Origin of the sequence: Pseudomonas sp. PS02303 (genome assembly GCF_029959925.1) — a bacterium.
Taxonomy (GTDB): Bacteria; Pseudomonadota; Gammaproteobacteria; order Pseudomonadales; family Pseudomonadaceae; genus Aquipseudomonas; species Aquipseudomonas mandelii.
In genome coordinates, this window is sequence record NZ_JASCOM010000001.1 from 1 (window position 1) to 57,671 (window position 57,671).

At 52.0% G+C, this 57,671-nt stretch carries 41 protein-coding genes and 3 pseudogenes (1 of these 44 running past the window's edge); 19 read left to right on the plus strand and 25 right to left on the minus strand.

Going from position 1 to position 57,671, the window contains the following annotated elements; genetic code table 11:
* Positions 1 to 108: 108 nt before the first annotated feature.
* Both QMX98_RS00005 and QMX98_RS00010 read right to left on the minus strand, forming a co-directional pair.
* Positions 109 to 3,150: a hypothetical protein gene (locus tag QMX98_RS00005; protein ID WP_282409977.1), complete on the minus strand. Its 3,042-nt coding sequence runs from the start codon at positions 3,148 to 3,150 to the stop codon at positions 109 to 111.
* Between the two features lie 876 nt (positions 3,151 to 4,026).
* Positions 4,027 to 5,868 carry a hypothetical protein gene (locus QMX98_RS00010; RefSeq protein WP_282409978.1) on the minus strand — a complete coding sequence of 614 codons (1,842 nt, stop codon included), beginning with the start codon at positions 5,866 to 5,868 and terminating at the stop codon, positions 4,027 to 4,029.
* A gap of 64 nt (positions 5,869 to 5,932) precedes the next feature.
* On the opposite strand from QMX98_RS00010, the gene QMX98_RS00015 reads away from it, so the two are divergent.
* Positions 5,933 to 6,913, plus strand: a complete 981-nt coding sequence (locus QMX98_RS00015) for an IS5 family transposase (RefSeq protein WP_282409979.1) — start codon at positions 5,933 to 5,935, stop codon at positions 6,911 to 6,913.
* A gap of 285 nt (positions 6,914 to 7,198) precedes the next feature.
* Here the strand turns inward: QMX98_RS00015 and QMX98_RS00020 are convergent, their stop codons facing one another.
* On the minus strand, positions 7,199 to 10,315 hold the full coding sequence (locus QMX98_RS00020; RefSeq protein ID WP_282409980.1) for a hypothetical protein: 3,117 nt from the start codon (positions 10,313 to 10,315) through the stop codon (positions 7,199 to 7,201).
* A gap of 1,563 nt (positions 10,316 to 11,878) precedes the next feature.
* Between QMX98_RS00020 and QMX98_RS00025 the strand changes: the two genes are divergently transcribed.
* The 4 genes from QMX98_RS00025 to QMX98_RS00040 are packed head-to-tail and all read left to right on the plus strand — an operon-like array spanning position 11,879 to position 17,648.
* On the plus strand, positions 11,879 to 12,172 hold the full coding sequence (locus QMX98_RS00025; protein WP_282409981.1) for a hypothetical protein: 294 nt from the start codon (positions 11,879 to 11,881) through the stop codon (positions 12,170 to 12,172).
* A 1-nt stretch (position 12,173) separates the two neighbouring features.
* On the plus strand, positions 12,174 to 13,217 hold the full coding sequence (gene traF, locus QMX98_RS00030; protein WP_282409982.1) for a conjugal transfer protein TraF: 1,044 nt from the start codon (positions 12,174 to 12,176) through the stop codon (positions 13,215 to 13,217).
* Positions 13,201 to 14,628, plus strand: coding sequence for a conjugal transfer protein TraH (locus tag QMX98_RS00035; RefSeq protein WP_282409983.1), 1,428 nt, complete (start codon positions 13,201 to 13,203; stop codon positions 14,626 to 14,628). The genes traF and QMX98_RS00035 overlap by 17 nt, the downstream gene beginning before the upstream one ends.
* Positions 14,628 to 17,648, plus strand: a complete 3,021-nt coding sequence (locus QMX98_RS00040; RefSeq protein ID WP_282409984.1) for a conjugal transfer protein TraG N-terminal domain-containing protein — start codon at positions 14,628 to 14,630, stop codon at positions 17,646 to 17,648. Before QMX98_RS00035 ends, QMX98_RS00040 begins: the two co-directional genes overlap by 1 nt.
* Before the next feature lie 85 nt (positions 17,649 to 17,733).
* Here the strand turns inward: QMX98_RS00040 and QMX98_RS00045 are convergent, their stop codons facing one another.
* The gene (locus tag QMX98_RS00045; RefSeq protein ID WP_200617855.1) at positions 17,734 to 18,486 is read right to left on the minus strand and encodes a hypothetical protein; all 753 of its coding nucleotides are present in this window, start codon (positions 18,484 to 18,486) and stop codon (positions 17,734 to 17,736) included.
* A gap of 59 nt (positions 18,487 to 18,545) precedes the next feature.
* A complete protein-coding gene (locus QMX98_RS00050; protein WP_200617856.1) occupies positions 18,546 to 19,520 on the minus strand; it encodes a DNA replication terminus site-binding protein in 975 nt (324 codons plus the stop codon).
* Between the two features lie 836 nt (positions 19,521 to 20,356).
* Between QMX98_RS00050 and QMX98_RS00055 the strand changes: the two genes are divergently transcribed.
* Both QMX98_RS00055 and QMX98_RS00060 read left to right on the plus strand, forming a co-directional pair.
* Positions 20,357 to 21,283, plus strand: a complete 927-nt coding sequence (locus QMX98_RS00055; protein WP_200617857.1) for a hypothetical protein — start codon at positions 20,357 to 20,359, stop codon at positions 21,281 to 21,283.
* Positions 21,276 to 21,761: a hypothetical protein gene (locus QMX98_RS00060; RefSeq protein ID WP_234451919.1), complete on the plus strand. Its 486-nt coding sequence runs from the start codon at positions 21,276 to 21,278 to the stop codon at positions 21,759 to 21,761. Before QMX98_RS00055 ends, QMX98_RS00060 begins: the two co-directional genes overlap by 8 nt.
* A gap of 922 nt (positions 21,762 to 22,683) precedes the next feature.
* Here the strand turns inward: QMX98_RS00060 and trfA are convergent.
* The 8 genes from trfA to QMX98_RS00100 all read right to left on the minus strand — a co-directional run bounded on the left by trfA (position 22,684) and on the right by QMX98_RS00100 (position 32,010).
* The gene (gene trfA, locus QMX98_RS00065; RefSeq protein WP_200617861.1) at positions 22,684 to 23,793 is read right to left on the minus strand and encodes a plasmid replication initiator TrfA; all 1,110 of its coding nucleotides are present in this window, start codon (positions 23,791 to 23,793) and stop codon (positions 22,684 to 22,686) included.
* A 10-nt stretch (positions 23,794 to 23,803) separates the two neighbouring features.
* Complete coding sequence (locus QMX98_RS00070; protein WP_200617866.1) at positions 23,804 to 24,775, minus strand: ParB/RepB/Spo0J family partition protein; 972 nt, start codon at positions 24,773 to 24,775, stop codon at positions 23,804 to 23,806.
* Positions 24,775 to 25,581, minus strand: a complete 807-nt coding sequence (locus QMX98_RS00075) for an AAA family ATPase (RefSeq protein ID WP_200617870.1) — start codon at positions 25,579 to 25,581, stop codon at positions 24,775 to 24,777. Before QMX98_RS00075 ends, QMX98_RS00070 begins: the two co-directional genes overlap by 1 nt.
* Before the next feature lie 2,719 nt (positions 25,582 to 28,300).
* Positions 28,301 to 29,737, minus strand: coding sequence for a 3'-5' exonuclease (locus tag QMX98_RS00080; RefSeq protein ID WP_200617871.1), 1,437 nt, complete (start codon positions 29,735 to 29,737; stop codon positions 28,301 to 28,303).
* 1 nt (position 29,738) lies between these two features.
* Positions 29,739 to 30,512, minus strand: a complete 774-nt coding sequence (locus QMX98_RS00085; protein ID WP_200617872.1) for a FlhC family transcriptional regulator — start codon at positions 30,510 to 30,512, stop codon at positions 29,739 to 29,741.
* 1 nt (position 30,513) lies between these two features.
* Positions 30,514 to 30,948, minus strand: coding sequence for a hypothetical protein (locus tag QMX98_RS00090; protein ID WP_200617873.1), 435 nt, complete (start codon positions 30,946 to 30,948; stop codon positions 30,514 to 30,516).
* The gene (locus QMX98_RS00095; RefSeq protein ID WP_200617875.1) at positions 30,941 to 31,450 is read right to left on the minus strand and encodes a hypothetical protein; all 510 of its coding nucleotides are present in this window, start codon (positions 31,448 to 31,450) and stop codon (positions 30,941 to 30,943) included. Before QMX98_RS00095 ends, QMX98_RS00090 begins: the two co-directional genes overlap by 8 nt.
* Before the next feature lie 2 nt (positions 31,451 to 31,452).
* Entirely contained in the window at positions 31,453 to 32,010 is a 558-nt protein-coding gene (locus tag QMX98_RS00100; RefSeq protein WP_200617883.1) for a transglycosylase SLT domain-containing protein, read from the minus strand.
* 447 nt (positions 32,011 to 32,457) lie between these two features.
* Between QMX98_RS00100 and QMX98_RS00105 the strand changes: the two genes are divergently transcribed.
* Positions 32,458 to 33,153, plus strand: coding sequence for a helix-turn-helix transcriptional regulator (locus tag QMX98_RS00105; RefSeq protein ID WP_200617885.1), 696 nt, complete (start codon positions 32,458 to 32,460; stop codon positions 33,151 to 33,153).
* Positions 33,154 to 33,187: 34 nt separating this feature from the next.
* On the opposite strand, the gene QMX98_RS00110 is transcribed toward QMX98_RS00105, so the two are convergent.
* Positions 33,188 to 33,691, minus strand: coding sequence for a hypothetical protein (locus QMX98_RS00110; protein ID WP_200617887.1), 504 nt, complete (start codon positions 33,689 to 33,691; stop codon positions 33,188 to 33,190).
* Positions 33,692 to 33,701: 10 nt separating this feature from the next.
* A complete protein-coding gene (locus tag QMX98_RS00115; protein ID WP_200617888.1) occupies positions 33,702 to 34,712 on the minus strand; it encodes a ParM/StbA family protein in 1,011 nt (336 codons plus the stop codon).
* Positions 34,713 to 35,298: 586 nt separating this feature from the next.
* On the opposite strand from QMX98_RS00115, the gene mobI reads away from it, so the two are divergent.
* Complete coding sequence (mobI, locus tag QMX98_RS00120; RefSeq protein ID WP_200618032.1) at positions 35,299 to 35,766, plus strand: conjugative transfer protein MobI(A/C); 468 nt, start codon at positions 35,299 to 35,301, stop codon at positions 35,764 to 35,766.
* A gap of 61 nt (positions 35,767 to 35,827) precedes the next feature.
* A complete protein-coding gene (locus QMX98_RS00125; protein WP_200618034.1) occupies positions 35,828 to 36,151 on the plus strand; it encodes a hypothetical protein in 324 nt (107 codons plus the stop codon).
* A gap of 80 nt (positions 36,152 to 36,231) precedes the next feature.
* Here the strand turns inward: QMX98_RS00125 and QMX98_RS00130 are convergent, their stop codons facing one another.
* Positions 36,232 to 37,233, minus strand: coding sequence for a DUF4113 domain-containing protein (locus tag QMX98_RS00130; RefSeq protein WP_282409985.1), 1,002 nt, complete (start codon positions 37,231 to 37,233; stop codon positions 36,232 to 36,234).
* Positions 37,234 to 37,542: 309 nt separating this feature from the next.
* On the opposite strand from QMX98_RS00130, the gene QMX98_RS00135 reads away from it, so the two are divergent.
* From QMX98_RS00135 to QMX98_RS00145, 3 genes are read left to right on the plus strand one after another with little or no spacing between them, the layout of a single operon-like run.
* The gene (locus QMX98_RS00135) at positions 37,543 to 37,953 is read left to right on the plus strand and encodes a hypothetical protein (RefSeq protein WP_019819623.1); all 411 of its coding nucleotides are present in this window, start codon (positions 37,543 to 37,545) and stop codon (positions 37,951 to 37,953) included.
* A gap of 14 nt (positions 37,954 to 37,967) precedes the next feature.
* Positions 37,968 to 38,180, plus strand: a complete 213-nt coding sequence (locus QMX98_RS00140; protein ID WP_019819621.1) for a ribbon-helix-helix domain-containing protein — start codon at positions 37,968 to 37,970, stop codon at positions 38,178 to 38,180.
* 59 nt (positions 38,181 to 38,239) lie between these two features.
* A complete protein-coding gene (locus tag QMX98_RS00145) occupies positions 38,240 to 38,518 on the plus strand; it encodes a type II toxin-antitoxin system RelE/ParE family toxin (protein WP_019819619.1) in 279 nt (92 codons plus the stop codon).
* A 910-nt stretch (positions 38,519 to 39,428) separates the two neighbouring features.
* Here the strand turns inward: QMX98_RS00145 and QMX98_RS00150 are convergent.
* The gene (locus tag QMX98_RS00150) at positions 39,429 to 40,619 is read right to left on the minus strand and encodes a histidine kinase dimerization/phosphoacceptor domain -containing protein (RefSeq protein WP_081376978.1); all 1,191 of its coding nucleotides are present in this window, start codon (positions 40,617 to 40,619) and stop codon (positions 39,429 to 39,431) included.
* Positions 40,620 to 41,410: 791 nt separating this feature from the next.
* On the opposite strand from QMX98_RS00150, the gene QMX98_RS00155 reads away from it, so the two are divergent.
* The 3 genes and pseudogenes from QMX98_RS00155 to QMX98_RS00170 form a co-directional block, all read left to right on the plus strand.
* Positions 41,411 to 42,898 (plus strand): SulP family inorganic anion transporter, encoded by a 1,488-nt coding sequence (locus QMX98_RS00155; protein ID WP_019819612.1) that lies wholly within the window; start codon positions 41,411 to 41,413, stop codon positions 42,896 to 42,898.
* Positions 42,899 to 42,909: 11 nt separating this feature from the next.
* Positions 42,910 to 43,430: pseudogene (locus QMX98_RS00160) on the plus strand (universal stress protein); the annotation flags it as partial.
* 585 nt (positions 43,431 to 44,015) lie between these two features.
* Positions 44,016 to 44,243, plus strand: a pseudogene (locus QMX98_RS00170) (Tn3 family transposase); the annotation flags it as partial.
* Positions 44,244 to 44,478: 235 nt separating this feature from the next.
* On the opposite strand, the gene QMX98_RS00175 reads toward QMX98_RS00170, so the two are convergent.
* A complete protein-coding gene (locus tag QMX98_RS00175; protein WP_019819605.1) occupies positions 44,479 to 45,438 on the minus strand; it encodes a DMT family transporter in 960 nt (319 codons plus the stop codon).
* Positions 45,439 to 45,693: 255 nt separating this feature from the next.
* Here QMX98_RS00175 and QMX98_RS00180 point away from each other — a divergent pair.
* A pseudogene (locus QMX98_RS00180) lies at positions 45,694 to 45,969 on the plus strand (transposase domain-containing protein); the annotation flags it as partial.
* A 31-nt stretch (positions 45,970 to 46,000) separates the two neighbouring features.
* Here QMX98_RS00180 and QMX98_RS00185 read toward each other — a convergent pair.
* Complete coding sequence (locus QMX98_RS00185) at positions 46,001 to 46,630, minus strand: LysE family translocator (RefSeq protein ID WP_019819600.1); 630 nt, start codon at positions 46,628 to 46,630, stop codon at positions 46,001 to 46,003.
* Between the two features lie 562 nt (positions 46,631 to 47,192).
* Between QMX98_RS00185 and QMX98_RS00190 the strand changes: the two genes are divergently transcribed.
* Positions 47,193 to 48,353 (plus strand): competence protein CoiA family protein, encoded by a 1,161-nt coding sequence (locus tag QMX98_RS00190; RefSeq protein WP_236712996.1) that lies wholly within the window; start codon positions 47,193 to 47,195, stop codon positions 48,351 to 48,353.
* Between the two features lie 353 nt (positions 48,354 to 48,706).
* Here the strand turns inward: QMX98_RS00190 and QMX98_RS00195 are convergent, their stop codons facing one another.
* From QMX98_RS00195 to umuD, 6 genes are read right to left on the minus strand one after another with little or no spacing between them, the layout of a single operon-like run.
* Complete coding sequence (locus QMX98_RS00195) at positions 48,707 to 49,153, minus strand: hypothetical protein (protein ID WP_019819597.1); 447 nt, start codon at positions 49,151 to 49,153, stop codon at positions 48,707 to 48,709.
* A complete protein-coding gene (locus QMX98_RS00200) occupies positions 49,143 to 51,164 on the minus strand; it encodes a hypothetical protein (RefSeq protein WP_236183096.1) in 2,022 nt (673 codons plus the stop codon). Before QMX98_RS00200 ends, QMX98_RS00195 begins: the two co-directional genes overlap by 11 nt.
* The gene (locus QMX98_RS00205) at positions 51,161 to 52,897 is read right to left on the minus strand and encodes a hypothetical protein (protein ID WP_019819593.1); all 1,737 of its coding nucleotides are present in this window, start codon (positions 52,895 to 52,897) and stop codon (positions 51,161 to 51,163) included. The genes QMX98_RS00200 and QMX98_RS00205 overlap by 4 nt, the downstream gene beginning before the upstream one ends.
* Complete coding sequence (locus QMX98_RS00210) at positions 52,890 to 54,182, minus strand: site-specific integrase (RefSeq protein WP_032873808.1); 1,293 nt, start codon at positions 54,180 to 54,182, stop codon at positions 52,890 to 52,892. The genes QMX98_RS00205 and QMX98_RS00210 overlap by 8 nt, the downstream gene beginning before the upstream one ends.
* Positions 54,183 to 54,228: 46 nt before the next feature.
* Positions 54,229 to 54,582 carry a RulB protein gene (locus QMX98_RS00215; protein ID WP_282409986.1) on the minus strand — a complete coding sequence of 118 codons (354 nt, stop codon included), beginning with the start codon at positions 54,580 to 54,582 and terminating at the stop codon, positions 54,229 to 54,231.
* Positions 54,579 to 55,055 (minus strand): translesion error-prone DNA polymerase V autoproteolytic subunit, encoded by a 477-nt coding sequence (gene umuD, locus QMX98_RS00220; RefSeq protein ID WP_200618038.1) that lies wholly within the window; start codon positions 55,053 to 55,055, stop codon positions 54,579 to 54,581. Before umuD ends, QMX98_RS00215 begins: the two co-directional genes overlap by 4 nt.
* Positions 55,056 to 55,330: 275 nt before the next feature.
* Here umuD and QMX98_RS00225 point away from each other — a divergent pair, with 275 nt between their 5' ends.
* Positions 55,331 to 57,671 carry the 5' portion of an AAA domain-containing protein gene (locus tag QMX98_RS00225; RefSeq protein ID WP_200618039.1) on the plus strand. The gene runs 938 nt beyond the window's last position, so 2,341 of the gene's 3,279 nt are visible here — the first part of the coding sequence; it begins with the start codon at positions 55,331 to 55,333; its stop codon lies off the right edge, out of view.

The following is a 57,671-nucleotide window of genomic DNA, read 5'->3' on the forward strand; positions in this document are numbered from 1 at the left end:
AAGCAGCATTTTAAGTAATGCGGCTCTGCGTTCAGGTGAATAGTACGGCACGACCAGTCTCTTTCCGCCCCCGATATGCTTTTTTAGGAAAAATCGGAGAGGCGACAACTATCCTGACACCGGGGGATACTCACCATCTTCGGTGTACCAGGCCCAATCGAAAAACGTAAATACCGATTTCTTGGACGCCAAAACGGAGTCACCCCCCAAAATTTTTGCCCATAAAATCTCAGGCACCGCCTGTAGGGACTCAAAGATTGTTTCTGTTCTCTCCAGCAATGAGAACATCAGGCCTTCATTCTTAGAGATACTCTGAAGAAGCCAGGTCAGGGATGACGATGTCTCTGGCAGCATCCCTTGCTGGGTAAGGAGCTCCCTAATGAAAGATGAAGGATCGCGTAAAATCAGTCGATCCAGACCTGTGATGGACAGTTCGTTCAGGGACTGATAAGTGATGGGGAAGTCGGGCTTACGCTCCGGATTGAGAGTCATCTGGATCAGGCTCAGCATCTGAATATTGAGCTTGATATATCCTAGGTCTATCAAGGCTTGGAGGGAGTCAGGGGAGTGATCTGCACCCAAGCTATGAAACTCCACAGGATGTTGTGAAAAATACTTCCACCCTTCTGTCTCGCTGCGAAGCCCAGGAATGAGCAAGGTGACATCTTCAAGCGATTCAAGCAAAGGCACAAAGCTCGCGTCAGGATCGCCTTCGATATCCTCAATTTCATCTGCATTGAGTGAAGACAGAATACCGCGTAGAAGCTTTTGACGATTTTGCGGGCCAGAGAGCTGCTCACTCTTGGTCAACAAGGCTTGGTAGAGAATCCCTTGGTGATGATAGATAGCACGCACCAGCCCTGGAAGGGATTCGCTATCCAAAAGCCCATTGACAACCTGTGCGACACGGTCAAGATGATCGATGCTGCCCTCAAGTATCGACTCCAGCTCTGAATGTTTTTTGCCAATACCCTTCAGTTTATCAGGGCAGCAAAGGTATCCGACGAGTGCAGCCAGTAAGCCTCTCCCTGCTGCCAAATCGGAGTGTGATAGCTTTGAAAGTACTAGCTCAGCGTTTACCAGTGGGCTATCAACAGTAGGTGACTTGCCCGCACGCAAATCCAGGATGAGGTTCATGTCCTCCATACCCAACGCGCCCGCATAAAAATAACCGATGTACGCTGTGTAATCGGTGCCAAAAAAGCCAGCTCTGACCAAGTAGCTCATTGCTTTCATGGAGGCGAAGTGTGTGACTACCCTCTCATTGAAGCTGGTGTGAGCCAGAGCGCCTTTTAATGGCATCCTCTGAATTTGCTCTTTCTCTTGACTCAACTTGCTAATAGCGGCGGCCAGCGACCCCGAACTGCTGGACAGCAAACTAACTTTTTTCAGATAAGAGGGAGATCCGTAGTTTAAGAGCTCCGAAAGCTTTATTCGCTTGCCGGTTTTATAGAAACGATAATCGTATCTACCTACTGCAATGTCAGCGTTACCTTTCGAAATTTTCTCAAAGACTGTATCGTCAAGGAACTGTAGCATGGTGTAGGAGCCACCGTCTTCCACATCAAAGTTAGGGGCATAATCAGCGCCTGTCAAACTTAGTAAGTCAAACCAAAGATTTTGCCGCAACTCCTTTACATTCTTGGCCACCAGTTCCTTGCGGAGCTTTGCTTCTGCTCTTGCAGTATCTATTTCGGCATCTATCTCAGCAACCCGGCCAACCTTCCATGTCTCGAAAAGTTCAAATAATGCGTAAATAGTTCCGGCGCGCCGCAGTAGCGCGGCATACTCCTTAGGGTAAAGATTCCTAATAAATATTATTGACAACAGCTTATTTTTATCCAGATTAATCTCAGACGTTAGCAAGCTGGCATACATATCAAATTCATTGACAATATTCTTCAACAACCTCATATCGTCTATGTAGTAGGAAACGGTTTCCACCAAAATAGGATTCAATCCATGGTAAAGGGTCTCATTTTTTATGTTGCGAACTGAAAGTAGCTCAATCAACTTTTGCTGAGAGTTCTCAAAGTTAACAACTGGAATGACAGGAATGATTACATCAAAAAACTTTGTCTTTTCATTTGAAACAAATAACTCATCACGCAGGGCGTACACAAAAAATATGGGCCTTTTGATCTGCGGGGAGTTCTTAATGATCAAATTGATTTCCCGGAGCCTGAAGAAAACGTCCTGAATACCGAAGCGGTCGAGGTCTTCGATCAAAACCACATCAATGTTGCTTCGTTCAAAGCAGTAAATAATTTCATCTATATTTTTGTGAAGAACTGATCCGTGGTTGGTAGCCTCCAGTTTTCCGCCCTTTACGGTGAGCCCATCTATATTGAACGCTGAGAACAGGCTCGTAGCACGATAAATCAACGAAACTATGCCAACGGTCACTGCGAGAGCGGCCGCCCAGTCTGGAACCCTTAACAGGAGATCTACTAACCAGCTTGGCTCGAATAACCAAATGGTCGTTAGATTTTCTGCGTACAAACGCGCGCCACCAAGCACAACTGCGCTTAGAAACACCGTTGACCAAATGATCGATGATTTCGACGCCTGGACGATTCTCTTCAGACGGGTTTTGGGCAAGTCCTTTGCCTTCACCGTATAAAGCAGTTGCTGAACGATCGTTTCCTCGATCCGGTCCAGCAAGTTTAAATCGCTGGTTGTCTTTGTCTGGCCGGAGGAAACGTCCGTCTTCGCACTTTCATTGCCTTGGAGGGGGGGCACTGCTGCCGGTATTGATACTGATGCAGTTGTAGGTGATGGAGAATCAACCACGCCGTCTTTTCCGAAGGTGGCCAGAGACACCCATGCGTAATTGAGCTCTCTATGCTTCTCTACAAACGTTCGAATCAGGCTACTTTTGCCAGCACCGTAGTCACCTGTGATCGCAATGTTTCGCACCTGATCGTTCAGCAACGCATGGCGAAGCTCGCTCAGATAACGAGCCGACTGCTCGTCGGTCATGACTACCGGCGTCAATGGCTCGAAAACGTTCGGTTGCGCGTCATCGCTTGCTAGCTTGTGTGTCAGCAGCGCTCTGGACTGGCGCAGGGACGCGCGCCCCACTATCTGCTGAATCTTTGAGCGCACCGCGATGCCAATTCTACCCAACCACTGAGTAACTACTTCCATTCCTGCATCCTTACTGAAAATCTTGATGGCCACTCGCGGTCAGGATCATAAGTCACAGCGCAGCCCCTGATGTGAAGGTGCTTCGACCTCTCCGACAGCAAAACTGAGAATGCCTGATGATATCGTATAGCCACACGGAGGAGTGAGTTGAAGCCCTTTGCTGATTTATTGGCGGAGCTCAGAGCGCACCCTGCTTACGCAGCATCACGATCGTAATGCCGTTTGGCTCTCGCATTTTGTAGGACAAGCAAAGAAAGTATGGTGGAGAGGTGCCCCGCAGACCTTTCTGTTCAGGCCACTATCGCGTACTGCCGATAGTGGCCGCCATCTAAGCCAATATGAACTGAATCGCCCCGGATTCTCTAGAGACCTTCGAGCCTAACAACTGAGGCTGTTGGGAGGTGCCATGAGCGAACAGTTCCGGGACAAACCACACTGCTCAACTCTGAGCCTGCCAAGTTCTGCCAGATTTTCAACCAAGTCCCAAAGCATGTTTTTTTGAACTAGCATCCATCAGCCTCTGGACTGGGACCGTGAGAGGTCGGGGCGGCGAGGCTAGGAATGTCGGGGAAACTGGGTCTATGAACATCAATTGATGAACAGGGGCGTTAATTTCTAGAGCGGTTAGCCAGTAATTTCAGGCTCATAAGCTGCTTATGAACATCTGACATCGCCCACTTGTGAAAGACAGGCTATGTCATAAATGTTCATGAGCAGCAAATCGATGAAATTGCTCACCGCTATCTGTTCATTTCTGACCGAGGCAGGCTTATGTCGAACGATTGATCTACAACGACTCTTTTCGGGGATTCGTACTGAAGAAATATGCGCCTAGACGCATATTCCGTTTGGAAAAACAACTACTAAATTTAATCGTTAAAGCGTTTCTTTTCTCAGTGTTTCTCTTTTTTTGCGCTTTTCGAGCTCTTTCAATTTTTTGTTCGCATCTACAGATTTTTTCTCTTGCACATCATGATCTACATAATTATTTTCTTGATCGGATTTCAACTTTTCGCGCGTCTCTTTGGCCTTCTTTATCTCAGCATCGCTACTATTTTTGTCTTTAATTATATTATCCTGTTTTTGGATTTCCTTTTCCATAGCTTTAATATTACCGTCAATTTCGATTTTCGCATCCACAGCCCGTACAACATCACGCGCGATCCTCAACGACTCCCCTTCATACTTATTGAGAAATTCTTTTGCTGATTCTTTTTGCAGGTCAATTTGCTTTTGGTCAACCGGAATATCCAGCCCTGATTTCTCATTGATCATATCCAATTCAAAATCCGAATCATCAAAAGACTTACGGACTGCAACGTCAGCCAAAATCAGAGCATGATTGTTTTGGGGGGACGGGTTGGATTTGGCTAGTTTCTTGGCTGCATAGTGTGCCTTCATGTCACGAATTACCGGGTGGAGCGCAATCCCGCCAACAATAAGCGCAGCTGCCGCGATAGTAGTACCAACCACGGTTCCGACGATCACAAACCAATCAGTAAGGCTCGGTGGCTCTCCTTTCTCTACTTCCAAGGCTCCACAGACGTTGTTCTTGGCATCGGTGTCATCGACATTGCGTATCCAGCCAACGCAAACGGCTTGTTTTTCGTCGTTGAGTGAGAACTCCAATTGTCCATGCGTTTTCGTTTTCCCCTGCGTATCGTCCCACACGAGGGTGTTCTGACTGCGCATGCCATTAGTATTATAGTCCCCAAAAACGGCGTAGTTTTCTTCCGTCAACTTGATGCCGCCGTAATAGATGTCTCCAATACCGTTAATCAAGTTGAGGGACAACTTGGGGAAAGTCGATGAGCCAGATGGGAAAGGACCCATCACATAAACACCATTCCAGAGGTCCAAATTGTTCAACTTGGCTGAGATACCGGAAACAGACTTGCTGGTACCAGCATCTTGTATCAGAGTGCCAGTAAAGCTCATGACATTGGAATTCGACTTGGAGAATATGATTTCACCCTTAGTCTTGGAGGGACCCGTACTGTCATCCCATGTCAACGTTGTGAGCCCGCTATGGCGATTGGCATTCATAGCGTCTTCGGAAGAATAATCACTTACTGAGAAAGCATTGGAATCGAAGTGGATAATACCCTTAAAGTCGACCAGTTCCAGCTCAAAGGCATGGGTCGTTGCATCGCCCGCTACAGTCACGTTGTATTTACCATTCCATTGCGAAAAACTGGGCTCAGATTCTGCTCCGGCCTCATTTGCTGAGGCGGTTATGGCTGCTGAACGCATCATTCCGCGTAAAAAACGGTGCGACTCTGGTAGCGACTGGCTGCTGGGTTCAAACCAAAAAATGGCAGTACTTCCGTTGACCTGTAGCGTGCGTGCAGGCATTTTTTCGGATCCGAGCAAGCCAATGCTACCGCTCACGCTTTTACCAAAGTGGCCCTTTTTGACCATCGTTGGAGAAGCTTCCCCCAATTGCACGAAACGCAGGGTGCCGGACATGGGGGCATCTGGTTGCGCCTCCCAAGTGAGCGTTCCATTGTCGTAGATATAGTTTTTGATGCTAACACCGTTAACTTCAACGTCATCCTCGGTGATATTCAAGAACCCAAACAGTGCGCCGGGCTCGCTCAATGTGTAATGACCATGCCAATATTCGATGCGGTGGTTACTAAAGTAAGCTATTGCAGGCTCTAGATCGTTCAGTTTCACATTTTTGTAGTTAAATTCCGTGTTGAGCCAATTTTCCAAAGGAATCTCCGAACAAGTTTTCAAATGTGCTGAAATACGCCTGACCACCTGATCCGAGCCGCCTATGAGCCAGATGAGCTTTTCCGATTTCGAATACGCCGGCAAGCGCAAGCAGACACGCCGCGAACGCTTCCTCGCCGAGATGGATCAGGTCGTGCCCTGGACGGGTCTGCTGGGCCTGATCGAGCCGTTCTACCCCAAGGCCGGTGGCGGCAGAAAACCCTATCCTCTGGAAACCATGCTGCGTATTCATCTGTTGCAGAATTGGTTTTCCCTGAGCGATCCGACCATGGAAGAAGCGCTCTACGAAATCACGCCCATGCGCCAGTTTGCACGTTTGACCTTGAGCGCCCCGATACCTGAAGACACCACGATCATGAATTTCCGGCACTTATTGGAAAAGCATCAGCTTGCACCTGCAATCCTCGCGGTCATCAATGGTTATTTGCAGGACAAAGGCATGTCTCTGCGTCAGGGCACTATCGTCGATGCCACCATTATTCATGCTCCCAGTTCGACTAAAAACGAAGAGGGAAAGCGCGACCCCGAGATGCATCAGACCAAAAAAGGTAACCAGTATTTCTTCGGAATGAAGGCCCATATTGGCGCTGATGTCGTGTCCGGCTTGGTTCATCACGTCCACGGCACCGCCGCCAACGTCGCCGATGTCACACAGGTCGCCGAGCTTTTGCATGGCGAAGAAAATGCAGTGTATGCAGACGCCGGATACACCGGCGTTGAGAAGCGTGAAGAGCATGAAAATCGTGAAGTGATCTGGCAAATCGCGGCGCGCCGCAGCACCTATTCCAAGTTGAATAAACGCAGCGTGCTCTACAAGGCCAAGCGCAAGATTGAGTACTGCAAAGCCCAGACACGGGCCAAGGTCGAACATCCGTTTCGGGTGATCAAATGCCAATTTGGGTACGTGAAAGTGCGCTTTCGTGGGCTGATGAAAAACACGGCTCAGTTGACCACATTGTTCGCCCTGTCGAACCTGTGGATGGCTCGAAAACAACTGATGGGTATGGGCGAGTTGCGCGCTTAACATGGAAAACCGGGCGAAAAACGCCCTCGATGAACACTGCATCAGGTCGTTTTGAGCAAATAGCGCTGCGTGCCGTGCAAATTACGACTTGCGGCCGCCGCGCAGCAAGTTGATCGGAGCATCCCAAAGCACTCTCGTCCTGATTCTTGTCCAGCATCTCTTTTAGGCGCAAGCGGAACATTCCGGCTAGTAGAGGTTTGCAGGACATTGCACTCACAAAATTGACTGCTTCAGTATTGATTGTTGTTGTAGAGTTCATTGATTTTTCCTTAGGTTTTGCGGGGTTTAAGCGTAGGTAACAAGGTAGAGCTGAATTTCAATGCATTTCAGTCCATCGAGATTCACTTTGGGAGTTGGATGCAATGAGATCGTCCAGTCGGCGTATGGCCCAACACCGGCATAAATGGCATCTTGCCCGCCTGCCTGGAGCGAGTCCTGGCTGATGTTGCCACCAAAATTTATTGCGGTTTTTATGTAAGTCGATGACGGAAAGTCAGCGGCCTCCTTATCTGGGTAGTATTCAAAGTTCTGGTGTTGGGCGCTCTCGTGTGCAAATGAGATGAACGTGTCGCTGTTGTCCATATAGAACTTGTCATAAAGGTCGTGCTCGATGACAAGCTTGATGGCCTTATTCACCTCACTTGGTTCTACAACGGCCCCCCTCAGGAACACTCGCAGCTCATATAGGCGTGCGTTGAGGACGTTGTCATTGATCTCGTCGTACAGGGTATAGGGAACCTTTTCGCCTCCCTTTAGGAACGCCTTATCAATTGTGACCCTGATCGACTTGTCTTCCTTGAAGTAACGCAGGCTCTCTTCATCGGTGATCCGCAAGACGGTTCCCTTGGAGCCAAGATTTGTCTGTTGCGGCTTGCCCATGGTTCGCAATTTGTTTTCAAATTGCGAACGCAGCTGGGTCTGGCAGGCGTTGAGTGTGTCTGGTGTGATCGCCAGCGTCATATCAGGCTGATCCCATGGTGTCGAATGATTCAGAACCGCCTCAAAGACATTGAAGCGTGTGTCAAGGGACCAATACATGTAGGCCTTATTGCAAAGGTACACCTCGCGAATCCCTTGGCTCAGCGCATCGTCATATTGCTTTGACAGAAATGCGACGGCCATGGCGCGTCCCGGATCGTCTTTTTCCGCGAGCTCACCCAATGTCTTGCCGTCACTGTCTTTAATGTCGACTATTTGCTGTTGGTAATCAAAGATCGTCGCAACCTGTGCGTTGTATGCCATCACAAAGTTGTTCCGTTGCATTATTTTCCCGGCTAGGGCGTGCAAGTCTGTCTTCAACTTGGCTGAGTGAATATTGCTCGAGTAATTACTTACCAACTCCTGGTATTCACGCAGAGTTGTTAAAATCTTGACGCTATCGATGTTGTCTTGAAGCGCGCCTTTTGCATCTTGAAAAGTCGCGACAAAATCCTTCTGGAACAACTCGCCATCCAGGGCTTTGACTTTTTGGACCAAATAGTCTTTGCCAATCGTAGATCCATCATCTCCTTTAATCTGCGTGAAGGAGGTATATAGCAACTGCGCCGTCTGGATACCCGTCATGCCCAAACTGACCGGATTGAGTCCTCCATCCTTCTTCATGGCAGGTGGTGAGAACGCAATCATGGTCAAGGCTGAAAAGAACGAATCAGCGTCAAAACTCGCACCCATCAAATCGGCCGTAAATCCAGCCATGTCTGTTTCAATCTTGCCGCGGGCGTCTTGGATTTCCTTGGTAATATTGATAAGTTGAGCAGTCAGTGTCCCTATCAACTCGGCAATGAGCCGCTGGATCTCCAGTTTTAATGCGCCCTGCTGTGCTGTTGCCTGGAACATTGCCGTCTGGAGCTTGGCATCTATAGAGTCATTTTTCTCCAATGCAGCAAACAAAATGTCATGCTTGCTCTGCAGCATATTGAGGTCATCCAGCTTCGTTTTCAGAAAACTGGAGGACGTCGTAAACGTCAACATGTTTGTATCAATCTGATACGCATCTTTGCCAAAGATGTCCTTGCCTCTATCAGCGTAGTTTTTTAACCGCGCCACATCTTTCTTAACGAGGATCAGTGCATTGCCTGCAAGCGATGTTTTTATTTCAGACGCTTTTTCATCGATGCTGGCAAGCACGTTATTGAGCCAGTCAAGCAATACGTACCAAGTCGGAACCGAAGGATCTGTTGCGCTGAAAACTTTTCCACTGGAGATCGTAGCCGTCAAATACATGGCCTTCATGCGCTGGCACAGCATCATGATCTGGGACGGATTGACCACTCGGGCAAAATCCTTGAAACCCATGACTACGGTCTCAGGTGATGTGCCCGCAACGCCCGGGACGCGGACCCCGTCGAGTTCATTGGCCGGCCGCGGATGGACCCCACCTGAAGCAGCCTTCTTTGCTTGGAACCGACCTTCTGTATCTCCCACCAATGGGTAGAATCTGGGTTGAACGTAGTAGCAATTGCCATCTTTGTTGCAAACATCATGGCCTGGCGCCATATACCCTTCTACGGCGCGCTGCATGCCACCCTCTCCTGGTATGCCGTCCTTGGCATTTAATGGGGTGATGCCGGCTGCGACGTTTTTGATAATTTGATCAGCACTAATGCCATCTTGGAGGCATTGCACCTTGATCACGCCGCCATTGCCACCACGACCACCACGACCGCCATAGCCGGCAGCCCCGCCAGGCTTACCCGGTTTGGAGGTTTCATAGAGATTAGGCCAGCTTCTCCACGTGTCGGGATACCAGCAGCCCAATCCGCCGTCGCCACCCTTGGTCCCGTTGCCACCGACTTGTCCTTCAGCGCCATTGCCGCCACGCGCGCGCAACTCAATGTGGTGTCCGGCTTCCATGCGGTTGATGAACAATTCAATCTGCCCTGCATCCGTGCCATCCTTTCCGGGAAGTCCGCAGCCGCCATCTACAGCATCCCCGCCTTCGCCAGGTTCAGTGGTCGAGTATGTGTATTGGATCGCGGGCGTACCTTCGTGGCCATCCAGTCCGGTTTGAGGGACTTGTGTGACAGGGTTTGGCAAGGCATCTTCGCCGCTGACATCGATGGCGGCTACACCTGCCCCTCCAGCAGCTTCCGCATACAAGGTGCGGGCAACAATCTTGACATTGCCTCCGGGTTTAAAACGCAGCTCCCCGCGAATACGTAAACCATCTGCGTAAATGACGTAGTTCTGGTTGGGATCAATGTGAACCGTTGAGTCGCCTTCGATGCGCTGGCCCATGCAAACCAGGGTCAAAATGGGAAGGGCACTGTAAATGAAGCGGGTATCCTGTCCATTGCTGTTCGCGACATGCGAGTAAAAGGCGCGTCCAGGAGTCAATTGGGGGTGCGGTTCAACCGTGATTTCAGGGGGTACTGTCGTTGAAATTATTTCAGTTATATTCATCTTATCACCGTCTACTAGTGTTGATTTGTTGATGGTTTTGGTAAGTCGTGTGACAGCGTTTTGGTTTAGGATTGCTTCTCCGTCTGAGTTACATAGGCGTGAAAGCCTTCTTAGCGTCTGCTATCGCTCCCGTCCGAGTACTCTATTCATTGCGAAAAATTGCCAATCAAATTGATTCGCGTTTCACCGGCCGCTGCATTCCGGCATTAGCAGACCTTTACGAACACCGAAGCTACTCAAAAACAATTAATGACAGCTGATCTACGTCTTGAGGTTGGGAAATTAAGGCTGCATTGGCAACCTCGAACGGATCGTTTCGGCGCAGCGCGTTGATTCCACTCTCCAGCGTTTTGCTCACAGCGCCTATGCGCGTTGGATTTTCATTCCCTTGGTCAGCTCATCCATCGAGTCGGATTGGATCGACGGCTGTCGTATCTCATGCCCTAACTGGATGCCACCCTCGGGCTTAGCGACAAACCAAACCACGTGCTCGCCTACGGCTCATATGCTTTTCACTGCGCCACTGCAGTTCTTTGATCGTCGCAATGTCGGTCTTGCAATCGTCAATGACAAACTTGAAGTCGTGACGCTTAAACGTATGATCGAAGGCAACTACGCAAGAAATCAACTGCCTTCACCCAATCGTTTATTGCGTGGAAAGTCACAGCAGCATCCCAAGCGGCACGATCAACTCGTACGCAAATAGGTGATTCAAAAAATAATCGAACTTGGTACGGCTTCAATAATTCAACGGTGTAGTAGTGCCTACACGCATCTGCCGAAGCATTTCCTGCGCAGCAACACCTTCGGGAATTCTGAACCGATTTCATTCACGCGATGGGTTAAGGCGAGCTTGTCCATGCTTGATGTTCCTTGTCTGAATTAGAGCTTTAAGCGTAGTCAATCTATCCAGATTCGCATTCTTATGAATCAAGAGGCAGGAGCTTGTTGATCACGTACGTAAGGCAAATGGATGGACTCCCTACATGACAGCTATGCCCGGCAGCTATAAACGAGGTTATTATTCCTTATGTTATTCATGGTCTTATCGAGCGATTACCCCTCGAAGTCATCTGGCAGTCTGCTGTGTTGCAGCAAAAGCTGCTCGGCATCTAGCTGGCAAGGGTCTGAGTCGATCCATGGCTGGCTGCGGTTGTAACCCATTGCCAAACAAGATAGGCAGCTAATAAATAGGGCTGCATGGTTTTTAGAATTTGCGATAGAGATTATCTTCGCGCCCCTTGCAGGAAAAACTTGAACAAGTGAATTGGATTGGGATACCGGCCTGCTTTTGATCTACCCGGATTGGACAGAAATCGTCGTGTAATTCGCGGTTTTGGTTTGTACTGGGATCTGAGTTAAAAATGGATTGTGTTGTGCTTTTGGCCAGGCGAGCTCTACGTCTCAGGTCCTTTCAATGGCCGTAGAATTAGCAGCAATCAAATAACCCCGCCTCGGCTTTGCCAGCTGTAGTACTGCCCCCAAGATTGGGCCCAATTAGCCGCTTTTCGTGGATCTCATTCTCTAGCATTGAAACATCAGATTTCAATGTGTGGAGTGGAGATGCTTCAGATCTCGCAAGGTCGTGGCCAACAGTCATCTGCTGCAGCTGGCAGCAAGAAAAATAACGAGTCCACCCTACAGCGTCTTATGCGTATGTACGGCGATCATATGTCCGTGGTTCAGGTCGCCGCTGAGCTGAACTATTCAGTGACCTATTTCCGGAAAAAAATCGGGGCAGCCGACTATCAGCACCTGGGTTGGGTCAAGGCGATTTACCCTGCCCGTAAAAAGTCTGGACGGTTCTGGGTATACCGTACGGAGTCAGTCGCAAGCTTTCTTGATAAGGGGGTTTGACGTGAGGCCCACAATACTTTTTGGCGCTGCAGTGATAGCTGCGCTTGCACACGGCGTAAACGCAAACGAGAGGCCAGAAGAATCTTCCCTACCCGCCGCCGGCGGCAGCAGCTATTACAAGGGAAAGGCCGAAGGGTGGTTCTGGTACAAGGATCCACCTAAGGAAGAAGAGGAGCCGAAGAAGGAGTTGCCTCCTCCTCCCCCGCCACCACCCCCTCCTCCTCCGCCGGCGCCTCCGGAGGAAAAAGTCGAGCCTCTGGCTCCGAAAGGTCCTGAGGTGTTCAGTGTCGCCTGGATCAAGAAAAATCTGCCCAAGTACCGCGACCGAGCCATCGACAACCCGACGGATGCGAACGTTCAGGCCTACTACTACCTTCAACGCGTGATGATGGACAAAGCGTCGCGGTTCTCCGAGGCCTCTTCGCGCGCGATCATGAAGGATCCTTTCCTTGACGAAGATAGCCGGCGTCCAGTCGCGACATATGCAGCAAATGCAATGAATCGCGAAGTGACGGCCAACAAAGACAAGGTGCTGCGCAGCTTGGCTGGCCGCGTTGGGGTGTTCTTTTTCTTCAAATCAAACTGCATGTTGTGTGCCGAGCAGGCCAATGTCCTGCAGTCGCTCACAACGTCCACTGGCATAAACATCATTCCAGTATCGCTTGACGGCGGACCGCTGGATAACAACGCATTTCCTGAATATCGAGTGGACAATGGCCAGGCAAAGAAACTTGAGATCTTTCAGACCCCTGCCCTCGCTTTGGCCATGCCCCCTCAAGGCACATCAATCGTGGGATACGGCGCTATTACGCTCGACGTGCTGTTCAATCGAATTCTGATGGCCACGCGAGACGCTGGGATTATCGACCATAAAACATTTGCGAGCACACAGCCGTTTTTCGACAACGGACTTCTGTCGATTGATGACTCTGACGGGATTAATGAGGAGCTTCTCAATGACCCTGAACGATTCGTGCAAAGCATGAAAGCCAAGTTGGCAAGAAAGGCTATTGACGTGGAGACCCCTAATGCGATTGAACAGTAAATCAATGATTCTGGCTTTGGCTATCGGCATAGCTCCGTCGGGAGCATATGCTGACATTCAGTCGCAACTGGATTCCATGTTCGATTCGATGTCGAACACTACGGAGCCCGGGGCGTATGAAACCGCAACCCGGGGTGTTATTACCGGCGGCTCATTGCGAGTTAGAAACAAGATATCCAATACGCCGATCGTTAACTTCCGACCGCCCTCCTTCCAAGCTGGCTGTGGCGGGATAGACATGTTCGCGGGTTCATTCTCATTCATTAACGCCCAACAATTTGTCCAAGCGTTGCGATCGGTCGCGTCTAACGCTGTCGGCGTTGCCTCTGGCTACGCGTTTAAACTGGCATTGAACGCTATGGGGCCAACTGTCCACAACGTTATTCAGAACCTGCAAGAAGTTATGCAGGACATTAATAGCCTGATGTCAAATTCTTGCCAACTTGCCCAGGGACTGGTCACAGACGCTTTCAGCTCCTTCACTTCAAAAGAGACAATGAGAGCGGCGAACATCAACGTTTCCGGGGGGATTGGTGATGCCTTTGCCTCGATCATGCCTGGTAGCCTGACCTCGAAGTCTCCAAAGGAACAGCAAAGTGACGCCGGATTAGCCAAATCCTGTGAGGACATTGGCAACGTCATCTGGTGCGCTATGACACAAAATAACGCTAGGGGCTTCTTCCAGTACGGATCACGTCAAACTGATGAAATGATTATGTCCTTGACTGGGACTGTACTCATTACCGCACTTGAGAATGCCGATGATGGGAAGGGAAAAGTCCCTACTACCAAGTTCTTCGGACCTACTTCTATTACATTGCAGGACATCGTTGAGGGCAAAAAAACAGAAACAGTGCCAATTTACGATTGCTCCGGCGACGAAGAAGCTTGCATGACTATTAAGACTCAGCAGATTTCATTTGATGGTCTGGCTGAAAAAATATTGAAGCTATTCAATGGTAATGCGAGCTCGCCAGGCATTGTATTTAAGTGGGCGAACAACGCAGGTCCTTTTAACTCTGAGGAAGTAGCCATTATTGGGGCGCTTCAAAAAACAGGGTTTTCTGCGATGATTCAGCGGCTTGCCCAACACAGCGAGTACATGGCTAAGGGGTTTGTTAGCGCACACTCCAAAATGCTTGCTCTTGAGGGCGCCCACTCTCTTGCAGAGTCCTATATCAACGTGGCCTCTGAAGTTCTAAAAAAAGGAAAAATGGTTGACCAGCTTGGTGAAACGAGCAAGGACTTCCTGGCCGAATCTCGCAATCGCCTCACCTCCGAGCACCAGTCATTGCTTTCAAAATATGGCAACGAAAATGATATGGCCAAGGACTATCAGGTTCGCATGCAGATCATGCCGCCACCCAACTTTATCGCCACGATGGGCGCTAATCCTGTGAGGCCAAACTGATGGAGTTCACCATTTATTCTGTTGGCTCTGCGGTCTATCTCGAGGAAATTTTGAACTCAGTTGCCATGATCTGTGGCACCGGTGATATCGAGTCTCTGGCCAAAATCGGGTTTGCGATCGGAGCCCTCATTCTGGGCTTTCAAGCGGTCTTCAACAACACCGCTATCCCATTCCAAAAACTGCTTATTTGCCTAGTGTTGTACATGGCCATGTACGGTCCCTCGGGGCGGGCGATTATTGAGGATGTTTATGACGGTGATGTGGCTGTAGTCGATAACGTCCCGCTCGGTCCCTTGGCTGTTGGGTCGATTATTTCAAACATTGGATACAATCTTACGAACCTCTTTGAGCAGGCGTTCTCGACGCCTGCGATGACAAAGTACGGTTTTGCTGATCCGATTGAAACCCTGATGAAAGTTCGCTCAGTGACCGGTAATTTGATGTCCATTCCATCGTTCACCAATGGATTGGGCCCCAATAAAAACCTGGTTAACTCGTGGTCTAATTATTTTCGTGAATGCACGCTGCCCATGCTTGGCACAGATCTCCAAGATTATGCCGACCTATACCGGGCAAACGACCCAATGGGCGCCGCACGGTTTAGCAGTAGCGTTTATTACACGCAGATTTTCGATGGTCCAGCCGGGGGTAGAACGCTCAATTGCTCTGACGCACATACAGCCCTGGTTAACCTGACGGACTCAGCAACTGATAACGTCATGTCCGAGATCGCAACTGCGGGGTTCAAGCGTCCAGGAAAGTCGGTCGATCCAGATGCGGTGACCTCTCGCGTTGGTGATTCGCTGTATGCGCTGAATATGTCAGCGATCGACGCCCGGGCTTACACAATGGCCTCAGTTCTCTATCCAATATTTCTCCAAGCACCTGGTCAGAAAGCAGTCGAGGATCTGCAGGGCTCGTATGGCGTCATGATGGGACAGGCCATGGCTCAGCAAAACACCCAGTGGGCAGCCGAAGGAACGCAGTTTACGAAGTATGTTCGGCCATTCATGACCTTCTTTGAAGGTCTCATTTATGCCATTACTCCGCTCATGGCATTCCTCATTACCATGGGCGGCTTTGGTATTGGCCTGATCAGTAAATACCTGATGTTGCTGGCCTGGATGATGCTCTGGATGCCGGCATTGGCAATTGTGAACCTCTACACGGTCTCGTCCACCGCGAGTGCTATGGAGTCCATTCTCCAGACGTCGTCTTTCGATGTTGGAGGAACTGGGGTGTCGTTCGAGATGCTCAAGCAGATGGGGCCTGCTCTTGAGCAGGCTATTGGTGTCGCCGGGTTAATGGCCTCCTCCATCCCCGCGATATGTTTGTTCCTGGTCTCCGGTACAGCGATTGCTGCCTCAGGGATCGCGGGACGGATGAGTGGCTCTGACCAAATTAACGAGAAGATTGCCAGCCCCGATGTCTTAAGCCCTGCAGCTGGATTGCAGACTACGCCCTATGCAACAAGCGACTTCGACAAGGGCGTACGCATCAACGGATCGGAAAATCAGCGTGGCAACATTTCAGTCGGGTCCATGCTGAGCGAATCCGTTCAAAGTTCAAGAGCGACCTCAGAGGGCTCTTCTCAGGCCTTTTCTAAGCAATTCACAAGCACGATGGGCAGGTCGCTCGATAACTCGAAGACGATCGGTGAAGCTGCAGATGTTGGGCATTCGCTTCAAACATCTCTCGGCTTGGATAAAAGCGCGAGTTTCCAGGCAAAGTACGATTCGCTCAGATCTCAAGGGTACAGCGCTAGCAACATAGACGCGGCTATTGCGAGCACTGCGCTGAGCAGTGGCGTCGATGGCAAGCTAGGTGCCACTGCAGCTGCAGGCGTTGATGGAGGTCCGGCAGGTGTTAAAGCAGGCGTCAGCGGTGGCGTTGGGCTTAGTGCGGGGGCAACAGCATCAAGTACTGATCAGTCGACGCGGTCTGATTCCCAGGCCTATGCCGATACGTTGTCTGCGGTCAAATCATCCGGCCTTGGAGAGACTGTCAAAAGCGCACTTCAAAAAACGGATGGCACTACGCTGGCCAAGAACTTCCAGAGCGCTGACCGCTCGAGCCTTTCGAAAGCTGACCAGGATAGCCTTTCGCAATCGGCCCAGAAAACCATCAACGATCAGATGGCCTATCAGAAGGTTAGTGGCCTGGCGAATACCTATGGATACTCTGAGGACATGAAGCTTGATTCGTTGACGGGCAAGGTTATCAACGAAGGCCGGGATCGGGCCGTTGTCGGCGACGCAATGAACAAGTACGGCCAAGAATTTCAGGAGAACCAGCAGATGTTCAGTCAAACAATGCTGGATCCCAACCGTGCGAATACAGCTGCAGCTTTGTACACCCTGGCCAAACACCATGATTTCGAGGCGTTGACTGGAGCCACTGTCGACTATGACAAGAATGCGAATTTGCGTTCACCGGCGGTTGGTAATCTTGAGGCGGAGGCAAGCCAGGCAGGCCACTTGGTGGACACAGGAGCGTTTAACTCTCGGTTTAATACGGAGAAGACAGCCGCCATTGCGGATGCTCATCAAAATATCGCAAATAGGCATTCGCATAATGATGGGATCGCGCAAAACGACTCTGAGGTTTACTCGAAGAAAGCATTGGATCCTGCAGCGGATAGAGCTGCTGATCGTATTCGCGGATCAGCGACAGAACTCAACGATCGAGGTGAGTCCTCGTTTGGCATACTCGCTGCGGCCTCGAATGGCGTCGGAGCGGCTTTGGGAACCCGCGCAACACGTGAGGAGTACATGCACGAAGGTGAACAACTGGGTCTGAATGAGGCCCAGGCAGATGTCTTTGCAACAGCACGAGTTGGTGGCCTTTCTGATAACTCAAGGGAACGTTGGGACAGTTACGCTGCTGCCAATCATATGGATAAGGACTTATCTGATGGAATGTACAAGCAGTTGGTTGAGGCAGGGATACACGACAACGGGTCTGGTGGGCATCTGGCTGACATTTTGACTCTGAATCAGCGAGATAATATTGGTCGCTGACATGGCGTCTAACTCCTTTATTCCGCGGCAGTAAACTGTACCCTTGGCGCGAAAAAAAACCGGCTTTAATGCCGGTTTTTTTTGGTCAAGACAATCTGTCAATTGGCTCGCTCATATCGTTGCCAGTCGTCACCTTGTAGTAGTTGAACTCTTCTGCGCGTAGTCCTTCCACTGGTTGGTATTCCTCGGGGTACAACTCTGCATCGGTACGGCCGTTTTTGCTATCGAACAGACCTAGAAACGACCCAGCCATGAAGGCGAATGCGCATACAAGAAGAACAAGGAACCCGACATTGGGTGCGAACAGGGTGTTCAGCACACAGAAGGCAACCAGCGCACCAATCGTGTAGACGGGAACCTTCATGGAGGCGTTGCTGCTGTGTGTCAGGTGCAATGCTCCCGAGGCTACGATCAAGGCCAGGGCGACATAGGCAAACGTCTCATAGCCCAGGGTCATGGCTTTCGTGTTACCTACCAGCACGCCGGCGAACGCCAGTGCGATCGTCACCAGGTGCTTGAGCGTCCACAGTCCACCAGCAGTACGAATGCCCTCCTCCACCGCCCATAGTTTCTGGATGGGAGCAGGCAGCTTTGGCCGTTGCGCCAGTTCAGCAATCAGGTCAACCACGTTTACGGCGTAGGCTGCATCAGCTTGCGTAGGGCGGCTTTTGCCGGCTACCTGGCGCAATGCGGTGATAGCGCGTCCAAAGTCGGCGGGAGCCTTACGCAACGCATCCACGTTGAAGCTGAACAGATCGATCGTTTCTGGTGGCAGGCCCATGTAGCGCTCAACCAGCGCTTCAGCACGTTTGACTTCTGACTCAATGATCAACTTCATTGCGAATTCTCCTTTCGACTGAATACATCCTACCGCACCTGCTGTAGATGCAACCCCTGTCACTGGCTTGAGTAAGTCTGCCCTGCCAGGCGATAGGTCGATGCGACCTCCTCCTCACTTTCACGATCATCCTGCTTCACCTGGACAGGTTGGCTCTTCGCTGTCGGCAAGTACATGTCACGCCCCTGCAGCACCGTCGTACGCGTTTTTTCGTCCAGCCTCTTGGCACGCCTTGCGTGCCGATCAAATGACTTCAACGGCTTTATCGTCGGCGCCCGGTCGCCGGCCAGCACAAACACCGGAAGGTTGGCTTTGATCATCGCGTCCCAACGACTGCTTTCCGAAAACCACAGCATGCAACGTGGATGGGGGGCGACCTTCTTGTGTTTGATCAGGATGTCGGCATCCGAGAGATGGACAATTGAATTGAGGTCGAAGTACTCCGGCGTCTGGTCCAGCGGAATATCCTCTGCGCCGGCGCGGATTTCTGCTTTGGCCTCGAGCTGAGCCCGAATCTTGCTAACGGCCACACGCTCGTTTCCGGGGGAATGACCGGCCCACGTGAACGTAATTTGCCTTGGAGCTCCATCGAATGCGTGGAGGGACCGCTTCAACTGATTGGTGTTGAAGCTCGCTCCCAAGGCCCGTCTCATAATTCTCGGCCGCATCTCCGGTGTCAGATTCTGTTCGACGCGCGCAAGCTCGATAGCGTCGACCACTCTCTGCTTGCAAGCGTTGATCGCCAGTACCTGCTCGAGCACCGAGGTGGCCACAGTGAAATAGCCAGGCAAGCGCATGACGGTGCCCGGCGCCTGCCCTATGTCTCGTTCAAAAGTTCCGATCGCATCAATGGCCAACTTGACGGCCTCAGCACCAGTAATCTTCTCCACCAGCAAGATGTCGGGCGTTTTCTGCTCGTTCAGCAATGGCAGGACATACACCACGCCGTCGACCACAAGCGGTGGCCACGTCCGGTTGAATGCTGTGATGGCAGCGGTCAGTGTTTGGTAGGCGGACTGAATTTGTTCGTACATAGGACCCCCTATACAGGAATCAACATTATACCACCCCTGCATGGCTTCCTCTATTCGCAAGCCCCTCCCTTCTACCGCATCCCTCCCCACTACTTCATCGCCGACTTTCCTTCACCTTAATCTCCCTTCCTCTTTCCTTGCTCTTTCCTTCCATCGCGCTCCGCGCGGGCCGATCAGGGTATGGGTTGCGCCTGTGCCTCGTTTTATGGATTAAAAGTCGCAGCGGGGCTCGCAGGAGGTGCACAGCGGACTTCGCTTTTAGGTGGAGGGTCAGGAGGAACGCGTACCAGGCCGCTAATCATGTGCAGGGGTGGTATAAACTCCTGTGTTTGTCGTCTTATTGTCGACCCTTTGTTTTCGTGTGACGTTGAGGCGAATCCGGCCTGGGCAGCTGCTGGTCGCCCCGCGGTATGACTCAATCTCGTTGCCCTGCTATCGGGCGACCGCTGGTTTCGCTAGGTAAGCCGGATCTGGCGGCGCCGCGGTTCGCATTCCTCTTCCCTACCTCCTTCCCATTCAGTTATCGGGTGTGAACCGCTGACTCGACCATCGGCTAGATCCGTTGTACCCGGCCGAACACTGTGGAATGCACACCTCGACGTTGGTGAATGGTGGGAGTCGCCCACATTCAGTTGGCCATTGGCGGGCGTCCTGGACGTCCTCGATCAAAGAGTCGTTTGGGTTGGTCCCATCTGCGAAGGTCGAGCCGGCAGCTTTGCGCATGAGCCTACCCGTGCCCTTGGTACGCGTAAGCCAATCATCCAATGTTTGTTTGTTTGTTTGTTTGTTTGTTACTAGTTACAATCAACAAAACATTCATTGCAAGGAATCCTGCTGTGCGTGAATCCCCGATCACTACTGAAGACATCATTAATGCTGGCAATTCGATTCTCACTGCTGGCCGTGTGGTGAACGGCTATTCGTTGCGAAATGCCATTGGTAGTGGTCGGGCTGACAGACTTTTTAGAATCTGGACCGAACACGCCGAGCTCAATGGACGTGGTGCTCATGACCCCATGTGTATTCCCGGCCGCGCGCAATCCTTGATTGCGAGCTACCTGAAACGTCATGAGGCGTCGGTCAACGTACTCTTGCAGGAATTGGCGGTCGTCCTAAGTGAAGCTGCGCGGTCTGAAGCTCTTGAGGAAATCGATTCCTTGAAAGCCTCGCTCGAGCAGCAGGGCAATGCATTGCTTGATGCGGACTTGCTGATCGATCGTCTTGAGCAGTCGAATCAGGATCTGGAGTCCCAGTTGGCTGAAGAGCTGGACAAAGCCACTCAGGTGCGAGATTCCCTGGAGCGAGTGCAGATCCAAGCAGCGAAAGATTCTTCTGCGCTCGAAGATCTGAGCCGGCAGTTGCTGGGGGCCAATGAACAGCTCTCCTCTCTCAACGAAATGTTGGATGCGGAGAAGGTGGCGCGAGGGCGTACAGAGGATCAAGTTCTGACGTTGCAGGAGCGGCTTGCCGGACTGCAGGAAAAATCCAGTCAACAAGAAACTGCTCTGGTTGGTGCGCGGCGGGACGCGCAGGCGTCAAGGGAGCGCGAAGCCATGGTCAACGGCCAGCTGCTTCAGCTTCAACGCGATCGCGATGTTGATCTTGAGCTACTAACCCGGCTGCGGCTTGAGGTGGGTACCGCGGCTACCAGGGTTAGCCAGAGTGAGGCCGCAGCCAACGTCTATAAAACTCAGCTTGATGAGCTCAATGATCGAGTTGGTGGCTTGTTGGCTGAAAAAGGTTCGGATGGTTCCAATGGATGAAGTGATCTACCAAGGATTTAACGTTTACGCGACCTCATGCGCCCTCAAGTTTGAATTGGGCGCTAATGCAGGGGGTGAAACGGTGCTGTCCATCGATGGTGCGAATAAATCCGGGACGGAGTTTGATTGGGGTAACAAGCTGATCTTTCAGGTTACTCCTAGGGAGACTACGTTATTTCTCTGTGCAGTGATGGGCCTGGTGCCATCCTTCGAAGCCTCGAACCATGGTAAAAGCCGGTCAAAGTCGTTGACGTTGCAGAACCAGGTCGACAAGGGGGTTCTGCTTTTGAAGATGCAAGCTCCACGTAGGTCCGTTCTGGTGCCCATCACACCTGACAAGGTTTTCGAACTGGGCTGCTTGACCATGCGCGTGCTCTCCTCTCAGGTCGGTCTTGACCCTGGCACTTGCCTCACAATGCTTCGAGCTACTGCTGCTCGCTTCTATCATCACAAAGCAAAAGATCTTGATCCTGGTTAAGAGCGGTTAGAAACCTGTTAAGAGCGGTTAAGGGACTGAAAAACGTGCCTGAAGCCCATGATTTACAAGGCTTTTAGCCTAATAATCATTACCTCACCATGAGGTTTTTTTACCTGACTATGAGGTAAAGCTACCTCACCATGAGGTAAAGCTACCTCACTATGAGGTAAGTCGACTATTTACCCTTTATTCAGCTTTAAGTTAAAGGCGTAAGTGCCTGTATTCATTGGATTTGTCCTATTATTTCTCGTATCTGACTATGGAGTAACTTCACCTGACTTTGGGGTATCTTTTCAGGGCTCTTCCCACAAATAGCGTAAGTCATTGAAATATAAGGATTTATTTCAATAAGTCCCATGGCCGTGATCGACTGCTACCCGATCGATGGCTGCAGCTAATTTTGGGGTAAAAATGTTCAACATGCTAAGCGCTCCTTTCTGCCCGAAGTTGGCGATCTGCCCCGATCGAGGGGTTTCCAAAGCGCCATCAGTGCCTATTTCAACGGCTTTCGGAGCATTTCATGCGTTTTCCAAAGAGACGTTCTACGCGGCGATTTGGCGCGGTTTAGCGTTTTTTACTCCATAGTGAGTTTCCGCCCAGCCCTTTTTTTCGACTTCTACCTCTTAATCAGGTGCTGCTTTTTTTCTTTTTACCTCTAAGTCAGTTTCTGCAGCTTCGGCGAGAGGCCGGGTTTTAGACGTGTTCTCCTGGGAAACTCTGCCCTGAGTTGGTCGCATGGCCCAGTTTCGAGAGCTTTTTCAGCATCGCTTGGCTTCACGGCGCTGCCTCGGTATGGCCTTGTAGCGACCTTTTCTGTAATGGCTATCAGGGGGCTGCGGTGGACCAAAAACGTTTCCTGCCTCTTTTAGATACGCCCTGCGTGGGGGGGCAGAGGCCACGTACAGGTAAAAAAAAGCCCCCGCTATGCGGGGGCTTTGTTATTTGCCTTGTTTCTTACGACAGTGACCTTGCCTGACCTGTCACAGCTTGCCTCTTTGAAGAAGCCTACTGTAACGAGCTCGCTCAAGGCCTCTTTAATCATTTGCCTTGCTTTGCCTGGTGTTGAGACGCGCGATCCGGCGTGCTTAATCAAGGTCTCAACGTTCAGTGCATATGGCTCACTGTGAGAGGCATAGAAACCATGCAGCCATTTGGCCAGGTTGCCGGGCAATGCCATTCGCTGCTCCCATTCGATCCTGGTGCTGTAGAAGCCCCCACCAAACAACGTCGCGATCTCAGGTTCTAGCTCTACAATCCACTCTTCATCGACGCGTTTTCCTGCGACGTCAAAGTCATCACTGTATTCAAACTTTCTGACCAGCGAGAGGACCACACCGCGGCCCAGCCGTTCGGAATGAAATTGAACACCTGTTGCTTTCAGCCTGGTCAGAATGGTCATGAGCCGGACTGTGTGTTTCACCCCGTACGGCCACTTGAGGTCCTTCTTCATTTGCGCTGGGCTAAAGCGAATTGGTGTGCCGAGTTCCTGGAGCCGGGCAAGATGGAGTACTTGCAGCCAGACGTCTAAGTCGTCCTGACGTAGCTCCTCACCCGTGTAGACCACACGGGAGTTGCCGTAACTGGAGATTTCAACCTGCTTCAACTGGTCGCGTTGAACATTTCGATTCCGAGCAGTGAACAGTGCGCATCGAAGCGCTTCATTCGGCGCTTCTCGAAGTTCATCTGCCCATTTGCCCAATCGTTTTTCCGCATTCTCCTGAACATCCTTGGCCCGTTGTTGCGCAGCCTTTAGGCCATCGCCTCGACGCTTGGCTGGGGCCGTTTCAGGCTTCTGTGGTTCGGTCGGATCTGGTACGGCACCACCAGATTCGCTGGTAGTAGAACGCGCCTGGTTCTCGCTGTTCGGATCATCTTTTTGCAATGCAGCGCTCGTTGCTGCTTCGGCCCGCTGCCTTGCTGCTTTAATGCCATGACCTGGCTTAGTTGAAGGTGTACCACCCTCCCCCTCTGCGCCGCCCTGAGTGGCGAAGAGATCACCATTTCTGGGCCGTTCCGATTTGGTGTCGTTCACACTCGGACCCCTATGCCGATTTAAGGCTTTTCAGAAACTCTTCAAGTTTTTCGAGCTGCTCGTCAGAGAATTGCGAGCGAACCAGTTTCAACTCATAGAAATTTTTGCTCTTCTTCGCGTGCCCGAGCTTAACCTCTCCGCTCTTAATTTCGATACCGGCCATCGTTTGAGTGGTCTGGGGAAATTTCTTCTCCAGTGAACGTGCAAGATTTTTTAGAGGCGTACCGCTGCTCAGTGCTGCCTGAATGATAGAAATTAAGGCTTTTTCCAAGGCCTCTTGTGAGGTTCCAGACTCTACCCTCTCTTTTATAAACTTTACGGTTTTCTCGGCACTTGCAGCTGTGATAAGTGCAGGCTTTTTATCAAGAAGTGTATTCACCGCCTCAGGAAGGCTTTCGAATGCCATCATCCGATAGTAGGTTGATTGCGTCAGTCCAAATTCCTGGTGCGTCGTACTTAGACTTCCGAATTCGCTTTTGTGTCGGATGATCGCGCGTGATTTTTCATAATCACACAAGTCCTTTCGACCAAAGTTTTCTACAAGTGCCCTGGCCGAACTTTCTTGATCAGTGATAGTAACGACGTGAGCCAATATCCGGGTCTTACCCAAAATCTTATGAGCTCTTACCCTTCGTTCACCTGACACGAGCTCATAACGGTTCCCCTTCGCTCGGACTTCAATTGGAACCAACAAGCCTTGTTCATCGATCAGTTTGACCAGTTCGTCAATGCCTTCGAAGTCTTTCCTTGGTTGCCAGGGGTTTGGGTCAATTATTGAGATGTCTATGGGGCGTGCCGACCAGTACTCCGTCTCAGTAACACCGGTGTTTTCAATAATCTGTTTATGGATCGAATAGTTTTCTTGCAGTGTGCCTGCAAGCCTCTCGGTAATCCCTGGGCGGCGCGACTTTGGATTTTTTTCGTCTGTCGCCTTTCCTGTTTTACTGGCGGACTTAATTGTGGATTCGCTTTGTGCGCTCATTATCTAGAACCCCCTGTTTTTTCCGCAACATAGCTAGCTAGTTCCCCATACTGTTTCGTAACTTTGTTATTGCGATCAAGCATGCGCAAACTACTGTTTATTGCAATGGACTGATTCACTTTGCTTGTTTGGGAAATCTTAACGGGGCAAACAGTTCCGAACATTGCAATCGCATCCCGTTCATTTTCCAGGCACAAAGTGAGCCGCGAATCGTGCTTAACCAACAGCGCTCCAAGAAAACTTAATTCAGGATTGATTTTTTTAATTCTATTGATTCTTTCCTGGAGGTCGGCGAGCCCGTAAAGACCATACGCAGCACCCGACTCAACGGGAATAATGTAGTGCGTCGCGGCAGCGAGTGCATTCATTGTGAGAAGCCCAAGATTTGGAGGGCAATCCAAAATGATGTAGTCGACCACGCCCATTAACGGTGCTATCCGGGCTTTTAAAACTTCGTTTGGTCTAGGATCTTCCTGTTTCATGATGTCAGGAACAGTTTCGAGACTAAGAGATCCGTATATCAGACTCACGCCTTCAATTTGTGTGTTTTCAAAGAGAAACGCACTGATGCTTGCAGCTGGGTTCAGTAATAGTTCAGCGAGGTTATGAGTGACCTTAGCTGGATGCTCTGGTCCGATATGTTTCGATGCGTTGGCTTGCGGGTCCATATCGATTAGTACGACGTTATTGGACTCGTTGAGCTGGGCGAGGTGATCCGCAAGGTTAATCGAGGTGGTTGTTTTGGTGACGCCGCCTTTGTGGTTGGCAATGGCAATGATCTTTGTATTAACGACACGTTCTGCCATTTTTTACTCCTAATGAAAGATCTCAGGTTTACTACCTGTTCATACATCGTGATTGGCATTATGCAACATTACGGCGTCTGTGTTCTGGGAATGCGCATTTTTTTGTGGGTATCGTTTTTAGGATCATCTTCAGTTTCCTAATCCTAGACTACTTTTCTCTATCGGTCTGACTTTGTTCCACCCTCCTCGCTGCGTGTGAAGTCTGGTTCGGTCTGAGGTCCATTCCCACGGTGGGAATGGCGAGGTCTGGCACTAGGCCTTGATTCACCTGGGCTCCATGGTGGTTCTTGTGTTCGCCTATGAATGAAATGGCTTTATGCGGATGCCTCTCCAGTAAGATTTAGCTGTTTCCTGCTATTACCTTAGCTTCGCAACCGCGGTTTAAAGACCGGTATCCGACCATCTTTAACTTCCACGTTGGGAAAGCATGGTCAAAAAGTCATTCGGGGCGGTTTGTTTCTGGTTGGATAATCGCTTCATTACCTGATGTGTAGCACTGGATAGCCGGGTGAAGATCATGCATCCCCACGGTAGGACTGAATCCGTCCCCTACCCTCGGTCATTCCCACGGTGGGAATGGACCAGGGTAATGGCTGTACGTGGGATGTAAGCTCGCTCCTTCTATATCGGTCAGGTAACCGGGCGACTATCAACGCTGACCTCGCTACCTGGCCCTGCCCTTGCTCATTCCCACGGTGGGAATGGTGCAAGCTAATGGTCGTATGTCGGGATCAGCTCGCACGTTCTATAGCGGCCTGGTACCGGAGCTGAGCAGGTTCCTTGCTGAGGCTCGCTGCCGGCCATGCATCTCAATCATTCCTACGGTGAAAATGGAGCAGGTCCATGGTCGTACAGGAGATCAGCATGCTGCTTCTATGGCGGTCTGATGACCTGCCGTGGCTTGTAACTCGTTGGGAGGCCCTGTCCTTGCTCATTCCCACGGTGGGAATGGGAAAGACCCATGGCCGTACCTGGGATGTCAGCTCGCTCCTTCTATGGCGTCAGGTTACCGGGCAGGGACCAGCATCGAGGCTTAAGGCCCGTCGCCAGCCCCGGCCACACGCTTATTCCCAAGGTGGGAAAGCAGAAGGTCCATTGCCGTACCTGGGATGTCAGATCGCTCTTTCTATAGCGGTCTGATATCAGGGCGGCGACCAATACCGAGGCTTGGAACTCGTTGGGAGGCCCTGCTCGCTAATTCCCACGGTGGGAATGGGAAAGACCCATGGCCGTACCTCAGATGTCAGCTCTCACCTTCTATGGCGTCAGGTGACCGGGCATCGACCAGCATCGAGGCTTAAGGCTCGTCGATTGCCCCAGCCCCTCGCTTATTCCCACGGTGGGAATACAGCAGGTCCTTGGCCGTACCTGGGATGTCTGCTCGCTCTTTCTATAGCGGTCAGAGATTCGAGCGGCAATTAGGTACCGAAGCTTGGAGCTCATTGGGAGGCCCTGCCCTTGCTCATTCCCCTGGTGGGAATGGAGCTAGTCCATGGCCGTACCTGGGGTGTCTGCTCGCTCTTTCTATAGCAGTCAGATATTCGGGCGGCAATAAGGTACCGAAGCTTGGAGCTCGTCGTGAGGCCCTGCCCTTGCTCTTTTCCACTGTGGGAATGGAGCAGGTCCATTGCCGTACCTGGGATGTCAACTCGCTCTTACTATTGCGGTCAGATAACCGGGCGACAATCAGTACCGACGCTTGAAACTCGTAGCGAGGCCCTGCTCTTGCTCATTCCCACGGTGGGAATGGAGCTAGTCCTTGGCCGTGCCCGCGATGTAGGCACTCTTTTTCTCTAGCGGTCAGGTAACCGGGCGGCAATCAGTACCGACGCTTGGAACTCGTAGCGAGGCCCTGCCCTTGCTCATTCCCACGGTGGGAATGGAGCTAGTCCTTGGCCGTGCCCGCGATGTAGGCACTCTTTTTCTCTAGCGGTCAGGTAACCGGGCGGCAATCAGTACAGAGGCTTGGTGCTCGTCGCGAGGCCCTGCCCTCGCTCATTCCCACGGTGGGAATGGAGCTAGTCCATGGCCGTACCTGGGATGTCAGCTCGCTCTTTCTATAGCGGTTAGGTAACCGTGCATTGATCACACCGCGGCTTGAGGCTTGTCGCCAGCCCCGGCCCAGGCCACAAGCTTATGCCCATGGTTGGATTGCAATTGACCTGATTTCGTAAGCGGGTTCAGTTAACAGCCTTTATGACTACTTGGTAACCGTTCGGTGTGGCGAAGCCGCGTTGGGCCGAACAGCTGCGGCGCTTGGCATCGGGCATAGTCGGCACCATCCAACTCGCTCCCATAACGGGATATCTTCGTATTTCGGCAGGGGAGGGCACGGATACAACTCTATAGGTCGTGCAGCAGGCTATGCGCAGTACGCTGGGGGCGAAGTGCAATAGGACAGGGCGCCATCGGTAGCTTGAGCGCACTGTATAAAACTACAGCTTGGCCAAGTGTGGTGATGGCGGATATGCCGCGTCCTCGAGCTTATCTTGGAGTTTCTAATTTGCGCTTTTTTCATAGCTAGATAGCATCACTATGGAGCGACAAACGGTCGACAATCGACGCTCCATATTCGCGAACCAGAGTGTCTAGGGGGGGCGACACTCCAAAGGTCGACAATGGGTCGACATTCGGCGGACTAATGTCATCGGTTTTGAGCTGAGGCTTGCGGGCATAAAAAAGCCCGCAGGTGCGGGCTTTTGTCGGGGAAGGGGAGGGGTCAAAATCGTATTTCTGAGATCTGAAGCTCAACAGCCTGCTTTGCCCTGGTAGTGGCGACATACAGTAGATTCAGCTCTTCGTCTAAGTGGGCAATCCCCCGGCGCTTAGCGGTAGCCAGGCTATGGTCGAAGTCTTCTCGGACAATCACATTCGCAAATTCCCTGCCTTTAGCCTTATGACAGGTTGTCAGCGTAATTCGTCCTTTACTAGATTGCCCTCGGCCAGCCAACACTCGCACCAGGTCATCCTCTCGAAGCTCGTAATCTCTTGCGAGAAAATAGATCTGAGCGGTTTCTGTTTCTGGATGATCTGAAGCCCATTCAGCGAGTTCGTCGTGGGACTTGAAGGAGGAGAGCGCTGGGTGTTTTGCATCTCTGGGCGAGTTTCTCATCAACGCAAAAACAGATTCAGTTTTGTCGCGAGTATCTACGGTATCGCCGACGATTGAAAATGACTCCCCAAGGTCCCTTAACGTTATTGCATCTCGTATCAGAGCTGTATTCGTGCGAAAGATGCGCGTGTGCTCATCGCTTGCAGCTATGGCCCCAACTCTTGAAGATTTCCCTGCGAGCCCCCGGAGTTTGATCGGGGGAGGGGTCGATTTGCACTCCAATATGCGGTTCGCCAGTTCGGCTATTTGAGGGCCAAACCGAAAGGACAAGGTTAGGGGGAACTCACGGCCAGGAACCTTCAACATAGCGTCCTGGGAGCCGCGAAATGCAAAGATCTGTTGTCCGGCATCCCCAACGTAGGAGGCACGCTTAGCGAACGCCAGGCAGGAGAGCATGACATCTGATGCGTCCTGAGCCTCGTCGAGAAACAATTGGTCGAAATGTGCAAGGCCAGGACATCCTTGCAGGTGCCAATCTTTGACATACAGATCGTGCGGGAGGGGGAGCCTGGTTCTCGACGTCACGCGCATAGCGTCGAATAGTACTGTCGAGTAGCGCACGACAAGATCGGCTACTACAGGGTCTCGAACCCAGGCTGGGACATGTGCATCTGATAGTGATGAATCGGCACTCGAGCAAAATTTACTGACTGTGCTAATGATGATCTTGGCAAATGCTTGAGCATCTATCGGCAATTTTTTCTTATGTAGATCAAATGCTTGCAGGACGTGAGAAGGGTAGAGCTGTCCAATTGCGCGCCCTTCTGAGCGGGCTCCGACAGCCTCTAGAGCCAAGCTGTTGAAGGTTCTGACAACGGCGAGATTTCCAAAGAGACCTTGCACCTCCGCGACCAGTTGCTTGGAATACGCTAAAACTAAAAGCCGGCTTGCGCCGGCTCGATTGCAGTCCTGGACTGCGCCCTTTAATGCTGTGGTCTTTCCGCAACCGGCTCCGGCCGTTGATTTGATTATTCCTCGAGGAGCCTCCAATAGGCTTACAGATGCTTTCCGAAAGGCCGCCTGTTCTTCCGTAGGCGCATGCATGTTAAGCCGCCTGCAGGCCGTGGCCACGCATTGTAGGTGCCTTGATCAGGTATTTAACTAATCGATCGCCGGTTTGAAATTTCAAGCATAGACGTTGGATTTCATCACCTGACAGGGAAAGCAGTTTCCTACAGGCGGTTAACTCACCCTCAGAAAGTGAGAACTCGCCTTTGATTTCTTCGGCCTTGTACCCCCAGTTCTCCCACTGACTGACCTTTACCGAAACCTCAATGAGTTCGCCAACGCTACGGTTCGATACGGCGCGGTCTGCGACGTCACAATGGAATGGGTCACGTACCTGGACACCCTCACACAGTGGGCATGCATGACGCCGATGATTGATGCTTGCGACAAACTCGATGTGACAATTGCTGCAGGATCGCATGGTGACCTCCTGGCTCCGGTAATCACGTGCAATCAGCCACGCATCATCGAGCTCCAGGATGTTCTCAAGGTCCAGGTTTCCACCGCGCAACGCTGAGTGGCTATCAAGGTACTGAGTGTGAGCAGCCATTACCGCATAGATATCAACCGCTTCACGTGGTTTCTCGGCAGTAATTAAATACGCCAGCATGAATAGGCTAGCTTCCAGAGAAACCGCACGTTTGACGAGAAGGCTTTCTGCGTTGGGCAGGGGGCCGGATTCGGAGGGCCCACAGACCCCCAATTTTTTCCGCAGGCTGGTCACTTGTTTCCGGGTCAGGCCGGTATGCAGCCGGATGATCGCCGATCGGAAACCCGCTTTAACCAAGACACTGGCAAGTGATTCGTCCATTTCAATGCCCCTTTACGACGCTAGATATTATTTTGTTTAGGAGTGTTATCTGGTCTGAGCTGCGAAGTTCTCTTGCGAGAACCCAGGCCTCATCCAGTGAAAGAGGGGAGGGAAGTCCAATCCGCTGAACAAGCCGGTATTCGCGGAGGTAGTCCTCATACGCGGCAACAAGCTTATCGATGTCGACCTGGAGCTCGGCACGGTCTGACTGAGCGGTGTAGAGCAGCAAAAGTGCCGCGGCATCAGATGCCTTGTTAGGGACGCTCAAAATGTCATTCAGCGAGGGAATGGTCGAAGCGACCAGGCTGCGCACAACTTGCGCCTTAACGTCAGCTGGTAACAGGATTTGCGCTGCCGAAAGCCCGGTTTGAATGTTAACCAGAATTGGACTCAGCCCTGCTTTGAGCAACTGTATGGCTTGTCGTTGCTTACTCACCACGACGCCCTCCGGAAAGAATACGCATCAGGTTCGCAATGCGTACGGTGCTATCAGGTGCGCCAACGATGATTTTGCTAAAGGAGGTTCGAGCCGCGAACGAAACTCGCCCCTGCGCAGCAAGTCGGACTCGATCTTTCATTTTGCTTGTTGCAAGCCAGTTAGCCTTGTCCGCGCAGGTAATGCCCCAGTCAATCATCGCTACACGACCCCTGATGCGAAGATCATCTGCAATCGCGCCGAGGAGCTGGCTGATGGTTGAGACGGCAGGGGAAGGGGTATGAAAACCCGTGAAGTTTTCTTCACTCAACGTACCGATGTTAACCAGTAGAATTGATGATGGGAGCGAAGCAAGTTCGGCCAAATCGCTCTCCGCGGCTTGCACAAGCCATTGCCGATCTACAGGAGCTAGGTCGAAATAACGACCATAGGCTGGATCGTTGTTTGTCGCCCAATCCTGAGCAACTCGGAGTGCAAGGTTCAACGCGAATGAATCCATCATGATCACCCCTCCTGCTCGAGAACAATGAGTCGGCGCCAAACGCGCAGAACATTTACCCCATAATCACGTGCCACTTGCTCAATATCTGGGTTTGGCGTGTGGTACCGGCCTAGCGCAAGAGCTAAGTCGCCTTTACCTTCCTTGATGAACTCGCAAAATATCTGTGTGCCAACACGCACGTTCGTATCGAGATCAAGCAGATCCGTGGGATTTGAAACACGATGGCCGTTCCACCGCATGCTCACCTGCATGGCACCTACTGCGATTGTTCTCGTTTTTGTCAGGGCCTTATTGAGCTGATCGGCTGCCTTCTCCCTGGTGGTGGGGTGATAGGCCTTGTTGTCGATGTTTAGCGCATAAGGGTTTGGCTTGACCGAAGGGCCTTCGTAGTTTTTCGACTCGACCAGGGCGATTGCATAGAGAAGCTTGGGGTCGACCTTGCAGGCTCGATTGGATTCTTGCTCCCACACTGTCCCTTTAAGGCTGAATGCCGCTGAAGAGAGCGGCTGCAGCGCTAAGGCAACTGCCGCCGTCAGTAAGAGTTTGAGTGTGCAATCCATCGAAATATGACCCTGTCCTAGTGCATAAATGGCCCTTCATACGGGGCGCATTCTACCCATGGTTCAGGATGTTTCAAGATGGTTCACCATAATATGACCCTTATACAGTGTAGATTTATTGTATCAATCGGACGGACGGTATCGACATTGTCACAAATTTGACTAGATTTCTTTCAAAACGGGCAAAAAGTGGCCTAATGCCATGTTATTGACACTACTTTGACGTCAAAGTGATATTACTAAAATCTACACTGGAAGCTAATTTATCTACCCTAAAAGGGTCACATTTCAAGGTTTTGATTTACACCATTGAATGGGTGTAAATTGACACGGTATAAACGAGGTCAAAATTAACGCCTATTAGCTGCCTGGTGAGGTTTCGCCGAAGGTAGCGCAACGGTCGCAATTGAACAGAAACCAAGGTGGAAGAGCCGAGGATCGCACTACATGCAGTACGCCGCTGAAGCGACCAGTCATCAGGCTTTTGTCACACGCGTGACTGAACTGATGAAGGTTCAAGAAATTTCCGCAACGAAGTTGGCTCAGCTATTGGAAGAATCTGAGTCTACGGTCAAGAATATGCTGTACAAGGGAACCTCGTGCACACGTGAACGTCTTGTGCAGTTGGCCCGGGTACTTGAAACCACCGTTGAGTACCTAGCAACTGGATCCGACACCACGAAAGTTGACGACTCAGTTTCTTTGATGGTTCAAAGTCCCGAACAATTGGCTTTCACGTTAGGGATTCTGGCCAAGGAACCCCCTGCGATAGTCGTTGAATCAGTGCTTCGGACCCTGCCGATGCCTCTCAGGCTTTTGTGTGAGTACGGGTTAAAGCCGGAAAGCACCAGGGCAGTGTTGGTGAATACTGATGCTTTAAAATCTGTCGTTTCCCGAAATGACATCATTCTTGTAGATATCTCCCAGAAAACACTTCACGAGGGTGTTTATCTGATTTCAATCAGAGATTCTGTAGTACTCCGGCAAGTGTCACCAGTTATCACTGGTTTCGCCTTAACGTCGACAAACCCTAATATCTTGGGCACCACTGTTCCAATTGACCCTGAGACAGGCTTACCTAAAAACGCAGATACACGGGTAATAGCTAAGGTCGTTTGTAGAATGTCGTTGAGTGCACTTTAAAATAAAAGCCCGCTGATGAGCGGGCTTTGTATTTTTAAGCAAGTGACGATTTGAAAGCGGGCCTATTTCGGTTCAGCAGTTGGGCCGGTGGGCTAGTTTCAGGGGCCGGACTTATATCTGCCGATACCACCTCCTCGACGCGGGCTCGTCCAACCGCGGTTGGCTGATTAGGCTGCTCCCCGTTGCCAGTCAATTGGTCCATCGTGGGCTCATAGATCGACAGGGGAGGAGGCGACACAGCTGTAACCTCATCTCCGACTATCACCCCGCTGTGTTCTGCATCCTTTGGTACCTCATCCTGCGCATTAGCTGCCTTAACCTCATTGCCAGGTACGGGGATTGGCATTGGCATCCTTACGCCTGTGGATTGTTCCCCCTCAAGCGTTTTCTCTGTCATCAGGCCGAGCTGAGCAAGGTAGAGAAGACGCCTGGCTCTACGCATTTTGGGCGTGCTCTCTAGATCCTTATAGAGAAGCTTTGACTCCGATGTCAGCTTGACCAGCATTTTCAGAGTGTCGTCGTCGTCTAACTTGCCCATGTTCATTCCCTTAACCGTGGTTCAGCCAATACCCGAAGGCATTCGAGATTACTGGACGGTCCGAGGTTAACGTCTTGGAGCGCGGGAAAACCTGTTGAGCTGCAGATTTGTAGCAGTTGCCACCACCGCCTCCAAGCAGCACGAAATCGACTGCTTCCCCGTCCAGGAAGCGCATCTGCTGCTTCATGTTCAGGAGGGCTTTGGGTGCCACGCTGTTGGACGCCTGCTCGATGAATGGGCCCAGATCGACTTCGTCACCAAACAGAAAGACGTGGTTGCGACCGTTCTGCAACGCGATTTCAATCTTGTCGCGGCCAGGCCCATTCCCTCCAAAATCCTTGGCGATTCCTACGTTGATTGCATCCAGTAGGGCACTCATGGCCTCCATGGAGGAGTCCGATGAGTCGCGGACAATGTCACCCCGGCGGAAGACAACCCAGTCAACCGAGAAGAACCCAGGGTCGAGCACGAGAAGGACTGACTCCATCAGGATTTCTGGGTTTGGATGGGTTGCGTAGATGTAGTTCAGGGTGCCGACAGGTTGAGGGAGCACCGTGACCCTCTTCACAGTGATCTCTCGCTTGGGGGAAACCTGGTGGGTACCTGTCAGTTGAGCAGTTAACCGCTCGACCAGCTCCACATTACGAGCTTGCTTCACGGGCAGGCCGGTGATCAGGTGGTCAATTTCAGAGCGGCCGTCTGCGCACACTTCGCTGATCGACGCATTGAAGAGGGCCCGATAGGTATCCGTCGATGGATAGTCGGCGTGGAGTTCACGTTTAACTCCCGAGCGGCCAGGGTTCACGAAGCCGACCCACTGTTCATTGTTCACATAGACGTAGTGCTCGCCATCCTTCAGGTCAATGTTGCCATTGAGGCTTGTCACAGGTGCCGCTTGGGCAGGTCGAACCATCAGGCTTGGTTGATCCTGATCGGCATATCCGTACGCCGACTTCACGTTCGAATAGCCGATGTCCAGACCTACAACGAAGTCGCCGGTGGGTTTGTTTTTACTGGCCATGTTGCTCCTTAAGCTCTCGCTTGGGTTTTCTATTGGTCCGAAGCTGCTCTCATTCGGTCGACAATCGATCGACAATCGAAAACAGCTGGCGGAATGGAGATTCTGTCTTCAGTGGTGCCGTCCCTTTGCTCGAAACTTCGAAGCAGCACAATCGGGCGACAAACGCACTTCACGCTCAAATCCTGCCATCGATTTCCAATATGCAACCCCCCAATTCGACCCAATTTTCAGTCCTTGCAACGGACCCAAAAGTGGTGCTTCGCGCTTCCGAGCGATTCAGCCTCGGTATAAAGCTATTTTCTAGATAAATTCCTTTATAGGGGAAATGCAGCCAGAAAACGTTTACTCATAACAAGCCAAGTAATTTAGGAAGGTAGATTTCCCCTATAAGGCATTTTGTCGGATTACATTCCTGACATAAATTCCGGCCCTAAAGTTGGGCTAGATTCCCCCTATAAGGGAATTTGTCATTCGTGTAGAGTTTCGCGGATATTGGCAATTGGGCCATGGATTTAAGCCCCATCGAAACAGTTCGCTTTTCTAGGGGAAATCCAGATTTCTGTATTCCTATTATAAGGGTAGGGTAATGATTGATCCGATAGAGCACCCTTCTGTGCGTGGCAAGCTGAGCGCCAAGTACCTCGAGATGATTCGCGAGCTCGACACTATTCACTTCATGTTGAGGGATCAGGCAATCGAGCTTCGGGACGCATTCTTTGCGGACGCAAAACGAGAGGGGAAAATCCTCTACCGGACAGTGCAGGTGAAGGTGAATAAGCAGGAGTCTGTGTCGATCATTTGGAAGCGAGTGAGCTTCGTCGACTTGCCTGGGGGTAAGAAGAAACAGAGAACGACGGCGATTCCTAAAGGGAAGGGACACAGCTACAGGCAGGACGCGGTTGTGAAGAAAGCGGACTACTGGTTGCAGCAACTGTTTCACACCTATGAACCCAAATTCGCAATCATCCGAGAAAGTCTCGTGTCGAACATGAAGGCCCGGAAGACGCTGTTGGAGCTGCAGCGCCGGGTGAACGCTAATCCCCCGATTGAGTGAAGGTTGCACATTGGCGAGAGGGTATAGAGTCGGGTCATCCAACAATCAAACAGGACTGACTATGAGCAACACTCCCCATGAAACGTTGATCACCATTGAGAAGGTGGAGCTGGACCTTTGGGCTGACATCTACTGCAAGGCAAGACTTGCCAGCCTGATCGACGTGACCCTCTCTGAGTTCCTGCAGCGCCCCTACGATTTCCTGAAGAAGTCCGGCCAAGCTTCAGCGCTCGACTGCCTGGAGAATGGCTTTTTTCCGATGATGCCGGCGCAGGTCAAGATCTCGCAGGATATTCAGCGCGCGTGGGAGGGCAGTGATAAGAAGCTGCGGATGGATCGCCAGCATTTACAGCTGGTCCACAGTTCTTGCGGGAAGGAACGCTGAATCAGAGGCGAAGAAAATGGACAGGGACTAGCAGCAGCGCTGCTAGCAGTGGGGCCGGATCGAGCTGCGCAGTAGGCAGATCAGAAAACGACTTTCAAGTCTGCCAATCGACATGAGTATGCAGGGCATAGGCTTGCCGGCCTGGTCCGCGGTCCGGCCAATTCGATTGTTCGTGCAAGCTTTACGGTTCCACGACCAAATCGAAAGTTGATCGCGTCAAGAGTGGACATCAACCGATCTTGCGACGTGTTGTCGTAACCGAACAGGTCGTGTTGGCTCATTGCTGATGCGGGCTGTAAACCCATCAGCAAAACTCCCGCCTTGGAAAACCGAATACCTGGCTTGAATATACTGCGCGCAGCCTGTGAGACAGCTTTGGCGAACACTCGGGCGTCAGACGCAGGCTGTGCAAATGGGACAGTTACCGTCTTGGCGTACGGTGCTGACTTGGTTTCAAAAGGGCTGGTGCGCGCATACACCCGGATAGCTGAGGCAGCAGACCCTTGTTTTCGGAGCCTGCCGGCTGCCGTCGAGGCGAACTCCACCAAGGCAGCAGTCAGAGCATCCAGCGTCTCTATCCGCGATCCGAAGGATCTACTCACGTTGATCATCTCGCGGGGGCCATCGTTGCCCTGCAGATCAACCGCGCAGATGCCATTTAACTCCAGTTGTGTACGAACGACTGTCACCGGGAACTCACGCTCAATAACGTGTCGTGGGAGCCCGGCAAACTGAGCGGCGGTGGTTACCCCCATGGTGGCCAACCGTGCGCTCAAAGAAGGCCCAATCCCCCAAACCTCGCCGACGGGCGTCAACGCAAGTAACTGCTCGCGGTCGATCGGAGACATCAGGTTGCACAGGCCGGTCTTCAACACCCGCTTAGCCCCGTAGGAGCCAAGCTTCGCCAGGGTTGGCGTAGGGCCAATCCCGGCGCCGGTACCCAACCCGGTCCACGCTAGTACCCGTTCCCTCGCCTGTATTGCCAACTGATGAAGTTGCTGGTCCGACATACCATCGGCATGTAAAAAACACTCATCGATGTAAAGGAAAGATGTCAACCCATGGACATGAGTGAAGCCCACGCCAACTCTAGTTTCCCGCTGAATACACCATGACCATGGATATCCACCTACGAAGCGCTTTCAGAGCCTAATCTGTCCATACCGAAAGCCGCTGTTGACTGCGAGCAGCAGGAGCTGACATCAGGTTAGGGTATAGCCCAGCCTGACACCGCAGCTTGTCAACATAATATTATTAGTTATGATTACTTTGAATCATTTTTTTTGGACGCTGGCGTAGAATGAGAGGCTCAATCACATGTCATTCCACCGGCTGCTGATGACATTCCTCACTCGAACCCCACCGTACCAATTCGAGAGAAGTGACGCTTCATGAAAAATCATCCTGACACAGTTGAGCTGTTACAGAAAATTGATAAGCTGCTGACGGCAGTGGAGTCGTTGCATAATTGCCTCCAAACCCTCGAAGCTGTACCCAATGACAGTTACGATATTGCCCGTACCCAATTGCGTAATGCGGCCCGCGAGGCCTCGCACGTGATCGAGCGCCATCGAAGCACGCAAGAACTGAATCAAAAATCAGAGCAAAACGTGCCGCACTCTTTGGCGTTGCTTGCTTCTGCCGAAGCGGCGGAATGGCGCGCCAATGAACTCAGAAAAAATGGCGATTATGCCGAAGCACGCCAAGCCAGCGAACGTGCCATTACGTTACGCCAAGCGGCATCGGAAGCTGCTGTGATTGAACGCCGGCAAGGCATGCACCTTGTGCAGCCAATTGGTTAGAAGTAGCAGTCTTCATGGCAACTACCGCAAAAACTCGATCCGTCACCGCTCATGTACCTATGCAGTTAGCCGAAAAGGTAGATTTAATGGCTGAGCGGCTGGAGCGCTCCAAGAATTGGATCGTCAAGCAGACTCTGGCTGCTTGGATAGACCAAGAAGGGGGGCGCAGTCGCCTGACACGCGAAGCGTTGGCCGATGTAGACGCTGGTCATGTGATTGACCACTAAGCTGTCCAAGCCTGGGCCGACAGCCCCAACACCGAATCGCCATTAGCAATCCCGAATTGATGGAGTTGAATTGCACCAGCAAAGCGCTTTCTGACCTTGCTCGCCTATATGAATTTCTGGCGACGGTGGTGGATCAGCCTGCCGCTGCTCGTACTGTACAGCAACTAACAGTTGCCCCGACAACGTTGCTGGCAAATCCACGCATCGGTGAGCGGCTAGATGAGTTCGAACCTAGCGATGTGCGCCGAATCCTGATTGGCCACTACGAGATGCGTTACGAAATTACGGGATCTATCGTCTACCTGTTGCGCGTGTGGCATAAACGCGAGAACCGATAGATAAATTTTTAACACAAATCGCATTCTCCGCGACGATTCCAGGGAGAGGATCAGTTCTCCTCAGAGTTGACAGCCAGAGTCTCGTTTCCTCGATATTGAATTTCAGACCCTGTATTTCCATAAGAACGAGAAAGTTTCTTGAGATTCGGTAATGCCCGCAGGTAGCACAGTGACGCTCCTCCCAATCGCCAATTGACCGTTGCAAACCAGTCTTTTGAGCGCATATCAAGCAGCCCATTTACCCCTCCATGGAGCAGCCGTGACTCTTGCGAGGCAGGGACAAAGCACAGTTAGATTTTATTGGCAACTTTACGGTAGCTGCTTATCGTGAGAAAGCCATATTCGTAGCGAATATTTTCCTTAAATTTTGGCACTCAACTTAATGAACAAAATCTCCGAACGTACGTTGGCTGGCTGGAATTTTACGTTGAGCACCACGAAGCGGGATCGCTGCCAGCGCCCTTGAAGGGCTCATGGGTGGCGATTTTTTAAATGCACACAGTCTCTACGCTGGCTTCAGATTCGTACCTGGTGGAATTGGTGGAAGCCGTTGAGCTGGCTCGCATTGCTTGGCGGGATACGGTTAATCACCTGCAACACGTTTCAGATGACGTTTGGCTGGGTCAGATGGAAGCAGTGGTGTGTCTTGAAATCCAATACAGAACCCAGCAAGAGCAGCTCTGTCGTTACCTCTACAAAACAGTAATGAGCAGTGGCGGATAATTGCTGCTCTTGGATAGCGCCAATCATTCAAGCCTACGCTGGGCGGGCTTTTTGAGCATCCGAGGGATACGATATCTGACAATCCATTGCCCGACACGGGTTTCAGATTAACCTTACACAGAGCGCTCGCCGAGATGAAGTTGCAGACCGTTTCCATTAAAGTCCTTGTACGTTACGGTCTCCCTGCTCATCTCAGAAGACCATCAGGAACCAGCCTTGCGGGGAGGCGAGTCTTGAACACAGGAGAAAAAATTATCTGAAACGCGGTGCCTCCAAGGTCTGCGTTGGGCTCATGACTTAGCGAACCATCTAGGTTCTTTACCAGTTCAGTGATCACCTTCATTCCCAGCCCCGACATTTTATGTACATCAAAGTCAGTCGGGAGGCCTCTGCCATTGTCGCTCACAGTCAAGCAGCATTGGTGCTGATATGGTGTTAAATGAACGTTGATTTTAGAGGCTCCATATTTCAATGCATTGGTCACCAATTCGTTAACAATCAGACCGATTCGGCTGAGTTGTTCACTATCCAACGCCAGTGGGACGGCGTCGACTGAGATTACCATCTGGCTTTCAGATCCCAGCATCGTAGATAAGCCAGCGCACAATTGGACGAGATAGTCAGCACTATCCAGCGTAGAGGCTGCCTTGCCGACATTAATATGTTTATGCACATTGGCTACAGCAAATATCTTGGTTGCCGCTCTGGAAATCTCCTTAGCCGCTTCAGAGCTGCCCAGCTGAGCACTTTGAATGCTCAACATCGACACAATCAGATGAAGGCTATTCATCACACGATGGTCGATTTCTTCGGCCATTAAGTGGGAATGATTCAGCGCCGCTTCCTTTTCCGCGATGGATCGCATAGCAGACAGGCGCAGCTCCAGTTGATCCATCACAACGCTTGCAAGATCCGTCAATGTGTCTAGCTGGTCTTGGGTGACCGTACGCGGCTGCGTGTCCAAAACACATAGCGTGCCAAGATTGAAACCGTCGTGGGTATGAAGCGGTACTCCCAAATAAAACTGTAACCCGAATTCGCCTGCGACGAGGGGATTAACGAGCGTACGAGGGTCGTGTCTAGCGTCCGTTACTAACCAAGGTTCTGCCTGGAGGATCGCGGAAGAACAAAGGCCTGAATTGCGGGGAATTTGTTTTACGTCGAGTCCGTGATGAGATTTGAACCAGATTCGGTCTGTATCGACGATGCTCACGATTGCTATCGGAGTTCCAAGAAGACGAGCTGCTATCGCGGTCACACGATCAAATGCGCCATCCGGAGGCGTGTCTAGGATGGCGTACCTGCGAACAGCGTTCATCCTGAGCGCTTCCTCTTGAGCGGACTTACTAGAACTGACGGGATGAGTCACGGTGTTCATAGTGTGCACTCACAGGAATAAGGCCAGTAGCTGTGCTCTCGGGTTCGATGGAATGCCCCAAAAAAATTGGAACTTTTCTATGGCCTCGCGCACAGGGAGCAAATTGGATGATAGCAGAGTGTGCATTGCTACACTATTACGTGCGGAACAGCTGGACATCCTACGCTGCGCTCAGTGCGCCGGTATCTTGTGGTTAGAAGAAACCAAAAGGTTAGCGTACGTTTTTTCCGGGTTCTCTCGGCCGCCTTCCGGAACACCCCGGATGGCAGAAGTCCGCATCCGACACTAGGTTCACGCCAGCATGACGATAAGCCTGGACGATCAAACGCGAGCAGAACTGCCTCCGGTCGGCCACGAAGGCAGCTAACAGTAACCGTCTGGCCAACTCACCGCTCAGCACACAGACCAGCTCGAACAGGAATGAATGGAAAGCAAAGTCTTGCCCGCAGGTATACCGATTGACTAAGCCTATATCTGACGTAGCTCATGCAGAGCTTGGCAACGGGTCGCAATCGGCGACGGCTTCATTGTATACTTCGGTTCCGCATACCCCTTGAGCACAGGAACATCAGCATGACTGTACTCCAAACGATCTACTGGCAGCCTACGCCGCCTTAGCGCTACGCCCCCCTCGCAACACCTGCTTCCGCTAGTCTCGCTCGCGGGCGCACACTGCTGTACGCCTGGTTTTTGCACCTCAAGCACACAGCAAAAAATCCTCAAAATTTGAACTTGTATCGATTCGTTCGCCATTCCTTTGGCGTGCGCGATGCTTTGCCTTGGATATTCTGATGCTGCAATCGCTCAAACAAACGTGGTTTTCCAACGTCCGTGGAGACGTGCTAGCAGGTCTCGTAGTCGCCCTGGCATTGATCCCGGAGGCCATTGCCTTCTCGATCATTGCCGGCGTCGACCCCAAGGTTGGTCTCTACGCCTCCTTCTGTATCTGTGCTGTTATTGCCTTCGTCGGCGGTCGTCCCGGCATGATCTCGGCGGCTACCGGCGCCATGGCACTGCTCATGGTTACTTTGGTTAAAGAGCACGGACTTCAGTATCTGCTGGCAGCCACGTTGCTCTGTGGGGTACTTCAAATCCTCGCGGGTTACCTGAAGCTAGGTTCGCTGATGCGCTTCGTCTCTCGCTCTGTGATCACGGGTTTTGTAAACGCATTAGCGATTCTGATTTTTATGGCGCAGTTACCTGAATTGACCAACGTGACCTGGCACGTCTACGCCATGACCGCAGCGGGCCTAGGGATAATCTACCTGTTTCCGTATGTACCTGTGATTGGCAAGCTGATTCCTTCGCCATTAGTGTGCATCCTGACACTGACTGCACTTGCCTTTTACCTCGGGCTGGACATCCGTACCGTGGGTGACATGGGCCAATTGCCGGACACACTGCCGATTTTTCTGTGGCCTGAAGTGCCGCTGAACTTTGAAACCCTGCGCATCATCTTTCCTTACTCCGCAGCGCTGGCAGTTGTAGGCCTATTGGAGTCGATGATGACCGCGACCATCGTCGACGGTCTGACGGATACCACCAGCAACAAAAACCGCGAGTGCAAAGGTCAGGGTGTGGCCAACATCGCCGCTGGCATGCTCGGCGGGATGGCAGGTTGCGCGATGATCGGCCAGTCAGTCATCAACGTGAAATCTGGTGGCCGCACCCGCCTCTCGACATTGTGTGCCGGCGTTTTCCTGCTGCTGATGGTGGTATTTCTTGGCGAATGGCTCTCTAAAATCCCGATGGCGGCACTCGTGGCAGTGATGATTATGGTGTCCATCGGTACCTTTAGCTGGGATTCCTTGCGCAATATGAAAGAGCATCCGCTGTCGACCAACCTCGTCATGGTGGCGACCGTCGTGGTCGTCGTGGCCACTCACAACCTGGCCTACGGCGTATTGGTCGGTGTGCTGCTGGCGTCCCTGTTCTTTGCCAACAAGGTCGGACACTATCTGGACATCAAGAGCACTCTGCAAGAGGCGCAATCGCATCGGACTTATTACGTTGTGGGCCAGGTGTTCTTCAGCTCTGCAGACAAGTTCACTGAGGGTTTTGACTTCAAGCAAGCGCTGAAAAAGGTCACCGTCGATCTCACACAGGCGCATTTCTGGGATATTACCGCCGTCGCAGCGCTGGATAAGGTCGTGATCAAGTTCCGCCGTGAGGGCGCTGAGGTTGAAGTGCTCGGTCTCAATGAAGCCAGCGCAACAATCGTTGACCGCTTCGGTATGCATGACAAACCCGGTGCCATCGACAAGCTCATGAGCCACTAAGGAGGACGACAATGACCCACGTAATGGCATGCAGATAACTCACAATCCGCATTGGCGGTCTGTGATTACGCAGCATGGGCTTCGCAACGTCTCAGCGCTCCCCCTGACCTTGCTTCATGTGCTGGATAAGGAGAAATATCCTGCATCCGCTGACCTCAGCGGCAATATCGGTCTCGGCAGCAGTGAACATCTACTGGAAGATCTGGCCACGCTGGATGCGCAGCGTGCAAAACTGGCCTTGGAGCATGGCCAACACATGCTGGAAAAGGCCAGGGAGCGAACGGCCATTTCCGGCGCTGCGTTTCCTGAGCTGAAGCAGCGCCACGGACACTTGGTAGAAATCTGAGCGACCTTCAGGAGGATTCGACTGTTGGTGATAGGAAGAGTGGGTGAAGACAACTCACGCAACGCGCACAGCCTTGGCAGCCAGATAGAAGCTGTGGTGCGAACAATTCACCGGCCTATCCTGATCACAGCTAGCAGCTATAAAAAGCCCGAAAAGGTGATGCTCGCATTTGACGGCAGCTCCACTGCCGTATCCGTCCGGCGAACACGCCTTGCTTCCCGATAGATAATGCTGCGCCCTCGATTCTCGACTGTTCAAAGTTTCAAGCTACGCTTAGGGATCCGGAGCATATGCAAAACAAAGCTTATTCCCCTCTGGATCCCGACAATATGCTGCATAGAAATCTGAAGCATATTCTCGAAAGCCCGGCTTACCCTCATTGGTTCCTCCCATCTCAATAGCAAGCGCCCAGACCTCACGAACCTGGGCCTCCGAAGCTGCCAGAAAACTCACTTGAACACCGTTCCCCCAAGTGGCTGCAAGACCATTTATAGGGTGCTGGACGTAGAACTGGGGCCATCGCCTATTGGGGTATCGCCAGCCTACGCCGCGAGCAGCCCCACCGTTCCCTTCAGGCATCTGGATAAGGCCTAGTTTCGCCAGCAAGGCGTCGTAAAAGACTACCAAACACTCAAGATCCCTAGCTCCGACGTGCACGTGACTGAACATAGGTATACTCCGCGAAAGGGGGACGTGTCGCTTTGTGATAATGCGCAAGCACCGGGCATCACACATTGTAATGTCGCCCCGGTGCACACGGGTGTCTAGCCATCTTTGCTGGACTTGACCGCAGCCATTGTGCTGTGGAACACGGTGTTTCTCGAGCGGGCAGCCCAAAGGTCAGCCGACGCCGGAAAGCCGGTGAATACAGATCTGTATCAGTACCTGTCGCCGTTGGGCTGGTAGCACATCAACCTGACAGGCGATTACGTGTGGCGGCAGAGCCACAAACTGGAAGATGGAAAATTCAGGCCGCTACGGCAGGTCGGAAAACCTTAGTATACGATTTTCCCGGTTCCTGCTCACTAGCGGTCGACGGCCAGTTCGTGGAATGCGCACTGACGTATGCGTCCTGTCAGCGGTGTCCAGCCAACACATCTTCCAAGCTCCGGCATTAAGCGCCACGGTGTCTCCGGTTTTAAAATGAACACCATCGCGCTTATAGCTGGGTTTGTGTAGGTGACTCCAAACGACGCTTACCAAAGAACTTTCTCCGATGGGCTTTCAGAGCAAATCACGCCTGTACACTCGAACCTGCGCGGTAACTTGGCGTCATGACCTTTATTGCGATTGTGGCACCTGTTAACAGGGCTATTACTCCCAGCATCTCAAGACCGGTAGGTAGACGGTTTTCGGCGATAAGGCCGAACGCAGCGGCGAAGATCGTTTCTACAGAAATGAGCTGCCCAGACAGGGCCATGGGTAACCGCTGGCTTGCAATGTTCCAAGCCCATGCCCCTCCAACGGAGGCAAAACATGCCAGCGCTGATGCTGCGGCGAAAACCGGTAGAGTATTGTCCAAACGTAGGTCAATGTGCGGGTAGCTATATACCCCAAACACAAGCCCGAAAGGTAAGAAAAGCAGGACGCTGACACCTGCTCCACTCATCATTAGTCCAGTCCAAAGACCTGAATGTACTTGGGGAATTTTTGCCAATATCTTTTGGTTTAATATGCTGAACATTAACCAAGCCAATACTGCGCCTAACGCATAACCTACTGCCACAAGGTACGAGGGCGCGCCTCCATCTAAAACGCTGACCAAAATTCCATAATTCGTTGCAACCAAACCAAAAACTGCCAGAATTATGGGTGCACAGAAGCTGCTCCAGGAAACTGTTCGGTTGATCAAATTGCCTGTGATGGCAACTATAACCGGCGTAGCGCTCAAAAATGCGGGTGCGATTATAGCCCCACCGTGAAGTACACTTCCCATAATGCATCCTATGTAAAGAGCATATCCTAGGACGCCAAGCAGCCCGGCCATCATAGTTGAACGCCAGCTTAAAACTGGATCGCCAGGCCAATAAACACGAATAACAACAAGACCAATGCAGCCAGAGATGATGAATCTCAATGTAATAAAATCAACCGGTCCAAAATCTCCCATCATGTAAGGAGACAGAAAATTAAGCGCCCAGCTGAACGTAGCGAAAATTGCAGCTGCAATCCCAATCACATAGGATTTTGACATCGCCTCTCCTGTGACGGGCTTACACGCCCGATTTTAGATAATAGGATCGCAATATTTCGAGGAGCGAATCTCCTTACCGTCCTTTATACCAATAAATTGTGACCCATAGGCCGTCTGAGTTGGTTTACCCAAGTTAACGCCCATCCCTACGTCGCCACCACTTTCAGACTTGCCTTCGAACATGGATTTTGTCTAGTCGTGAGCGCCAGTCTAGAAAGCGCATTGTCACAGCAAGTCGGGTCTTACACGGCCGCAGCGCTGTCGCGCTACCTTGATGACGGTGCCGTACCCATAGACAACAAATGGGCCGAAAACCAAATCAGGCCATGGGCTCTTGGGCCGAAGAACTGGCTCTTTGCAGGGTCGCTGCGCAGCGGTAAACGTGCGGCAGCGATCGTGAGCCTGATCCAGTCTGCACGGCTGAATGGTCATGATCCGTATGCTTATCTGAAAGACGTTCTCAGACGCCTGCCGACGCAGCGGGTGAGTGAAATCAAGCAGTTGCTTCCGCATAAGTGGGAGCCCGTTTAATCATGTAAGGGTGACGCTCGGACGTACACACTTAAGTTCGTCTGGCTGTAGCCAATAAGGCGGCTGCGCCGAGCATCATTGCACCCGTTATGCGATTGATGATCGACAATTTCCGCTTCGAAGGGTGCAGAGATCGAATGATGCTGCCAGCAAGGGCCCAGCCTATAGCGGCGATAAACTCGACCGCAATGTAGATTGCACTTAAAACGACGAACTGGGCAGTGAAGGAGGCGCCAGTACCAGCAACAATGAATTGGGGAACAAAAGCAGTGAAGAGCAAGATTGCTTTGGGGTTGGTCATGGCAGTCATGAACTCCCTGCGTGCCAAGGAGTAGGCATCGACAGGCTGGAATACCGAAGCCCCATCTTCGTGACAATCACGGCCTATCATCATTCTTACGCCGAGATAGGCGAGGTAAAGGACACCTACCCACTTAATAATCTGGAAAGCGGGTTCAGACGCCTCTAGCAATGCGCCTAAACCGACAATCACCATTGCGATCATCAATGCAAAGGCCGTACACCGACCTGACAGACCGACCACTGTAGGCAGCAAACCCTGCCTGCTGCCATTTGCGAATGCAAGCAGGTTGTTGGCGCCCGGTGAGACGGCAACGATTGCTGCTGCGGGGAGAAATAGGAGGAGTTGGGCTAGGGTCATGGTTGGAACCTCGGCATCGACAATAATTGATTCTAGCCAGAGCTTGAATAGTCTCTACGAGGATCGGGCATATTTCGCAGCGCCTATCCTTTGGAGAAGCGGTGTTCAGGTGTTTGTTGGTAGCTTCGGAGTATGCTTTGGGGTCAGTAAGGTGTGTTGGCTAGACGCTTACTACGCTTCCGCAAATCACCTTTGTTTACGTTCACCCCCGCTGAACCCTGGATGATAGCAGCATCTCATGCTCACTGGATTGTTTGCGACGTCAAAGGGCCCGTGCCGTACTCACTGGGCTTGTGTCTCGTAACCAAAACGATCTAAAACGTTAGCGCACGACCACAAGCATAAGTACATCCTGCGATGGTCCCCGCTAAATTCAGAGAATTAAAACTGTCGCAGGGTATAAAAATCTGTCGCAGGCTGGTCGCCGTTGTGACGGGTCGCTGCCAAATAAGTATTCTCCAGGCGTCGTACCTGACAGACGTTTCAGATTACTAAAGATCAAATACTGACTCTGTTGTGAATCTGAACTGCGTCTTTGGAAAAGGAGGTTGCCTTGGCTTGCGTGGGTTTAGTGAACGGCTGTCGTACTGTGGCCTCAGTGCTTAGCGATGAAGATTGGAAGAAAGTAGTGAAAATATCGAAAGGCCGCCAGGTGCTCATGCCGGATACGAAACTTCCGGCACAGGCCAAAACCCTCAGACGGGATGGAGGCATCACCAGGTACTTTTCCCATTTTCCTGGAGAGAGCCCTGAGGGCTACTCCAGCACTGAAAGCCCAGACCATATCGCCATGAAGGTGGCCATTTACAAGAAGCTGGTTGCTCTAGGCATTCAAGCCGAGCTTGAAGACGGCGTAGACGATTGGCGGGCTGACATTCTGGTTGGCGACTCGGCCTTTGCTCCGCGCCTAGCAATAGAAGTGCAGATTTCGCCTCAGTCTGCGCAGCGGACATATGAGCGCACTGAACAACGCAATCGCTCTGGTGTTCCGACTCTTTGGATATTCGGCAGTATCGGCCTGACGGGCGTTATCAACGAGGATCTAGCACGAACAAACCCCGTGTTCGTCGCAAAAACACCACTGGATGCAGCCGATATAGCGAGTGCAGTGTGTCGTGGCCAAGCATTCTACGATGACTTGTCGCACTACCAGCAAACGCCAGCAAGACCAGTTGCGCTGCTCATAAACTGTGCATGCGGAGACAGATGGCTCTACCCGTTCGGCTGTGTTTTGCTTCTCAACAGAATCTCCGGTGAAACTGCCCCAATGTTCATTAGTTGCTTTAGGACAAGCAGGGTGGGAAAGGGGCTTCTACCTACAGCTAGAATGAGGGCGGTGGAAAGATATTTTGACCTGGGCATGTCTGCCGTGAAAGTTAGCGCCGAAAAATATGGCGTTGGGTTTGGACGGCCATCTGAGGTCTGGCATCGTTACGGGCGCTTTGGAAACTCAAAATCAGGCATTCGGGTATGGGAGCGAAGCTATAGCTGCCCGACCTGCACCAGCACGCCTGAACCGCTGACGCGGGGCTTACCAAAGAATGTAGCCCTGTCGATGTGCCCGGTCCCCGTCGCCACTACCGTCGATGCGCGTTCTGTTCTTAGCGTCACACCGAGTTGGAGAATGAGCAGAAAGGACGGCTGGGTTGAGTCTGTAATGTGTGAACGTAGATGGAAGGATGAATTCATCTACCCGCTCAGGTCGGCAATTGCGCAGGCGTGACTCGCTGAACAGTTGCAACATGCCTAATCGGGTGGTCGCGACAGTTTTAATTCTCTAGGCCTCCGCTCCACAGCAGAGACTTGAGGGTTTGCGACAGTTTTGCGTTTCCTCCAGAGTTGGCTTGAAGCCCCAGAAAGCCGGGCTTCGCAGCGACAGTTTTAATTCTCTAAATCCACCGCGACTGTCGTGATGATCCGCCTCGACGATACTCCAGGTGTCGTCTCGTCCCCCTGGTCAGTCAGCAAGGTCAGCCAAAGCGGACGCTCGTTGAGCATAGCCTCACAACACGCTCATTGAGTATCGCCCCTAGCCTTGCGGCTAGTTGCGGATCGTGTACCCCCACGACTGCCATCTCAAAGCTTTCTGGGCCCGCGTGGATCCAACGATAGTATGTTGGACGCAGGTAACTGTCGTTCAAGCTCAGCAATACGGTCATACAGCTCTATGATTTTCGCATCCGCCTCGCTCAATAAACTTGCTAGCTGGTCGCGCTGTCGGGCAACCTGCTCAATCCGATCTCGCAAGGCGCGGCTTTTCTGACGGGCAAGATGATTTATCTGGTTCAACGAACGAGGTCGCTCCTCCGCATGTTGTTCGATGTAGGTTTTTATCTCTGCGATGAGACTCGGGAAACGTGATTTCTTAAGTGCCGACGGATCGCTCCCGGCCTCTTTGGCCACGTTGTTTTGAGTAACCGGTGTCCCCTTCGTTAGAAGCTGCGGCTTATTGAGTTTCAAGCGCTCAAAAGCCTCGCGATATTGATCGGCCGCGCTGCGACGCGCCGTGAGTTCAACGTCCATTTGCTCCCCCTATGACTCGCCGGAAGCTCTCTACGCTTCGTTGTTGAGCGATTAAGGACTCCATTAGCGGACTTCCGTACTGAGCATTAACAAGCCGCTCTTTGAGGACATGTTCAAGATCATCGACTGCGTCCAATCGTTCTGAGTCATACAGCACATCAGGGCAAGGTTTTTCATCCTCCGAATCACCGCCCCCGCAATGAGCAATGTTGTCGACTCCTCCGTACGGACAAGGCTTGCGACTCGAGCAAACGCCAAGAAGGATTTGGCGACATGCTGCGGCACCCTTCTTCGCCAAACCGATCATCTTCTTTGCATCCTCTGGCGTGATCAGCCGAACGATCTCAGCCTTACGTTTATCTCCATGGGGACTTACAAAACGCTCACTCGTAAGCTGCTGTAACTCTCTACCAAGCGTCTCGTACATCGTGCGAACGTACAGCGTGTGAGCCTTATCCTCTAGACGCATCTGCGAGTGATTTTGTCCGTAGTAAAGGCTCATCGCTCGGGTGACGTGCTTGAGTTGGTACTGAAGCGAGGCATCGCTTACGAGCCCGGAAGCTTGCATGTTTACTGCACCAGTTCTACGCAACTGATGCCATGCTAACGGCCATACCGCGCCCACTTGATAGTCCTCCGGCAATGTAGGAGTAGCTAGCCGGGCCAATTTCAAATCCTCACTCGTGATACGCAAACGCTCCAAGTCAAACACCTTGCCGTAGTGGCTCAAAAGGTCGGAATATGACGGAATACTTGGTCTCAGTGAGTGATCATTTTTCTTGCTCGATGGGGCCCACGGTTCGTAAGAAAACGAGGTTAAAAAACGCCCCGTGAGCCCGCTCGCAGCTACATGAGGTGCGTATAATGACCGAAACAGAGAAATGACCTCCATCGCCCTCACTGCGACCTTTACAGATGGGGATGTGACCCACAGGGCGTCGCTATCGGCCTGCGTTTTCGTCGTCTGTCCACGTAACAAAAAAATGTCGCCGAAATTCTTGTCGTGCTCGACCTCAAGGCATCCCGCTCGAAGATTCCAAGCTTCCTCGACTCGCATGAGGCTGAAGTTAAGGATGTAAGCTAAACCTGCGCTATTGACCAGTTTCAGATAGCTAGTCAGCGTTCTTACTTGCAATTCACCACTGCGCCCCACCCAACGTTCAAGTAGCTCAAAAATGCCGAAGCGTTTCGCGGTATCTGCAAACGCTCCGAGAAAACGAAGCCCCGTTTTAGCGCCTGATAAATGCATCTTATGGCCGCAAAAAGGTTGTGCGTTTGCGCACGCCACTCTTTTTGAAACTCTATGATTATGTTCGTAAGCCTCAATGCTGAACCGGTAACAAGCTTCAACTTGTTGTTGATGGGATAGGAAGTCATCAAGACACTCTCGCAGCCTGGTGACTTGGTAGTGCCAAATACGTGGAGGAATGTACGGTGTTTGAGCTGTTTGGTGGGGTGGAAACAGCGCAGCCAGACGGGTTAGCGAGCCCGAATCCAGCAAAGTAAACCCTACGGCGCTGCGAGACGCGTATAGCTCATGCATTAACGACAGAAACTCAGTCTTTCTTGAGGCATGAAGAAAGGCAGGGATTTCCTCGCATACGCGTGGAAAGCGGCTCAATTCGCTGGCCAGTATTCCTGCCTCTTCACACAAAACAAACAACCGCCGCATCTGATCGAACCGCGTCTTTAGAGATCGATAGCCGCGAGCGCCGTACGGCCCGTATAGCCACCAGCCTGTGATGATACGAAGCAGATCAGCGTTCGCCGAGCTAATGGGCGCCGCGACTTTTGTGGCGGGGCCATCCCCGAAATTTAGCGTTAACGCCTTCTTGGCCCATGGGTCAAGCCTCCAAACTGGGTCGCCCCAACGGCTTACTACTTTGCCCTGTGCATCAATTACGACAGGCCAATCAGGTGGCGGAGGCCAGCTCTCAGGACGGTAATTTGGCGCTCCGGGAACGGCGAGAGGCGACTCAATAGAAAGCCCTAACGTCGTGAGGATATTCATAAGGAAGGTCCCGCTGTAACTTCCGCCAGCCGAATAAATCCGTCCCAAGCTGGGTGATAACTCTCCTCAGCTATGCGAGCCAGTGCCTCCTCAACCCAAAGCCGACGCACCTCGCTACTTTCTTGAAAGAACCGCAGCTTCGCACTCAGACGCTCAATCGCAAGCATTGCAGGATGGTCAGCCTCCTCAGATCTATCCGTGGAAGCTGGACGATATCTAGTTAGCTCCAAGCTCTTGAGCACGCGCAAACTACTTAGCGACCAGACGTGATCTTCGCTTTCAATATCCCGATGATTGACGCAGAAGAGGCAACCAGCAGCGTTGATACAATCGGGATCAGGTGCATTCGTCGGAGCATCTACGACCGATTCTGGCAAGGACGTCGCACAAGCACCTGGAGCAGGTGAGCAAATGACGGGATCTGATTGCCGGTGAAATCGAGTAATTTCAATCATCGCAATTTGCGGATTGGGCTCAGCGTACACACGGATCAACGTTTCAGCTGTGTGCTGTGCGATTTCCGCGACCAGTTCAGGGCGTTGCGATTCACGTAACAACCAGTTAATACGAGCACCCCGTAGCTTACGTGGTCGAACGAATCGAATATTGGAATCGGTACAGAGGCGCACTAGAGCTGTGAACTGAGGAGCTTCTACAACGAGACGTCCCCCAAGACGGACGAGAGGAAAAAGAAGCCCCTCTAGGTCGTCCGGAAACCACGTGTTTCGCCACTCAATGTAGCGTTCAAACCACTCCTTGTAGCTTGAGAAAACTTCAAATAGCACTTCGCCCTGACGACGCTTTTTGTAAGACCTGACTTGGTAACCATCAAGGTGACTCGTATAGTGGTATTGGTCGATCCGAAGTTGATGCGCCTGCGACAAATTCATGCCGGTTTGCGCGATGAACATAAGCATCTCGGCTTCGATTCTCAGATTTACTGCCGGGTATCGAGTCTCGATTGAAACGTCAGAGTCCCGGAATTCTCGGTGTCGAAGGATGGCCGCAATCTGGAATTTGGTTTGAGGTCGAACCCGTCGTGACGCTTCTTTCTCTGTATCGCGAAGGCCGCACCAGATAGGTAGCGTTGTACCCGATCTCAATGCCACTTGGATGGGGAGTGGTCCCGCCACAGCCTCATAAGTGAGTGACGTACAGAGGTCGGCAATTAACTGCCCGAAAGAAAAGCTCTCTTCCACACTTTGCTTATCAGCGCTCCCATTTCTAACCCGTCCGTTGCCTCTGGGTTTGCGAATTCGTGTGCTGTACAAAAGTGTCGAGCTTCGGCCTAGCACTCGATCAAGCATCGTCGCTGTCAAACTTGCAGTGTCGTATAACGATCCGGCAGTTAAATATCCTTCCACACGGTGACGGTGTAAAAGATGCTCTGCCCACCCCAGGTAAGCTTGCGCAACCTTGTCAATGCTCAACTGGCGTCCGGATTGATCCGCCCACCGAAAAAACTGCCGCAACGAACCGATCTTGTTATTCGCCGAAAAGCGGCTCCCCCCGCCTACAAGGTCGTCGGCCAAACACTCGTGGAGCTCCTTTACAAGCTCTACCCGTTCCAGCAAAGGATCCCCTAAAACACCTGATGTGATTTCATTGCGTACAGTCTTCACTTTTGCCTTTGCACCACCGCTGTATAAAAATGGGGTCAGATCCCAAGGCGTCTCGTTCTTCGCGTACTCAAGCATTGGAAACGTTAGGTCTGAAGACGTCCGATTATTCATTGCTCGCTCCGTGCCTGGAAGAAATCCCTGTAAACGCAGCCATGAAGCTGTTCGCAATGGCCTGCTTAGCGGGTGTGGCTTGCACAAACTTGATGTATTTGAAGGTAGTAGCCTCCGAATTTCGACCGTGAAGCAATGCATTGCTAACAGTCGCAATCACTATCGCCACATCATCGCAATTTGCTAAAGCCAGCTTGGCTAGCTCAGTTCCAAAGGTGCACCGGGACTGATGGAAGCGAAATGTCCTGAGTACCTTAACGCCAGCTGTGATGCCTGCTTTTCTAAGCGATGACATCTCAACGTTTATGGCCGAAGACTGATCGCTGCTGCGCCGTCCGAAGGTATTACCGAAACGAGTCAAGAAAACTAGGTCTCGATTCTCATCGGCAGCAGATGCCTCGCGACTTAACCTGCGGAGCCCCTTGGAATATTCCAAAACTTCTGAACACAAAGCTTCGGGAATCCATACCTGGCCAGTTACTCCAAATTTGGTATGCACGGGCGGGGACGCACCTGGCCCCACAAATATCCTAAGCAGGCCTTTAGCGGACGGATCAGGTATCGCACGTTCCAACGCGCCGATACGAAGGTCACAGATTGTTCCCAGTCGCATACCCGTGAAAAAGCCTAGAGCTAGCATCAGGTACAGCTCAGGCGAGGCATTACGTTTTGCAAAATCGAGAATGACGTCGCGGTCAGATGAGGTGACAGGAAGCAACCCGCCTTCCAAAGTGATCCCGATGCGTTTCCGGTTGGGAATCCCCAGATCGGTAGTAGTGCCAGCGAAGGTTCGTTCAAAACCAACCTGGTCAAAGTATTTGATGAAAAAGCGCTTGTCTTTCCATAGTGGCAACAGCGGAGATAGAAGCCCACGCTTCCTGACCCACCTATAGAAACTGATGCAGTTGCGCATGTACTCGGAGGCCGTTGCTGGGCTGATATGACCAGCATCTCGCGCCTTAATAAGCGCCCCACGGTACTGAACGAGACACCGATCAGCTTTTCGAGACGGGAACTCAAACCACTCAAGTCTGCGGCTCTCCAAAAACTTCGCGTAGTTCAGCAGTCCATTAACGTTGCTGGAAACGGTCTTTAGGATTGCTTCCCCATTGGTGACACGCTCCATAGCCCAGAGGTTCGCCTCTCTCCAGGGCAAGCCGTTTACCCAGAAAATTTGTGGTAGCCCTTCGATTACTACCCGGGAGCTATTCGACGAGTAGGTAATCAGGCGGTCTTTGACAGAAAGGTCATGCGGACTGAAGTGGATGTGCTCAACGGTAGCCAAGGGATATCTCTGTAAGAAAAAGCGCCAATGTCCATGGGAACCCTATCTAACTTTGGGCGTCCACAGTATGCAACTTATTCTTATCAATACTGTAAGGCGTTATTTTGGCCGCAACTGTGGCAACAGTTCGCATTAAACGTGAACTGGCGTCGCCATATAGGGGGAAGTTCGCGGAACAAATAATTAAACCAGAGCGCCAATGTTGTTGTCGGACTAAGTGAACAGGTTCTCCCATTTTAATACCAAGTGCCTTAGCTTCGTCGGAGCGCGCGATTACACAGCCATCACCAGAGCCGGCAACTACAACAGGTTTGTTTGCAAGTTCAGGACGCCACACACGTTCAGCTGACACGTAGAAATTGTTTGCATCTAACAAGATAAACGCAGGTCGTCCGTTCATACCGGGCAAAGTCGGTGTAAATTAAAAGTGCATACGCCCCAGATAATTAAATTTTCTTTGTCAGTAATCACGATTGGGGAATAACTCTTGTTCTCAGGGCAGAGCAAAACTACGTCACCGGAAATCACCAGGCGCTTGCATACGAACTCGCCCTCATGAATGGCAACCACTATTGAGCGGTTGACCGCCTTCTTAGACCTATCGACCACAATCACGTCATCAGGCCAGATGCCGGCATCGATCATGGAGTCACCCCCACTGCGCACCAGGTAGGTCGCAGGTGGGTTGGCGACAGCAATGTCATCCAGTGAGGACATCTCCTCGATGAGGTCCTCGGCAGGACTAGGGAACCCGCAACTGAGCTTCGATGTGAAAACGGGGAGCAGCCCGGAAACAGGCTCCACCCGGATGCGGCCGATGACTGAAATGGCGTTCATTCGGTAACCTGTATAGATGTACAGTAAGAGGTTCATGATACACGCAGTCCAGCAAGCGACAAGGATCTCGCGCCAGAAGGCGGTAGCAAAAAAATGGACAGGAGTGTGCCCGCACCGCGGGCCCGGCGAAGCCGGAAAAAATGGACAGGGGAGGGCGTGTCCACCGCAAATGGAACAGACTGAAGAAAAATGGTCAGGGAGCTGGCAGTGAGAGAAAAAAAGACTCCCCCGCGGCACCGTCCGCCTCGTACGATGTGCGCCTATTCAGCCCGCTTGATTCCCAGCAGCGCAAAATTCAATAAGGACACTGGATGACCCCTGCCGATATCGTCCGTTACTGGCGCTCAGTCGAACTGCTTCAGCCGCAGGCAGCCCCCAAGCTCAAGAAACGGGAAACGCCGCATCAGTCGTACATTCACGACGTTTCCGTGGCCGACCCGGTGATGCCCTGGGACCAAACGAGCAAAGTCCTAAAAGAACCACTGCCGAAGGGCAAAGTGTGGAGCCACCTCCTTTTCGCGCATTGCTACGACTTCAAATGCGCCGTGAAGGCATTGGAGGACGTGTTTGGCGCCGATCAGGGGTACAAGGAACCCCAAAGCCAGATCGTTGCCCTGTACGCGCTCAAATTAACGCACGCCGGCACCATGGTGGCCGACAGCCTGGTGCTGTCCTCTGCCGCTTGGCTGCTGGCAAGAGTGCGCGCAGGGGAGGATTGGGCGCGCAGTTTCGACGAGACCCAGGACAAGGTACGAGCCGTCGCGACAGAGCATCTCGCAGGGGTGGTAACTTCGGACAAAATCGTTCGCCTTACCAATTGGATCATTACGTATTTCGGGCTGCGCGACTTTTTTGCGGAGCAGCAGAGCTTCCATCGCTTTCGCTCCAAACCGATCAAGCCTACACAGGTCGAAAACGACGACGACCCGTTGAACAGTTTCATTCTGGACGACCTGGCCAAAGTTGCGGACAGCCTGGAGCGCAGCAACAGCAGTGCCCCGCTGAACGCCTACCTCACAGCTCACACAGACAGTGGCCGGATAGACGTCGGCGATGATCGCTTTTCACGGGTCTTATTGGACGAGCTGGCACCGGCTCGCTACCCGATTGGTTGCTGGCCGACAGAAGCGGATCAAGGACTGGTCCATTCCCAGCAACTGGCGGTTAACCATATCGTTGGCTCGCTCAGCGCCAGTAAAGGACAACGTGCGGTCAATGGTCCGCCAGGAACGGGTAAAACCACACTGCTGAGGGACATCATTGCCTCGGTCGTTACCGGCCGGGCTGATGTATTGGCATCGCTGCCGCGAGCCGCGGATGCATTTGCGGACAAGGGGATGCGCGCCGAGCAGGCGAGGGATGGGGGCAAGCCTCAATTCTGCTTTCCCTTGAATGAGCGCCTGCTGGGCCATGAAATTGTCGTGGCATCCTCCAACAACGGCGCGGTTGAGAACGTCACTCTGGAGCTCCCCCAACGAGACAAGATCGACGAGCGTTGGCTGTCCGACCTCGATCACTTCGCCGACCTGGGCAAATGGCTGACCGGCAAACCCGCCTGGGGGCTGTTCTCGGCTGCCCTGGGCAGCAAGACCAACCGAAAGACATTTGTCACCCGGTTCTACTATGGCGATGGAAAGCCACTAGGGAAGACAGGACTCGACGAGGTCGACCTTGATGAGGAGCTGGATGAACTGGAGGACGCTCCGGATAAGGCAGAGAAAGTTGACGGTGAGCAGGCGGACGGTGCTCGGAAGGCGGATGGCCCTGATGAGGACCCAAAACCGAAAGGCTTCCGCGAATGGCTCGACGAGCAAGAGGTCGCCGTTGAGAAGCTGACCGTTAGCCGGCAGTCCATCTGGCAAGCGGCGGTAAAGCGTTACAACGAAGCCAAGGCCCAGGCCGAAGCGGTGGGGGCCGAAGCAGCACTGGCGACTCAGTTGGTGGATGCCATGCTGCAGGCGCGAGAGCAGGTCCGGCTCCAGCAGGAAGAACTTGCTCTGTCCATTACGGGGCGCCAACGCCTCACGTCAGAGGTCGACGACGTTATCAAGAAGGGCACCACCGCCCAGGGTGCGGTTCGAAAACAGGCAACTCACATACAGCGTCATAACAAGACCAAGCCCGGGTTTTGGTCCAACCTGTTCAGCTTGTGGGGTTGCTACCGACAATGGAAGCAGGAGTTGGATCTGCTGCAGACCGTTCTTGATGCGGAGGCGAGGGAATCAACGCTTGTTGATGTGAGGCTTAAGAAGCTCCAGAAAAACTTGGCTGAGCTCGACGAAGCGTTGGCCGTGAGCGAGTCCAAATTGCTGCAGTTGCAACAGTCAGCGAAAGCTCGTGAAACGCAGGTGACCACGCTGGCGGAAAAGTACAACGCAGCACATTTTCTGGCCTGGCTGCGAACTGGCGGCATCGGCCGGGGGGCTGAGATTGAGCTGGCGGAACCCTGGATTGTCCCGGGATGGCGCCGGGCACGTGCGCGGGTGTTCATTGAAGCACTACGTCTGCACAAGACCTTTTTCGAGCTTGAACCAAAACGGATCCGCGGCAACCTGAACTTTGTCACCAGCATGCTGCAGGGGACCCGGTACGGCGGCGTGTCACAACACGCCATCCGGTCGGCCTGGGCAACGCTGTTTATGGTCGTACCGG

Bases quoted from the DNA above. Each gene is read 5' to 3' on its own strand.
- QMX98_RS00070 (WP_200617866.1), bottom strand. From the start codon at position 24,775: ATGAGCGCACAAAGCGAATCCACAATTAAGTCCGCCAGTAAAACAGGA.
- QMX98_RS00050 (WP_200617856.1), bottom strand. From the start codon at position 19,520: ATGTACGAACAAATTCAGTCCGCCTACCAAACACTGACCGCTGCCATC.
- QMX98_RS00095 (WP_200617875.1), bottom strand. From the start codon at position 31,450: ATGATGGATTCATTCGCGTTGAACCTTGCACTCCGAGTTGCTCAGGAT.
- QMX98_RS00085 (WP_200617872.1), bottom strand. From the start codon at position 30,512: ATGGACGAATCACTTGCCAGTGTCTTGGTTAAAGCGGGTTTCCGATCG.
- QMX98_RS00135 (WP_019819623.1), top strand. From the start codon at position 37,543: ATGAAAAATCATCCTGACACAGTTGAGCTGTTACAGAAAATTGATAAG.
- QMX98_RS00185 (WP_019819600.1), bottom strand. From the start codon at position 46,630: ATGACCCTAGCCCAACTCCTCCTATTTCTCCCCGCAGCAGCAATCGTT.
- QMX98_RS00100 (WP_200617883.1), bottom strand. From the start codon at position 32,010: ATGGATTGCACACTCAAACTCTTACTGACGGCGGCAGTTGCCTTAGCG.
- umuD (WP_200618038.1), bottom strand. From the start codon at position 55,055: ATGAACCTCTTACTGTACATCTATACAGGTTACCGAATGAACGCCATT.
- QMX98_RS00140 (WP_019819621.1), top strand. From the start codon at position 37,968: ATGGCAACTACCGCAAAAACTCGATCCGTCACCGCTCATGTACCTATG.
- QMX98_RS00200 (WP_236183096.1), bottom strand. From the start codon at position 51,164: ATGAATATCCTCACGACGTTAGGGCTTTCTATTGAGTCGCCTCTCGCC.
- QMX98_RS00150 (WP_081376978.1), bottom strand. From the start codon at position 40,619: ATGAACACCGTGACTCATCCCGTCAGTTCTAGTAAGTCCGCTCAAGAG.
- QMX98_RS00040 (WP_282409984.1), top strand. From the start codon at position 14,628: ATGGAGTTCACCATTTATTCTGTTGGCTCTGCGGTCTATCTCGAGGAA.
- QMX98_RS00075 (WP_200617870.1), bottom strand. From the start codon at position 25,581: ATGGCAGAACGTGTCGTTAATACAAAGATCATTGCCATTGCCAACCAC.
- QMX98_RS00145 (WP_019819619.1), top strand. From the start codon at position 38,240: ATGGAGTTGAATTGCACCAGCAAAGCGCTTTCTGACCTTGCTCGCCTA.
- QMX98_RS00175 (WP_019819605.1), bottom strand. From the start codon at position 45,438: ATGTCAAAATCCTATGTGATTGGGATTGCAGCTGCAATTTTCGCTACG.
- QMX98_RS00015 (WP_282409979.1), top strand. From the start codon at position 5,933: ATGAGCCAGATGAGCTTTTCCGATTTCGAATACGCCGGCAAGCGCAAG.
- QMX98_RS00045 (WP_200617855.1), bottom strand. From the start codon at position 18,486: ATGAAGTTGATCATTGAGTCAGAAGTCAAACGTGCTGAAGCGCTGGTT.
- QMX98_RS00020 (WP_282409980.1), bottom strand. From the start codon at position 10,315: ATGAATATAACTGAAATAATTTCAACGACAGTACCCCCTGAAATCACG.
- mobI (WP_200618032.1), top strand. From the start codon at position 35,299: ATGATTGATCCGATAGAGCACCCTTCTGTGCGTGGCAAGCTGAGCGCC.
- QMX98_RS00205 (WP_019819593.1), bottom strand. From the start codon at position 52,897: ATGAATAATCGGACGTCTTCAGACCTAACGTTTCCAATGCTTGAGTAC.
- QMX98_RS00125 (WP_200618034.1), top strand. From the start codon at position 35,828: ATGAGCAACACTCCCCATGAAACGTTGATCACCATTGAGAAGGTGGAG.
- QMX98_RS00035 (WP_282409983.1), top strand. From the start codon at position 13,201: ATGCGATTGAACAGTAAATCAATGATTCTGGCTTTGGCTATCGGCATA.
- QMX98_RS00155 (WP_019819612.1), top strand. From the start codon at position 41,411: ATGCTGCAATCGCTCAAACAAACGTGGTTTTCCAACGTCCGTGGAGAC.
- QMX98_RS00215 (WP_282409986.1), bottom strand. From the start codon at position 54,582: ATGAACGGACGACCTGCGTTTATCTTGTTAGATGCAAACAATTTCTAC.
- QMX98_RS00105 (WP_200617885.1), top strand. From the start codon at position 32,458: ATGCAGTACGCCGCTGAAGCGACCAGTCATCAGGCTTTTGTCACACGC.
- QMX98_RS00060 (WP_234451919.1), top strand. From the start codon at position 21,276: ATGGATGAAGTGATCTACCAAGGATTTAACGTTTACGCGACCTCATGC.
- QMX98_RS00005 (WP_282409977.1), bottom strand. From the start codon at position 3,150: ATGGAAGTAGTTACTCAGTGGTTGGGTAGAATTGGCATCGCGGTGCGC.
- QMX98_RS00025 (WP_282409981.1), top strand. From the start codon at position 11,879: ATGCTTCAGATCTCGCAAGGTCGTGGCCAACAGTCATCTGCTGCAGCT.
- QMX98_RS00110 (WP_200617887.1), bottom strand. From the start codon at position 33,691: ATGGGCAAGTTAGACGACGACGACACTCTGAAAATGCTGGTCAAGCTG.
- QMX98_RS00195 (WP_019819597.1), bottom strand. From the start codon at position 49,153: ATGGACGTTGAACTCACGGCGCGTCGCAGCGCGGCCGATCAATATCGC.
- QMX98_RS00115 (WP_200617888.1), bottom strand. From the start codon at position 34,712: ATGGCCAGTAAAAACAAACCCACCGGCGACTTCGTTGTAGGTCTGGAC.
- QMX98_RS00080 (WP_200617871.1), bottom strand. From the start codon at position 29,737: ATGCATGCGCCTACGGAAGAACAGGCGGCCTTTCGGAAAGCATCTGTA.